The 57,671-nt window shown below is 62.8% G+C and carries 42 protein-coding genes and 2 tRNA genes (1 of these 44 running past the window's edge); 24 read left to right on the top strand and 20 right to left on the bottom strand.

What is annotated here, in order from left to right:
• Positions 1–46 precede the first annotated feature (46 nt).
• Complete coding sequence (locus AC1D11_RS20925; protein WP_477650054.1) at positions 47–6,556, top strand: MBG domain-containing protein; 6,510 nt, start codon at positions 47–49, stop codon at positions 6,554–6,556.
• Between the two features lie 367 nt (positions 6,557–6,923).
• On the opposite strand, the gene AC1D11_RS20930 is transcribed toward AC1D11_RS20925, so the two are convergent.
• Both AC1D11_RS20930 and AC1D11_RS20935 read right to left on the bottom strand, forming a co-directional pair.
• The gene (locus AC1D11_RS20930; RefSeq protein ID WP_477650053.1) at positions 6,924–8,852 is read right to left on the bottom strand and encodes a sensor histidine kinase; all 1,929 of its coding nucleotides are present in this window, start codon (positions 8,850–8,852) and stop codon (positions 6,924–6,926) included.
• 54 nt (positions 8,853–8,906) lie between these two features.
• Positions 8,907–9,602, bottom strand: coding sequence for a response regulator transcription factor (locus AC1D11_RS20935; RefSeq protein WP_431095964.1), 696 nt, complete (start codon positions 9,600–9,602; stop codon positions 8,907–8,909).
• Between the two features lie 396 nt (positions 9,603–9,998).
• Here AC1D11_RS20935 and AC1D11_RS20940 point away from each other — a divergent pair, with 396 nt between their 5' ends.
• From AC1D11_RS20940 to AC1D11_RS20955, 4 genes are all read left to right on the top strand, one after another.
• On the top strand, positions 9,999–15,152 hold the full coding sequence (locus tag AC1D11_RS20940; RefSeq protein ID WP_477649196.1) for a two-partner secretion domain-containing protein: 5,154 nt from the start codon (positions 9,999–10,001) through the stop codon (positions 15,150–15,152).
• Positions 15,153–15,266: 114 nt separating this feature from the next.
• Positions 15,267–15,557 (top strand): hypothetical protein, encoded by a 291-nt coding sequence (locus tag AC1D11_RS20945; protein ID WP_477651250.1) that lies wholly within the window; start codon positions 15,267–15,269, stop codon positions 15,555–15,557.
• A 532-nt stretch (positions 15,558–16,089) separates the two neighbouring features.
• Positions 16,090–17,775 carry a ShlB/FhaC/HecB family hemolysin secretion/activation protein gene (locus tag AC1D11_RS20950; protein ID WP_477649194.1) on the top strand — a complete coding sequence of 562 codons (1,686 nt, stop codon included), beginning with the start codon at positions 16,090–16,092 and terminating at the stop codon, positions 17,773–17,775.
• Between the two features lie 499 nt (positions 17,776–18,274).
• Positions 18,275–18,472, top strand: coding sequence for a hypothetical protein (locus AC1D11_RS20955; protein WP_477649193.1), 198 nt, complete (start codon positions 18,275–18,277; stop codon positions 18,470–18,472).
• A 35-nt stretch (positions 18,473–18,507) separates the two neighbouring features.
• Here AC1D11_RS20955 and AC1D11_RS20960 read toward each other — a convergent pair whose 3' ends face one another.
• The 3 genes from AC1D11_RS20960 to AC1D11_RS20970 form a co-directional block, all read right to left on the bottom strand.
• Positions 18,508–18,777 carry a pentapeptide MXKDX repeat protein gene (locus AC1D11_RS20960; RefSeq protein ID WP_477649192.1) on the bottom strand — a complete coding sequence of 90 codons (270 nt, stop codon included), beginning with the start codon at positions 18,775–18,777 and terminating at the stop codon, positions 18,508–18,510.
• A gap of 92 nt (positions 18,778–18,869) precedes the next feature.
• Positions 18,870–19,661 (bottom strand): molybdopterin-dependent oxidoreductase, encoded by a 792-nt coding sequence (locus AC1D11_RS20965; protein ID WP_477651251.1) that lies wholly within the window; start codon positions 19,659–19,661, stop codon positions 18,870–18,872.
• A gap of 43 nt (positions 19,662–19,704) precedes the next feature.
• Positions 19,705–20,301 (bottom strand): cytochrome b/b6 domain-containing protein, encoded by a 597-nt coding sequence (locus AC1D11_RS20970; protein WP_477649190.1) that lies wholly within the window; start codon positions 20,299–20,301, stop codon positions 19,705–19,707.
• A 224-nt stretch (positions 20,302–20,525) separates the two neighbouring features.
• Between AC1D11_RS20970 and AC1D11_RS20975 the strand changes: the two genes are divergently transcribed.
• A complete protein-coding gene (locus AC1D11_RS20975; RefSeq protein WP_477649189.1) occupies positions 20,526–21,092 on the top strand; it encodes a TVP38/TMEM64 family protein in 567 nt (188 codons plus the stop codon).
• 2 nt (positions 21,093–21,094) lie between these two features.
• On the opposite strand, the gene AC1D11_RS20980 is transcribed toward AC1D11_RS20975, so the two are convergent.
• The 6 genes from AC1D11_RS20980 to AC1D11_RS21005 form a co-directional block, all read right to left on the bottom strand.
• Positions 21,095–21,511: a hypothetical protein gene (locus AC1D11_RS20980; RefSeq protein ID WP_477649188.1), complete on the bottom strand. Its 417-nt coding sequence runs from the start codon at positions 21,509–21,511 to the stop codon at positions 21,095–21,097.
• A 17-nt stretch (positions 21,512–21,528) separates the two neighbouring features.
• On the bottom strand, positions 21,529–21,720 hold the full coding sequence (locus AC1D11_RS20985) for a hypothetical protein (RefSeq protein ID WP_477649187.1): 192 nt from the start codon (positions 21,718–21,720) through the stop codon (positions 21,529–21,531).
• Positions 21,721–21,777: 57 nt separating this feature from the next.
• Entirely contained in the window at positions 21,778–22,509 is a 732-nt protein-coding gene (locus AC1D11_RS20990) for an amino acid ABC transporter ATP-binding protein (protein ID WP_477649186.1), read from the bottom strand.
• Positions 22,487–23,254 carry an amino acid ABC transporter permease gene (locus AC1D11_RS20995; RefSeq protein WP_477649185.1) on the bottom strand — a complete coding sequence of 256 codons (768 nt, stop codon included), beginning with the start codon at positions 23,252–23,254 and terminating at the stop codon, positions 22,487–22,489. The genes AC1D11_RS20990 and AC1D11_RS20995 overlap by 23 nt, the downstream gene beginning before the upstream one ends.
• Positions 23,255–23,272: 18 nt before the next feature.
• The gene (locus tag AC1D11_RS21000; RefSeq protein ID WP_477649184.1) at positions 23,273–24,040 is read right to left on the bottom strand and encodes a basic amino acid ABC transporter substrate-binding protein; all 768 of its coding nucleotides are present in this window, start codon (positions 24,038–24,040) and stop codon (positions 23,273–23,275) included.
• 178 nt (positions 24,041–24,218) lie between these two features.
• Positions 24,219–25,109, bottom strand: coding sequence for a dienelactone hydrolase family protein (locus tag AC1D11_RS21005; protein WP_477649183.1), 891 nt, complete (start codon positions 25,107–25,109; stop codon positions 24,219–24,221).
• A 313-nt stretch (positions 25,110–25,422) separates the two neighbouring features.
• Here AC1D11_RS21005 and AC1D11_RS21010 point away from each other — a divergent pair, with 313 nt between their 5' ends.
• The 4 genes from AC1D11_RS21010 to AC1D11_RS21025 all read left to right on the top strand — a co-directional run bounded on the left by AC1D11_RS21010 (position 25,423) and on the right by AC1D11_RS21025 (position 30,952).
• Positions 25,423–26,226, top strand: a complete 804-nt coding sequence (locus AC1D11_RS21010) for a DUF2726 domain-containing protein (protein WP_477649182.1) — start codon at positions 25,423–25,425, stop codon at positions 26,224–26,226.
• A gap of 129 nt (positions 26,227–26,355) precedes the next feature.
• The gene (locus tag AC1D11_RS21015) at positions 26,356–26,580 is read left to right on the top strand and encodes an HNH endonuclease (RefSeq protein WP_477649199.1); all 225 of its coding nucleotides are present in this window, start codon (positions 26,356–26,358) and stop codon (positions 26,578–26,580) included.
• A 29-nt stretch (positions 26,581–26,609) separates the two neighbouring features.
• Entirely contained in the window at positions 26,610–29,348 is a 2,739-nt protein-coding gene (locus AC1D11_RS21020; protein ID WP_477651486.1) for a 7TM diverse intracellular signaling domain-containing protein, read from the top strand.
• 11 nt (positions 29,349–29,359) lie between these two features.
• Entirely contained in the window at positions 29,360–30,952 is a 1,593-nt protein-coding gene (locus tag AC1D11_RS21025) for an alkaline phosphatase D family protein (protein ID WP_477649180.1), read from the top strand.
• 172 nt (positions 30,953–31,124) lie between these two features.
• On the opposite strand, the gene AC1D11_RS21030 is transcribed toward AC1D11_RS21025, so the two are convergent.
• The 3 genes from AC1D11_RS21030 to mfd form a co-directional block, all read right to left on the bottom strand.
• Entirely contained in the window at positions 31,125–32,981 is a 1,857-nt protein-coding gene (locus AC1D11_RS21030) for an ABC transporter ATP-binding protein (RefSeq protein ID WP_477651252.1), read from the bottom strand.
• A 106-nt stretch (positions 32,982–33,087) separates the two neighbouring features.
• Positions 33,088–33,798: a phosphoserine phosphatase SerB gene (serB, locus tag AC1D11_RS21035; RefSeq protein ID WP_477649178.1), complete on the bottom strand. Its 711-nt coding sequence runs from the start codon at positions 33,796–33,798 to the stop codon at positions 33,088–33,090.
• Positions 33,795–37,295 (bottom strand): transcription-repair coupling factor, encoded by a 3,501-nt coding sequence (gene mfd, locus AC1D11_RS21040; protein ID WP_477649177.1) that lies wholly within the window; start codon positions 37,293–37,295, stop codon positions 33,795–33,797. The genes serB and mfd overlap by 4 nt, the downstream gene beginning before the upstream one ends.
• Positions 37,296–37,440: 145 nt before the next feature.
• Between mfd and ispD the strand changes: the two genes are divergently transcribed.
• The gene (gene ispD / locus AC1D11_RS21045; protein WP_477649176.1) at positions 37,441–38,208 is read left to right on the top strand and encodes a 2-C-methyl-D-erythritol 4-phosphate cytidylyltransferase; all 768 of its coding nucleotides are present in this window, start codon (positions 37,441–37,443) and stop codon (positions 38,206–38,208) included.
• Positions 38,209–38,251: 43 nt separating this feature from the next.
• Positions 38,252–38,734 (top strand): 2-C-methyl-D-erythritol 2,4-cyclodiphosphate synthase, encoded by a 483-nt coding sequence (gene ispF, locus AC1D11_RS21050; protein ID WP_477649175.1) that lies wholly within the window; start codon positions 38,252–38,254, stop codon positions 38,732–38,734.
• Positions 38,735–38,834: 100 nt separating this feature from the next.
• Here ispF and AC1D11_RS21055 read toward each other — a convergent pair whose 3' ends face one another.
• Together AC1D11_RS21055 and ompR are read right to left on the bottom strand one after the other, a co-directional pair.
• Positions 38,835–40,211, bottom strand: coding sequence for a sensor histidine kinase (locus AC1D11_RS21055; RefSeq protein ID WP_477649174.1), 1,377 nt, complete (start codon positions 40,209–40,211; stop codon positions 38,835–38,837).
• 349 nt (positions 40,212–40,560) lie between these two features.
• Entirely contained in the window at positions 40,561–41,298 is a 738-nt protein-coding gene (gene ompR / locus AC1D11_RS21060) for an osmolarity response regulator transcription factor OmpR (protein ID WP_007866319.1), read from the bottom strand.
• 358 nt (positions 41,299–41,656) lie between these two features.
• On the opposite strand from ompR, the gene AC1D11_RS21065 reads away from it, so the two are divergent.
• Entirely contained in the window at positions 41,657–42,379 is a 723-nt protein-coding gene (locus AC1D11_RS21065; protein WP_477649173.1) for an SIMPL domain-containing protein, read from the top strand.
• Here the strand turns inward: AC1D11_RS21065 and AC1D11_RS21070 are convergent.
• Complete coding sequence (locus AC1D11_RS21070) at positions 42,348–42,890, bottom strand: multidrug/biocide efflux PACE transporter (RefSeq protein WP_477649172.1); 543 nt, start codon at positions 42,888–42,890, stop codon at positions 42,348–42,350. The genes AC1D11_RS21065 and AC1D11_RS21070 overlap by 32 nt on opposite strands.
• A 125-nt stretch (positions 42,891–43,015) precedes the next feature.
• Between AC1D11_RS21070 and AC1D11_RS21075 the strand changes: the two genes are divergently transcribed.
• Entirely contained in the window at positions 43,016–43,897 is an 882-nt protein-coding gene (locus AC1D11_RS21075; RefSeq protein ID WP_477649171.1) for a LysR family transcriptional regulator, read from the top strand.
• Between the two features lie 144 nt (positions 43,898–44,041).
• Here AC1D11_RS21075 and AC1D11_RS21080 read toward each other — a convergent pair whose 3' ends face one another.
• Positions 44,042–44,665 (bottom strand): outer membrane beta-barrel protein, encoded by a 624-nt coding sequence (locus AC1D11_RS21080; protein ID WP_477649170.1) that lies wholly within the window; start codon positions 44,663–44,665, stop codon positions 44,042–44,044.
• A gap of 215 nt (positions 44,666–44,880) precedes the next feature.
• Here AC1D11_RS21080 and AC1D11_RS21085 point away from each other — a divergent pair, with 215 nt between their 5' ends.
• From AC1D11_RS21085 to AC1D11_RS21095, 3 genes are all read left to right on the top strand, one after another.
• Positions 44,881–45,726 (top strand): N-formylglutamate amidohydrolase, encoded by an 846-nt coding sequence (locus tag AC1D11_RS21085; protein WP_477649169.1) that lies wholly within the window; start codon positions 44,881–44,883, stop codon positions 45,724–45,726.
• An 85-nt stretch (positions 45,727–45,811) separates the two neighbouring features.
• On the top strand, positions 45,812–46,858 hold the full coding sequence (locus tag AC1D11_RS21090) for a histone deacetylase family protein (protein ID WP_477649168.1): 1,047 nt from the start codon (positions 45,812–45,814) through the stop codon (positions 46,856–46,858).
• Position 46,859: 1 nt separating this feature from the next.
• Positions 46,860–47,954: an NAD(P)/FAD-dependent oxidoreductase gene (locus tag AC1D11_RS21095; protein ID WP_477649167.1), complete on the top strand. Its 1,095-nt coding sequence runs from the start codon at positions 46,860–46,862 to the stop codon at positions 47,952–47,954.
• Between the two features lie 6 nt (positions 47,955–47,960).
• Here the strand turns inward: AC1D11_RS21095 and AC1D11_RS21100 are convergent, their stop codons facing one another.
• A complete protein-coding gene (locus tag AC1D11_RS21100) occupies positions 47,961–48,743 on the bottom strand; it encodes a 3-hydroxybutyrate dehydrogenase (protein ID WP_477649166.1) in 783 nt (260 codons plus the stop codon).
• A 118-nt stretch (positions 48,744–48,861) separates the two neighbouring features.
• Here AC1D11_RS21100 and AC1D11_RS21105 point away from each other — a divergent pair, with 118 nt between their 5' ends.
• The 5 genes from AC1D11_RS21105 to rimO all read left to right on the top strand — a co-directional run bounded on the left by AC1D11_RS21105 (position 48,862) and on the right by rimO (position 54,526).
• Complete coding sequence (locus tag AC1D11_RS21105; RefSeq protein WP_477649165.1) at positions 48,862–49,773, top strand: alpha/beta fold hydrolase; 912 nt, start codon at positions 48,862–48,864, stop codon at positions 49,771–49,773.
• Between the two features lie 88 nt (positions 49,774–49,861).
• Positions 49,862–52,120 carry a RelA/SpoT family protein gene (locus tag AC1D11_RS21110; RefSeq protein ID WP_477651487.1) on the top strand — a complete coding sequence of 753 codons (2,259 nt, stop codon included), beginning with the start codon at positions 49,862–49,864 and terminating at the stop codon, positions 52,118–52,120.
• 90 nt (positions 52,121–52,210) lie between these two features.
• Positions 52,211–52,287 (top strand) — tRNA-Val (locus AC1D11_RS21115).
• Positions 52,288–52,559: 272 nt separating this feature from the next.
• Positions 52,560–53,051 carry a polyhydroxyalkanoate synthesis repressor PhaR gene (gene phaR / locus AC1D11_RS21120; RefSeq protein WP_477649198.1) on the top strand — a complete coding sequence of 164 codons (492 nt, stop codon included), beginning with the start codon at positions 52,560–52,562 and terminating at the stop codon, positions 53,049–53,051.
• 65 nt (positions 53,052–53,116) lie between these two features.
• Positions 53,117–54,526: a 30S ribosomal protein S12 methylthiotransferase RimO gene (gene rimO, locus AC1D11_RS21125; protein ID WP_477649163.1), complete on the top strand. Its 1,410-nt coding sequence runs from the start codon at positions 53,117–53,119 to the stop codon at positions 54,524–54,526.
• A 135-nt stretch (positions 54,527–54,661) separates the two neighbouring features.
• Here rimO and AC1D11_RS21130 read toward each other — a convergent pair.
• A tRNA-Leu gene (locus AC1D11_RS21130) sits at positions 54,662–54,746 on the bottom strand.
• A gap of 167 nt (positions 54,747–54,913) precedes the next feature.
• On the opposite strand from AC1D11_RS21130, the gene rnr reads away from it, so the two are divergent.
• Positions 54,914–57,235 carry a ribonuclease R gene (gene rnr, locus AC1D11_RS21135; RefSeq protein WP_477649790.1) on the top strand — a complete coding sequence of 774 codons (2,322 nt, stop codon included), beginning with the start codon at positions 54,914–54,916 and terminating at the stop codon, positions 57,233–57,235.
• Between the two features lie 76 nt (positions 57,236–57,311).
• Positions 57,312–57,671, top strand: partial view of a YggT family protein gene (locus tag AC1D11_RS21140; protein WP_477649791.1) — the 5' portion only. The gene runs 210 nt beyond the window's last position; only the first 360 of its 570 coding nucleotides appear in the window; it begins with the start codon at positions 57,312–57,314; its stop codon lies off the right edge, out of view.

Here is a 57,671-nt window from a genome sequence, read left to right on the forward strand (position 1 = left end):
GGCCTTGCTGGCGCCGGAAGTACGCAACGAAGGTGTCATCCGGGCCATGCTGGGTACGGCCTTGCTGGCAGCGGGCAACAAAATCACCCTGAACCTGGACAACGGCAACTTGCTGGGCTACAGCATTGACCAGGGCGCCATCAATGCGCTGGCCGAGAACAAGCTGCTGATCCAGGCCCAGGGCGGGCAGGTCTTGCTGTCCGCCAAGGCGATGGACAGCCTGACGACGGCGACGGTGAACAACACCGGTGTCATTGAAGCGAAGACGATACAGAACAAGGCCGGCCGCATCCTGCTGATGGGCGACATGGAGACCGGTACGGTCAATGCAGGCGGCACGCTGGATGCTTCCGCACCGGATGGTGGAGACGGCGGTTTTGTCGAAACCAGCGCAGCGCATGTAAAAGTGGCCGACGGCGCCCGGGTGACGACATTGGCCTCGGCCGGCAACACCGGAAAGTGGCTGATAGACCCCAACGATTTCACCATTTCCGCCGGGGGCGACATGTCGGCCACGGCCGTCGCTGCCGCCTTGAGCGGGGGCAATTTTGAAATCGCCACCGCCACCATGGGCACGGCCGGCGGCAACGGCGACATCCACGTCAACCAGGCCATCAACCGGACGGACAACAACACCTTCACGTTGACTGCCGAGCGCGATATCAATATCAATACCGGCGCGAACATCACCAAAACCAATGCGGGCGCGGCCGGTATGACCATGACCGCCGGGCGCAATATCCTCCTCAACGGCAATATCGGCGTGGGCGGGCCTTCCACAAATCTTACTGTGACGGCCAACGCCGCCGGCGATATTACCGGCACGGGAACCCTGAACCTGAACGGCGGTGCGCTGGACATGACGGCCGGCGGCAGCATCGGCGGCACAGACGGCCTGGGGCAAATCTTTGCCGGCAGCTTGAAGCTGAAAGCCACCACGGGTGAAGTGGTCATGAATAGCGGCGTGGACTGGCAGGCCAGCTCCTTTGACCTGTACGCGGGTACCGACATTCGGGGAAATGCCGGCGCCGTCAATGCCACCATGACTGCGCCCGGCGGCAGCTTCACCGCTTCCGCGGGCAACACGGGCAATGGCCGAATACGCATCAACAGCTTCTCCAATGCCATAGGCACGCTCAACCTGACCGCCCTGGGGACAGGCGGAGGTGGCCAGGTCGACTTTTTGAGTGCCTCAGCCATCGGCAACGCTTCCATCACGGCCGCGCGTGACGTGAACGTCAGCGCGACTGGCAGCCTCAGCCTCAATGCCCTGACCCTGACGGGCGCCAACCAGAACGTCAGCCTGGCGGCCAGTGGTGGCACGCTAACGACGCTGGGCGCCCTGAACACCGGCGCAAGCAACCTGACCCTGTCGGGCGGCTCTATGTCCCTGGGCGGCACATTGAGCGCCAAAGACCTCAGCCTGACCGCAACGAGCGGCCTGAACATCAACCGGGACCTCACGGCGACGGGCAACCTGACGCTCGCCGCGAGCAATGCGGCCATCCAGCAAACCGCCGGCATCCTGATCGCGGGCGGCACGACGACCGTCAATGCCGGCGCGGGTAGCGTCAACTTGAACGGTGCCAATAACTTCACCGGGGCGGTCAGCGTCACCAACCTGGGCGCGAACAACGTCGCGATCAATAATGCCGGAGGCGCGCTGACCCTGGGCACTGTGTCTGTCGGCAGCGGCACGCTGAGCCTGACGGGCAACAACATCACGCAGACAGGCGCTATCACCCAGGCCGCCGGCGCGGGTGCGGTAACCATCAACGGTGGCGCCAGCGCGATAAACCTGAGCAACGCGGGCAACAATTTCACGGGCGCGGTCGGGCTCAACAATACCGGCGTCAATGCCGTGACCATCCGGGATGTGAACGACCTGGTGCTGGGCCCATCCACCGTGCAGGGCAGCCTGACGGCGACTTCCAGCACCGGCTCCATTTCGCAAGCCGGCGTATTGAATGTGACGGGAGCTTCCACGTTCACGCTGAACGGCAGCAGCAAGGACGTGCTGCTGGGCACTTCGGCCAACACCTTCGGCGGCGGCGTGACTGTCAATGGCAGTGGCAGCGTCAGAGACATGGCCTTCCGTTACGGCACCGGCTTTGCTTTTCCCACGGCACCCACCTACTCGGGCACCCTGACGCTGATCAGGGACAGCGGGATCATCAACCTGGGTACACAAACCTTCAGTGGTGGTCTCGCGCTGACGGCGGCCGGAGGCATTAACCTGTTCGGCGGCACGCTGCAGACGGGCGGCGCGCAGACCTTCAACAGCGCGGTGACGGTTGGCGGAACCGTCAACCTGGTCAGCACCGGCGGCGGTATCACATTCGCCAACACGGTCGACGGCGCGAACGCGCTGAGCACCACGAGCGCCGGGGCCACCAATTTCAATGCGTCGGTAGGCGCCACCACGGCGCTGACCAGCTTGAACGTCACTTCGGGTGGCGCCATCAACGTGCAGACCGGCGCCACGCTGCGCGCGGGCGACCTGATGCTGACGGCGGCAGGCGGCATTGGCAACGGCATTGGTGGCGCTGCGGCTATCGATGCGGCGCGCCTGAGCGCCATCAATTCAGTCGGCGGCCATATTGCACTGTCGCACACCGGCACGGGCACGCTGGTGGTAACAGACCTGGGGCAGGGCGATGGCATACAGAACAGCGTCGTGGGCGGCAACGTCAGCCTGGCAGCGGCCAACGGCAGCATCCAGGTGCTGGGCAGCAAAGTTAGCGCGGCCGGTGGCAACGTTGTGCTCAGCGCGGCTGGCGCCAGCGCGACGCATTCGGTGGAGATCGTGAACAACGGCGCTACCCAATCGAACATTACTACCACCGGCACAGGCAACATCACCATCAACGGCAACCTGACGAGCGGCGGTGCCAGCGCCACCGGCGGCTCGGCGGGCGGTGTGGTCGTCACCAATTCCAACATCACCGCAGGCAGCGGAGTCATCACCATTTCGGGCGACGCGGGCTTGCCATCCGGTTTGGCGCAGATTTCACGCGGCGTGCGCCTGGATTCGGGCGCGAAAGTCACCGGGGCCGGCAACATCAGCATCACGGGCCGGGTTGGCAGCAGTGCGTCGATTAACAGCGAGGGCCTGCAATTGGCCGGTGGGGCGGAAGTCTCCAGCACCGGTGGAGACGTTGCACTCACCGGTTCGCTAAACAATCCTTCCACCCTTGCTGGCACCGGCCTGCATGTCAGCGGCAAGGTGCAGTCCGGCGCGAGTAAAAAAATCACGCTCACGGGCTCGGCGACCGTGGGCGGCGGCTCTGGCACCGGTGTGGTGATCGATGGGGCGGCGGAGCTACTCGCCGGCACAGGTGGGTTGACCATTCTGGGCAGCGTCAGCTCTTCAACGACTGCCACCAACGTCATTGGCACATCCATCGTCACCTCCAGTCCCGCTGCCAGCCCCATCATCAGCTCTACAGGCGCAATAGATATTACTGGCACCATGAGTGCCGGCTCCGCTTCAGGCAACAGCGCTTTACGTATGGAGGGCGGCACGATCAACTCCAACGGCGCGAACATCGTCTTGCGTGGCTCCGGCGTGCCTGCGCCTGCGCCTGTGTCTGCCCGTGATGTCTATCTCGGCGGTACGACGGTCGCCAGCAGTGGCGGCGAAATCCAGATTATTGGCGACCGCGTCGAGATTCTCAGTACGGTCAATGCAGGGGCCGGCCGTGTGGTGATTGCGCCCTTTACCGCCAACCGACAGATCACACTCGCTTCATCGACATCAGGCATCGAGAGCTTCGCACTGAATTTGGCTGCATCCGAGATCAACCAGATCACGGCTGGCGTGCTGCAGATCGGCGCCCTGACGAGTACAGGCGGTATTGAGATCGCTGGCCCCATCACGGCTGCGCCAGGGCCCTTGCCGGTCATCAGTTTGCTCAATGCCAGCACCATCAGCCAGACGGGGGCCATCAGTGTGGGCAAGCTCAACGCGGTGGGCTCCTCCGTCACCCTGACCAACGCCGGCAACCAGATCGACGAGATCAGCGGGCGCTCTACCACCGGCGCATTCAACGTCACCAGCAGCAAGTCCGCGCCGCTCACGGTTGGTACGGTTGACGGGTACACAGGCATCAACTCGGGCAGCAACGCCACCACGCTCACCAACCTGAACGGCGCCATCGCACAGACCCAGGCCATTGTGGCCAGCAGCTTCACCGGCAGCGGTGTGGGTGGCATCAATCTCAACCTGGCTGCCAACCAGATCGGCGCTTTTACGGCGACCAATAGCGGCGCGGGCGATATCGTGCTGCGCAACGGCATCAACACCACACTCACGTCCCTCACCAATACCGGTACGGGCCGCATTGACGTCGACAACATCGGCACGGTCACGCTGGCGTCAAGCGGCATCACCAGCAGCGGCACGGCCACGGGTACTGCCGCCGGCACAGCGGCGGTGCGCATCAAAGGCTCGCAGGGCATTGTGGCCAGCGGCGCGTCTCCGCACATCAGCAATTCTGCGGGCGGCTCGGTCTACCTCGACGGCGGCGCAGGCAGCATGGGTACCAACCCCGCCGGCGCGGTGGGTATTTCCGCTGCGTCCGTCACTGCGGTGGCGGCAGGCGGCGCCTCGCAAGTCAACCTGAGCCTGGCGAACGGCGGCACGCTGGAGAACATCTTCGCGGCGGGCAGCGTGAATGTCACGGCCACGACCGGCAGCCTGGCGGTCAAGACGGTGTCAAGCAGCTCGGTCAGCCTCAGCGCCGCAGCCGGCGCCATCACCGACGCCAACGGCGCGGCGAACAACATCAGTGGGACGTCTCTGACTGCTTCCTCGCAAAACGGCATCACGCTGGGCACCAACGTGAGCGGCGTACAGACGTTGAGCACCACGGGCGCTGCCGGCGACATCACCATCACCGCCGCCAATGCCATCGATACCGGCAACTTCAGCGTGAGCACCAACGCGGGTTCCGCCCAGACCGTCAGCCTGGCTTCGAATGCCGGCATCACGGTGGGCAGCGCCTTCGGCAACAGCCAGGACAAGCTCAAGCTGATCACGACCGGCGGCAACATCGCCATCAACGGCGCGCTGACGGCCAGCGAACTCACGCTGAACACCGCCGGTACCAGCACCCAGAACGCGGCCATCACAGCCACGGGCCTGGAACTGCTGGGCACCGGCAGCCATACGCTGAACAACGCAGGCAACGCGGTGACCACGCTGGCAGGCAATACCGGCAACGTCGACTACTCGCAGGCCGGTGCGCTGGCCATTGGCACCGTCAACACGGCAGGGCTGACTGCCAGCGGCAAGGTGCTGGTGCGTGCGACTGGCGCTGCGGGCGACATCACGCTGAACAATGCGGTCACCTCAGGCAGCGCGGCGAATGATTCGCTGGTGCTGGCTGCCGGTCGCAACTTCATCAACAACGCCGGCGCCACACCGCTGAACCCGGGCGCGGGCCGCTTCCTGGTGTATTCGACCGACCCGACGGCCAACACCATGGGCGGCTTGGCCTCTACAGGCAACGCCTTCAGCCGCACTTACGCCGCCAATGCACCCACCGATGCCTCCATGACTTCGCTCAGCGGCAACCGCATGGTGTACAGCGTGACGCCGGTGCTCACCATCACGGGTGACAACCAGGCCAAGGTCTATGGCGCGGCCGACCCGGGCCTGACGTACACGCTGAATTCCGGGCTGGTGGCCGGCGACACGGCCGCAACCGCGCTGGCCGGCGTGCTGGCAGCGCCGACGGGTTCCGCGGCCTCCGCAGGCACGCACGCCATCACCCAGGGCACGCTGGCTTCAGCCCTGGGCTACGGCATTGCGTACACCAACGGCACCCTGACGGTGGGCAAAGCCACGGTGAGCGTGACGGGCATGGCGGCCAACAACAAAACCTACGATGGCACCGCAACAGCGACCCTCAGCAACGTCGGCACCCTGACGGGCCTGGCCTACGGCGAGCTATTGACCCTGAATTCCACGGGTGCCAGCTTCTCCGACGCGAATGCCGCCAACGGCAAGACCGTGACCGCCACTTACGGCCTGGCCAACGGCGCGGGCGGCCTGGCCAGCAACTACCAGCTGGCTGCGGCTCCCGTCACGGCGACGGCCGACATCAACAAGGCCAACCTGAGCGTCACGGCCAACAATGACAACCGCACCGTGGGCGCCGCAGCCTATACCGGCGGAAACGGCGTGAGTTTCAGCGGCTTTGTGGGCGGCGAAACGGCCGCCGTGCTGGGCGGCGCGCTGACCTATGGCGGCAGTTCGCAAGGCGCGAGCGCTGTGGGCAGCTACGCCATTACGCCCGGCGGCTACAGTGCCGGCAACTACGCGCTGGCCTATGTCGACGGCGTGCTGACCATCAACCCGGTAGCAGCGCCTGTGCCGGTGCCGGTAGTGCCAGGCGGTAGCCCGGCAAGCGACGCTTACCTGAGTGCGCTGCGGAACATCGCGAGCCTTGGCGCTTCAGGTGACGGCGGCGGCGCACAGGGCGGTGGTGCAGACCCCAGTGACGCCCTGAAAGCCGCCGCTGCCGAAGCCGGAAATACGGACGAGGAATAAGCCCACCCCCTCCAGCCTCACTTCGTGTAGCCTGTTCCCCCCTCAGGGGGCGGCGCCTGCGGTCTGGCAAAGCCAGTCCCGCGGCCCCCGTTTGTGCGCACAGAACTCTTCAACCAGCATGAGCCGTGGAACCGGCTTTGCCGGGCCACAGGCGGGCGGCCACCTCGGGGGGCAAGGAACTACACGGAGTGAGTGACTGTGGGGGCCAATGCGTGTAGCCTGTTCCCCCCTCAGGGGGCGGCGCCTGCGGTCTGGCAAAGCCAGTCCCGCGGCCCCCGTTTGTGCGCACAGAACTCTTCAACCAGCATGAGCCGTGGAACCGGCTTTGCCGGGCCACAGGCGGGCGGCCACCTCGGGGGGCAAGGAACTACACGGAGTGAGTGACTGTGGGGGCCAATGGAAGCCACAAGGTAAAGCGCGTGCCCGCCGGCCCCGATTGCCAGTTGACCGTGCCGTCAATGGTTTGCGCGCGGCGCCGCTGGTTTTGCAGGCCTTTCCCCGCGGCGTCGCCAAAGGCTTGGTCGACATCAAAGCCCTGGCCGTTGTCTTCGATGATGACCTGCACCCCGGCGCCTTCGATGGCAGTGCTAAAGCGGATCTCGGTCGCATGCGTATGGCGCAGGATGTTGGCCACGCTTTCCTGGATGATGCGCAGGATGTGCAGCGCGCTGGAAGGGTTCAGCCAGTCCAGCGTGGGAAGTACCTGCACTTCCCAAAGCAGCGTGACGCCGGTGCCTTCCAGCCGGGGTTCGAGCCGGAAACGCAGTGTGGCCAGCAGCAGCAACAGGTCGGCCTCCACCGGCTCCATCGAGTCGATGGCGAGCTTCAGGTCGTCCATGCAGTCCTTGAGGGTCTGCGTCACGCGTTCGTCGCTCATGCCGCCGACTTCGATGGAGCGGATGGCGCTGATCAGCGTCGAGCCGAGGCCGTCGTGCATGTCCTGCATCATGCGCTGGCGTTCATCGCTCAGCATCTGCTGCTGGGCGATCTCGCGCAGGCTGCGGTGGCTGGCTTCAAGTTCGGCTTCACGCGCCCGCAGGCGCTCGGCCAGGCTGGCGTTGACCTGCTCGACTTCCGCAATGGCGCCGGTGTAACGGCGGTACATCACATAACCGAAGACGCTGAAGGTGATCGCGTTGGTATGCGGGCCCATATACCAGCTTTCGGGGCTGATGAAATTGTTCTGTACCAGCCAGTCGGTCGCGCTAAAGAGCGTGGCCAGCACCGTCCCGATGGCCACCACCATGGCGCTGCGAGAGCGCCCCCAGGCGTTGATGACGCCCGCCACGCTGACGCTCACGCCCATCAGTGCGGCCACCACATACATCACTGGTGTGGTCCTCGGCGTGTTGGGCAGGGCCGACCACAGGGGCAGGGTCAGCAGGGCCATCAGCACGGACGCGGTGATCAGTGCCCGCGTCAGCCACAGTTGCTGGCGCCGGTGCAGCAGGCCGATTGAAAAGTGCACCACCGTGACCAGCCAGAACAGCGAGTTGACGGTGAACCAGGCAAACCAGTCGTTGGCAATCGGGAAGCTCACATAAAAATGCAGGCCCCGCACGAAGGACATGACCGCCAGCACAAAAAACAGCAGATAGCCCGGCTCATGCCGGCGCCGCAACCACACCAGCAAGGCGAAGATGCCGACCGCGAGGAAAGCCGAGCTGAACATGCCCGGCAATTCCTGCTGCAGCCATTGGCGGCCGCGGTAGCGCCAGCTGATGGCCTCCACCGGGCCCAGCCACAGTGATGACAGCGCCACCTGCGTCGCAGCCGTGTGCTCGATGCGCAGCGTGATCTCGTGCGGCGGCCGGCCATCGGGTGATTTCTCCAGCAGCACCCACAGCGGCGTGTGCGGGCTGTTCCATAACGGGCCTTGCTGCTGTGCGGTGTGTACCAGGTGACCGTCGGCATACACCGCGAGGGTGCCGTCGGTGCGCACGCGGGCCGCATACAGCGCCAGTGGCGTGGACGATGCCGGGGCCTGCGGCACGGTCAGTCGAAACCAGCTGGTGCGTGTGACGGGTGCCGCGCCGGCGGATGCTGCAGCCCGGGCCTGTCCCAGCAACGCTATGGGCAAGGCGTGCGGCAGCGTAACGGGTTGCCAGCGGTCCAGCAGGATTTGGCCGTCGAGGGTGAGCGGTGGCGAGGTGAAGCCCGCATCGGTTTGCACCTGCCAGTCAGCCCGGGTGAGATGCAGGGCCGCTGCGCTGGGGGAACCACCCGCGCGGGTGCCCGCAGAGTCACAGGCGACAAGACCCGTCAGCACCGCAGCCGCTGCCAGCAGCGCTAACATGCGGGGCGAAAAACGCAAGAGGCGGTGGTGATGAAAGGGCATTCGCGCGGGCAACTACTGCGCCAAAATGCCCTGGTTCCTGGCTTCGTAGATCGCTTCAGCCTTGGAGGTAACCTTGAGTTTGCTGTAGATGCGCCGCACAAAAGTGCGCACCGTGAAGTGCGACAACTCCATCAACCTGGCGATTTCCACCGCAGTGAAGCCTCTGGTGATGTAGTCCAGCACTTCCTTTTCACGCGCCGACAGCAGCGATGGTGCGTCGATATCGGCGGGCGTCGTGCCGGCGCCGGCTGCGGTGCTGCGGCGAAAGCGCGCCAGCACCTGCCGGGCGATGATGGGGCTGATCGGGCTGCCGCCGCTGGCCAGGCTGCGAATCTCTGCCGCCATCTTCAGCGGTGAGCTGTCTTTCAGCAGGTAGCCGGCAGCGCCGGACTCAATCGACTGCATCACATGCGTCTCGTCGCCAAAATTGGTGCTCACCATGATGCTGCATGCCGGCCACTGTCGGGAAGCCGCGCGGATCACGTCGATGCCAGAGCCATCGGGCAGGCCTAAATCAACCAGCAGCACATCGGCCGGCGGCTGCATCAGCATCTGCAAGCCTTCGGCACGGGTGCCTGCCGCGCCCACGAGGCGCATGTCAGAAGCGCCTTGCACCACGCGGCTCAGCGCTCCGCGAAAGCCTGGATCGTCCTCGACGATGGCGACATGGATCATGGGCAGGTCTTGTTCAGCGGGAGGTGCATTCATCAGGCAGACATTTTGCGACGGTTTTCGGGTACACGACTCGCTATTTGTGTAGATCGTTTGTTCTACGTGCAAGCCGGTAACGGGGGGGGCTGGTCACCGGCAGGGCCTGTTCGCTGCCCCGCCGGTGTCGATCGTCGTGCCACCCGGATGATCTGAATGCTATATCTTTGATAGCTGTCTGCGCCCATTTCTGTTGGTCTGCAGCCCGATCTCGTCTCTAGAACGGGGCCCCTGAAGGTATCTGGCGTAGCGCATATGCGCTACAGACAGCGGCTTTCGTGATTCGTACGATGACGGCCAGTCGGCCAGAGCGTTCCACAACATCCGGGGCGCTGGCCCGACTGATTGGCGGGCAACCTGGCTCGCTGCAAGTTCCACCTGCCAACGAAAGCCTCCATGAAAAGTCACGCCAGCATGAACCGTATTTACCGCCTCGTCTGGAACACCGCCCTGAATCTGTGGGTGGCCGTGGCGGAAAATGCCAAGGGCAGAAGCAAGGGTGGCTCGGCGCGCGGCAGCGTGCAGTGGGATGACGTGCAGGCGGAAGGAGGCCATGGCGTCGATGGCGGTGGCGCGGGCTTCAGGCTCAATACGGCCTGCCGCGCGGCGCTGGTGTTGCTTACCTCCCTGGCGGTGCTCACACATGAAGCGCATGCGGCCGATGCAGCCAATGCCAGTGTGTCGGCGGGTAGTGGCAGCGTCTCCACGCTAGGCAACACCACCACCATCAACCAGGCCAGCCAGCGCCTGGCCATCGACTGGACCAGTTTGTCTACCGCGGCCAACGAGGCGCTGAGATTCAACCAGCCCAATGCGCAGGCGATTGCGCTGAACCGCATCACCGGCAGCAGCCCGAGCGAGCTGCTGGGTAGCCTCACGGCCAACGGCCAGGTCTTCATTCTCAATCCCAACGGTGTGTTGTTTGGTGCGGGTTCTCAGGTCAACGTTGGCGGCCTGGTGGCTTCTACCCTTTCCATGAGCAATGCCGACTTCATGGCCGGCAACAACGTGTTCACGGGTTCCGGTGGCTCGGTGGTGAATCAGGGCACGCTGAACGCCGCGCCCGGTGGCTACCTGGCACTGCTGGCGCCCGAAGTGCGCAATGAAGGCGTGATGACGGCGAGCCTTGGCACGGCGCTTCTGGCCGCCGGCAACAAGATCACCCTGAATCTGGACAACGGGAGCCTGCTCGGTTACAGCATCGATCAGGGCGCGATCAACGCACTGGCAGAGAACAAACAGCTCATCAAGGCCGACGGCGGCCAGGTGCTGCTCGGCGCCAAAGCGCTCGACAGTCTCACCACGGGCACCGTCAACAACACCGGCGTCATTGAAGCGAAGACGATTGCCAACAAGGCCGGCCGCATCATGCTGATCGGCGACATGGAGCACGGCATGGTCAACATCGGCGGCACGCTGGATGCCAGCGCCCCGGATGGCGGTGACGGCGGCTTCATCGAGACCAGTGCCTCGAACTTCATAATCCTGCCGGGCTTCAAGGTCAACACGCGGGCGCCGCAGGGCAAGACCGGCACCTGGCTGCTCGACCCGGCCACGATGACCATCGCGGGCGGCAATGGCGGGGCGGCCGACACCATTTACGAAGACTTTATTGAATCGGCAAGCTCCAGCATGCTGATCGAGGCCACGGATTCGATCAACGTCACGGGCACCTTCGGCAATGCCGATGTAGAGCTCCTCAGTGGCCTCAATCTCACCATCAGAACCACCGGTCCCACCGGTACCGGCATCGACCTCACGGGCAGCACGCACGGCGCCGGCCTGACGTTCAAGGTTTCCGGCGGGGGCTCGGCGAGCGTGACCACCGCGGCGGCATCCCAGGCCATCAAGACCTCCGCAATTTCCGTGACCAGTGGCGCCGGCACGATCAACATCAACTCTGCCGGCGGGCTGGATGTCAGCAATACGGTCCTGCAGACCAGCGGAGGCGCGATTTCGCTCATCGCGGCGGGCCAGGCCGGGAGTTCGGGCGTGCTGGTGTCCCAAAGCACCCTGAACGCCGGCACCGGCGCCCTCACCATCAATGGCACCACGACAGACCAGTCGCAGTATGGCGTGCTGCTGGACCGCTCCACGCTTACCAGCGGCAATGCCAACATCAACAGCGCCGATAGCGCCGTGAAGCTGGCGGGCACCAGCGTGGCAAGCACCGGAAACATCACCGTCGAAGCGTCGGGTGCCAGGACGAGCCACCACGCGCTCGAGCTCGTCAATGAAGGCGCAACGCAAACCAACGTCGGCGTCAGCGGGGACGGAACGATAAACATCACCGGCAGACTGGTGAACGGCGGCGGCAGCGCCACGGGCGGCTCTTCGGGCGGTGTGGTTGTCACCAATTCCAGCGTGACCGGCGGCACCGGCACCGTCACCATCGCCGGTGACGTAGGCACGACCGGGGTCATTGCTCAGGTGGCCCGCGGGGTACGGCTGGATTCTCTGGCCAGGATCACGGGTGCGGGCAACATCGACATCACCGGGCGTACAGGGTTGTTTTCCCTGGCAGGCACTGCCGGCGTGGAACTCGGCACCGGCTCGGAGGTATCCAGCACCGGCGGCAATATCACCGCTACCGGCCGGGCCGGTGTCAGTAGTGCCGCCACCGAGGTCAAGGGCCTTATAGCAAGAGGAAAAGTGCAGTCCGGCACCTTGCGCAGCATCACGCTCGACGGTTCGTCCTCGTTAAATGCAGCCGGGATCAGCGGCTCCGGCGTCCTCATCGATGCCGGCGCAGACATCATCGCGGGCAGGCTGGGTTTTAACAGTACGGGTTTGTTCAGTAGTTCAAACGGGGGAACGGCGAACATTACCGGCATCTCCATGGTGGGCGGCAGCATCAACTCGACCGGCGGGATCACCATGATCGGCAACCTCGATGGGACAAGCTCTATGGGCGGGGGGCATGCCGTGAGCCTGACCGGCGGCAGCATCAACTCCAACACCGCGGCCATGACGCTGCGCGGAATGAATTTTCCTACGGGTGCAATTGCGCCGGCCGGCAGCTACGCCCTGAACATCGACGGCACCAGCATCACCAGCGGAGGCGGTGCGATCACGCTGCTGGGCGACCGCATCAACATCGGCTCCGCCGTCAACGCGGGCGCGGGCAAGGTGCTGGTCAACACGGACATCTTCAGCGCCAACCAGCCGATCACACTCGGCGGCGCATCAGAAACCGCCGCCATGAACCTGAGCAACGCCGAGCTCAACCGGATCACCGCGTCGGTGATCGCGATCGGCAGCACTTCCAATACAGGCGGCATAGTCATCGGCAACACCGGCGGCAATATCAACCTGGCCAGCGCACCCAGCCTGAGCCTGCTCAATAGCAGCACTGCAGGTTCGGGCATCTCGCAAACGGCGGCATTCACGGTTGCCAACCTGAAGGCCGATGCACAAACCGTCATCCTGGCCAACTCACTCAACCAGATAAGCCAGGTCAGCGGTCGCGCCTACGGAACGAACAATTTCGAGGTTAGCTCCTACTCTGCATTGTCGGTGGGGACGGTGGACGGAACGGCCGGCATCACCCAGTCCGGCACCGGTCTTGTTGCGCTGCTAAGCCGCGGCGCGCTGTCGCAAACCCAGGCCATCGTCGCGAACACCTTGCAGGCCACCAGTTTCGGGGGCATGACGCTGGCCAACGCAGGCAACCAGATCCAGAATTTCGGCAGACTTAACAACAGTACATCGGGCGACATCACCCTTCGCAACACCGCCGCCACCGCCAGCTTCCAGGGCAGCTTCCACAGCGCCGGCCGCGTCGATATCGCCAACACGGGCAATATCTTGATGGTGGGCTCCTACATGCCTTTTTTGAGCAACGCCACGGGTACGACTGCGGGCACCGCCGGCTTCAGCATGGTGGCCACGGGCGGCATCAGCACGCAAACTGTCCAGACCAACATCAATCCCCTCTCGGGTGGCTCGGTCTACCTGGAGGCAGGCAACGGCAGCATAGGCGCCAGCACCGCCGGCCCCATCACCATTTACACGACCGGCCCGGTCGTTGCGGTGGCGAGCGGCGCCGGTTCACAGGTCAACCTGGACCTGGCCTACGGCGGCACCCTGGAAAACGTCAGTGCAACGGGCGCGGTGAACGTCACCGCTGCCTTCGCCCTGGCGGTCAAGACGGTGTCCGGCAGCTCGGTCACTCTCAGCTCCTCGCTCGGAGCCATCCTTGACGCCAATGGCGCGGCCAACAACATCACCAGCACCACGCTTAACGCGACCGCACGGGAAAGCATCACGCTGGGCACCAATGTCACCGGCCTGCAAACGCTGGCGACCACAGAACCTGGCGTTGCGGGCGACATCAGCCTCACTGCCGCCAATGCGCTGAGTACCAGCAATCTCGCCATCAGCACTAACGCCGGGTCTGCGCAGACAGTCAGCGTGTCATCCGCGGCCGGCATCACGGTCGACAACGCCTTCGGCAATGCGCAGGACAAGTTCAAGCTGATCACGACCGGTGGCAACATCGCCATCAACGGCGCGCTGACGGCCAGCGAACTCACGCTGAGCACCGCCGGTACCAGCACACAAACCGCGGGCATCACGGCCACCGGCCTGGAACTGCTGGGCACGGGCACGCACACCCTCAACAATGCAGGCAATGCGGTCACGACGCTGGCCGGCAACACAGGCGATGTGGCCTACGCGCAGGCCGGTGCGTTGACGGTGGGCACCGTCAACACGGCAGGCCTGACGGGCACCGGCAAGGTGCTGGTGCGGACCACAGACGCGGCCAGCGACCTCACGCTGGCCAACAGCGTCACGTCCGGCAGCGCAGCCAATGACTCGCTGGTGCTGGCCGCCGGGCGCAACTTTGTGAACAACGCCGGGGCTGGCGCGCTCAACCCAGGCGCGGGCGGCCGTTTCCTCGTGTATTCGACCGATCCGGCTGCCAGCACCCTGGGCGGCATGGCTTCCACCGGCAATGCCTTTGGCCGCAGTTACGCCGCCAATGCGCCCACCGATGCGTCGATGACCTCGATCACCGGCAACCGCTTTGTCTATAACGTTGTGCCGACGCTCAACGTAAGCGGCGACAACCAGAGCAAGGCATACGGCGGCGCCGACCCGGCCCTCACCTACACCGTCAACAGCGGCCTGGTGGCGGGCGACACTGCGGCCAGCGCGCTGAGCGGTGCGCTGTCGGCGCCCACAGGCGCTGCCACGACCAGCCCCACACATGCCATTACGCAAGGTACGCTGGCAGCGGCCCTGGGTTACAACGTCGTCTATACCAACGGTACGCTGACGATGACCGGTACACCGCCTTTGCCTGCATCCCTTTTCGGCGTGACTTCAGCGCTGGATGGGCCTTATGTGACCGCGCTCAACACCATTGCCGGCACGGGCAATGCCATGGGTGGCGTCACGGGTGGCGCCGATAGCGCCAATGGAGATGGCACAGGCAGCATATCGAGCGCGGTGGACGACGATCCGTTCAACATACTGGATGATGGCGCGCGCATGAAGGCGTTGAATGCCGCCGCAGAGGCAGCCCGCCAGGACAGAGGCGAATAGGCGGCAGCTTGGGGAGGGGGCGGGGTAGGCGAGGCCCTGGTGGGCCTGCGGTGAGACTCTGCGCAGGCAGCCTGCACGGGTGTGGTGACCTTGCTGGCCACTGGCTTGCCTTTGGTGACTGCCAGTACAGGCAGTACTACGCCCGGCACGCCAGACACAGTGCAGTACAGGATCGCGCTGCAAACCGTCTACCAAACCAGCCGCGATACGGTCAACAGCGGCCCCGCCAGCTTCATTGAGCCCGACAACCGCGACGATGAGGCGGGCGGGAATGGCAACGGCAGTAACGGCAGTAACGGCAACAGCGGTGACAGCGGCAACGCCAGGCTGTTGAACTCGCTGGTCAGTATCGTCAGCTGCGGTTTATTGATGCCCAAAAGCGTTAGCCGTGCCACTTGTGAATAAACCATTTTCATGGCTCTTCATTAGCTCAGTCGGGCTGTAGCCATTTATGGGCGGGCGCAAGCAGCTATTAAAAATGTAGCAATGACTCCGCGAAAGCCAGGTCGTCCCCCAACGATGGCAAGCTGGACGCGCGGCCTGGCCATTTCGGAGCCTGCAGGGAATCCCTGGTTGGGCTGAGCGCTTACATCAATTGGGGCGCCGTTGGGCGACGTTGGGAGACGGATTAGGGTGGGCCTCATAGCGCATTTGTGCTACAGGCAAAACCGGCAGATATAGTTACGATTGGTTTCATGTCCCTAAAAATGGGGACATACAGGATGAGCTGTCTCTGCGACATTGCCGGAGCGGTCACGCTGGACGTACTGCATCCGCAGTATGGCGGCATGAGAGTCGGGTACACACAATTGCAGGATGTCGCCCGGGGCATCGAAGCCATGGCCCCGGGGGGGGCGATGGGGTGTATGGATGGTCAGCTGCCATGAAGGAGCAGTTGCTTGTGTTGGATGAGCATTAAGAAAAGTAGAGCGAAAAAATGAAACAGAATTCGTTACCCCTTTCCGCGCTGGCTTCCGCCCTGTTGGTAGCTTTGCATACCGGCGCCTGGGCGCAGACTGCCCCAGTCCCTGACGCCGGCCAGGTGCTGCGCGACCTGCAGCAGGCGCCCGCCTTGCCGCCGCCACAGAGCGTTCCGCTGCAGCGCATCGAAGAGTCAGCCGACCTCAGCCAGAAAGGCGAGGCGAGGGTGCTCGTCAAGTCCATCACCATCACCGGGAATCAGGAGATCCCCAGTGCGCAGCTGCAACCCCTGGTGGCTGGCCTCGTCGGTGCCGAGCGGTCGCTGAGCCAGCTGAACGCCGCCGCCCGCCGCATCACCGCCTACTACCGCAGCCAGGGTTTTGCCGTGGCCCGCGCTTATTTGCCCGCGCAGGACATCACCGATGGCGCTGTCACCATCAGCGTGATCGAAGGCCGCATCTCCAGCCACAAGATCAACAACCAGTCGCTGCTGAGTGACGAGCGCGCGCAGGCCTACCTTGGCCAGGTCAAGGACGGCGACGTCATCAAGTCCGACCAGATTGACCGCGGCCTGTTGCTGCTGCAGGACACGCCCGGCGTCAGCAGCTCGCGCGCCACGCTGCAGCCCGGCGCCAGCGTGGGGACGTCTGAACTGCTGATTGAGGTCAACCCTGCCAAGCCCTACAACGGCAATGTCGTGGTCGACAACTACGGCAGCCGCTACACCGGGGAATACCGCGTGGCCGGTACCTTCAATCTCGTCAGCCCGCTGAAGATCGGCGACCAGCTCACCGTCAATGCACTGACCAGCGGCCGTAACCTCAGCTTCGCGCGGCTGGCCTACCAGATGCCTGTGGGCGGCGACGGCCTCAAGGTAGGCGCCGCGTACTTCGATACGCGCTACAAGCTGGGCCAGGAGTTTGAAACCTTGCAGGCCCATGGCACGGCCACCGCCGCCAGCGTGTTTGCCGCTTACCCCTTCATCCGCAGCCAGCTTAAAAACCTGAACGGCACCGTGTCGGTAGAAGACAAGCAGCTCAAAGACTATGTAGACGCCACCTCTACCTTCACACCCAAGAAAGTCCTGGTCACTACCTTCGGTCTTTCAGGCAACATGCAGGACGCCCTGGGCGGCGGGGGCATCACCGGCCTGGATCTGTCGGTGGCGATGGGCAACCTGCGCATCAACTCGCCCACCGCATTGGCCATTGACGCGGCCTCGGCCCAGTCCAACGGCAGCTACACCCGTGTTTCCTACGGCGCCAACCGCTTGCAACGCTTTACCGACAGCACCTTCCTGGCAGTGTCAGTGACGGGCCAGCTGGCCAGCAAAAACCTGGATTCATCCGAGAAGTTCTCCTTGGGCGGCGTCAACGGCGTGCGCGCCTATCCGCAGGGTGAGGCCGGCGGCGACGAAGGCTACCGCGGCACGGTCGAGTTGCGCCACAACGTGATGGCCAATGTGCAGGCCACCGTGTTCTATGACTGGGGCAAGGTCACCATCAACCGCAACCCTTTCGGCGCGGCGGCCTCCAACAGCCGCCAGCTGGCCGGCGCGGGCGTTGGCCTGAATGCCAGCCTGGCGGGTGTTCAGTTGCGTTCTTCGCTGGCCTGGCGCACCGACGGCGGCCTGCCGACTTCCATCCCGGCCTCGTCGGCCAAACGGCCCACGCTGTGGCTGCAGGCGTCCATGGCGTTCTGACGGGCCTGGTATCTGTGGCCTGCCAGCGGCTCTCAAATTCCCGAAGTAAATCGGGTTTTTGGCTAATAAGGACGGGCGCAAGTAGCTATCAAAAACATAGCGACGTCGAGGCACTTCCTTGCGGGCCGTGTAAAAGTTTTTGCGGCCTGGTGATTTGGAGCAGGGCGGTAAGGGGGCGGCACTATCGCGCGCTAGGCGCGCTGAAAAAATAGCGCGCCGAGGTTTCCAGGACGCGCAAGGCGTTTGCCCTGACATCGCTTGAGAGCTGCTTAGGGGCTTGCACGTAAAACGGCCAGTTGGCAGAGGTGCGGCCCTGTTGTGGCCGGGTGACCGGAGTGAGCGGAGTGACTGGCGTGGCCAGGGTGACAGGGGTTAAGGGTGGCCTGGTGGGAGGGTCATGTAGAAGCTGCATGTCAGTCTCTGGTTTGGTTGTTCTATGGAATCACTTTGAAGAACAATAGTACTGTACATACATACAGTCTTCAACTATGATTTACTCATGGACACAAACACCCCACCCGAATGGATTGCCCGCTGCGCTGAAAGGCTGCACCAGCGATGGCACACCGTCGGGCCTGACCAGCTTGAAGAGGTCGCCGCAGTCATCTGGCAGGACGTGAACCTGCGGTGCATGGCGCCCGCTGATGCCGCGGCGCTATGGCTCAAGCCGGTTGTGCCGGCCCCAGACGGGACATAGCGGGCCGGCCGCAAGCGGCGCGGCGCGCAGTGACCTTACTTTTTCATCTCGTCCTTGCCCATGGCGTCCTTGGCCATTTTGTCGCCTTTCTTCATGCCATCTTTTGCCATGGCGTCCTTTGCCATGGCATCTTTACCCATGGCATCTTTCGCCATCGGGTCCTTGGCCATCGCATCTTTTTTCATGCCGTCCTTGGCCATGGCGTCTTTGCCCATGGCGTCCTTTTTCATCGCGTCTTGCGCCATGGCGCTGCCGCCGGCGAAGAGCATGCAGGCAGACAGGAGGGTTGCAGTCAATTTGTTCATGGTGTTGTCCTTGAGTGGTAATAAATGGATGGATTGAATGAAAAAGGCAATCGCGAAATGATTGCCCGCGTTGCAGGGTCTCTGAGCGGTGCTCAGCTACCTCCGAACCAGTTGTAGCCCTGGTCTTCCCAGTAGCCTCCAGGGTAGGTATTGGTGACAAAAATCGCCTGGATGTGTTTGGGGTTCTTGTAGCCCAGCTTGGTGGGCATGCGCAGCTTCATCGGGAAGCCGTATTTGGGCGGCAGCGGCTGCCCGTCGTAAGTCAGCGCCAGCAGGGTTTGCGGGTGCAGCGCGGTGGGCATGTCGATGCTGGTGAAGTAGTCGTCGGCGCATTTGAAGCCGACGTACTTCGAGCTCAGGTCGGCGCCCACGTGACGCAGGAAACTGCCGAAGTGCACGCCGCCCCATTTGCCGATCGCACTCCAGCCTTCCACGCAGATGTGGCGGGTGACCTGGTCCACCTGTGCCATGGCGCGCAGCTCGGGCAGGGCCCATTTGCGCCGGTCGGACACCATGCCCGTGACTTCGAGCCTGTAGCTGCTTTCCTCGATTTCCCGGATTTCGTCCTCGCCGTAGTAGGCGTTAAAGGGGAAAGGCCGGGTGATCATGGATTCGGGGTAGGTCGGTGCCAGGCGGTTGGGATCAAACAGCAAGCCCTGCACTTCGTCATTGATGCGCGAGATCTTGCCGAGAGCGGCATTGACGCCTTCACTGTCGTCCAGCATGCAGCCGGTCAGCATGGAAAGGCCACCCAGCGTGAGCGAGGTGCGTAAAAAATTGCGGCGTGCCGTGCCGAGCTTGCGGGTGTGGGCAATGCGTGCAACGGCTTCGTCCAGCACAGCGGCGCTGTCGATGTCCATACGGGGAGGGGGCTTGATGATCATGGGTAATCCTTGCGGCTTTGCGGCGGTTGGGTAGTTCGTCGGGTCAGCGGCCGCGAAGCATGTAGACGAGGGTGCGCGGTACCAGCGCCACCATCACCAGGTGAACCGCGACGAATGCGGCCAGCGCGGCCATGGCGAAAAAGTGAACCAGGCGCGCACCTTCGTAGCCGCCCATCAGTTCGCGCAGGAGCGGAAACTGCACAGACTTCCAGAGCACCAGGCCTGAAACGACGAGCAGGACACTGTCCACCATGACGAAGAGATAGGCCAGGCGCTGCACGGTGTTGTAGTGGCTGGGGTCGGCATGGGCCAGCTTGCCCTTGAGGGCAGCGAGCAGGTCGGCGACCAGCGCCCTGGGTGAAAGCGGAAAGAATTTGTGAAAGAGCCGGCGCGTAGCGATGTTGAACGCCAGGTAGAGCAGGCCATTAAAGAACAGCAGCCACATGGCCGCAAAGTGCCACTGCAGCGCGCCGCCCAGCCAGCCGCCCAGCGTGAGGTCTTTGGGAATGCTGAAGCCCAGGAACGCCGTGGCGTTGTAGATGCGCCAGCCGCTCATCATCAATACCACCACGGCCAGCGCGTTGAGCCAGTGCATGGCGCGCAACCAGCCGGGGTGGATGATCTGCCGAGACGTGTTCATGAAATGCTCCTCTTGTGCTGGCCGCAACGCCCGGGTTTCCAGTGGATTGCCGGGATTTCCGCCGCAGTCTTGCTGCGTGTTGCTGTTTGGTCGGGCTGGGCACGCGCTTCTTACACGCTGATGGCATTTATTTGCAAAAGGGCCCCGGGCTGGCTGGATGGCCATGGGTTGGTTGGCGCCTAAAATCGGCCGGTGTCCCCGCCCAAACCCGCAATAGAGTCAAGATGCACCGCTACAAAAGACTGATCGCCGTGGTCGCGTTTCTGGGGCTGCTGCTGGCGGTGTTCCAGCTTTCCGGTTTGCGCGACAACTTCAGCCTGGTCTTTCTGCACCAGAAATTCCTGGACAACGAAGTCAGCGGCTTGCTGATTTTTATCGCGCTGTTTGCGCTGGGCAACCTGATCCAGATCCCAGGCTGGATTTTTCTGGCTGCGGCTGTGCTGGCGCTCGGCGAGATGTGGGGTGGCCTGGCGACCTACCTCGCGGCCGTAATTTCATGCGCCTTCACCTTCTGGCTGATTCGCCTGATGGGCGGAGACGCCTTGCGGCAGATCAAGGGTCGGTGGGCTCAACGCACGCTGGCTCAGCTGGACGCGCGGCCGGTGGCGAGCATCGTGGTGCTGCGCATGCTGCTGCAGACTGTACCGGCGCTGAACTATGCGCTGGCAATGTCAGGCGTGAAGTTTCGCGACTATATGGTGGGCACGCTGCTGGGCCTGCCGCTGCCGATTGCGCTGTACTGCGTGTTTTTTGATTACCTGGCGCGGGTGTTGAAGGTGCCGGGGTACTGAACTTAAACGGCGTTGCCTGCCATGCGGGCAAAGAAGGGCAGTGCAATCGCTGCCGCAAGAGAGAAGAAAAAAACCAGCCCATAGGTCATCAGGGCGAGCAAGGCTCCGCCTTTCAATTCAAGGGGGGCATCCGCTCTTGTCCTGGCTCGCGAGCCGAGCCACCATGCACCCAGACCCAGTTGTGCCGCCAGTCCGGTGGCAAGGTCCACAAGGGATTGGCGTATGGGGTCTGAGCCGGCGCCCAGCGACCTGACAACAGCACCGATGGCGAACAGCACCATGAACAGGACAACGCCGAAAATGAAGGCGTGTTTCCAGCTCAGTTGCGTACGGCGATAAAGCCAGGCCGCCAGTTTGACGCAGACAACATACGAAAAAATGGTGAATGCAATCGGGACAACACCGGGGAGCTCTGTCATCAAGGATGCTCTGTGGGTCAGCGTGCACGCCGGCGAACGAATCGAAGAACCACCGCAAGCGCCAGTGCCAGAAGAATTCCGGCCAATGCCAGTTTTCCGGCGAACACGGCGACCGCTGCCGTCGTCACCAACCCGACGCCGACGGCCGCGTCGAGCAGATGCAATCCGTCTTCAAGAAGTTTGCCTAGCCTGCTTTTAAACCAGAACATGGAACCGGACCTGATGGGAGCTTGTTTGAAAGGCGCGCGGGCTGGCCGCGCGCCGATTTACAGCACCTTGCTGAGAAAACGCTTGGTGCGCTCTTCCTTGGGGTTGTCAAAGATCTCCGCCGGTGAGCCTTCCTCGATCACCAGGCCTTCGTCAATGAACATCACGCGGTCGGCCACCTGGCGGGCAAAACCCATTTCGTGGGTGACGACCACCATGGTCATGCCTTCTTCGGCCAGGGCCTGCATGACGGCCAGCACTTCGCCGACCATTTCGGGGTCGAGCGCAGAGGTGGGTTCATCAAACAGCATGATGCGCGGCTGCATGGCCAGCGCACGGGCTATCGCCACGCGCTGCTGCTGACCGCCGGAGAGCTGGTTGGGATAGGCGTCGATCTTTTCGAGCAACCCGACCTTGATCAGTAGTTCACTGGCGCGGTTGCGCGCCTCAAGTGCCGTCAGCTTGCGCACCTTGGTGGGCGCCAGCGTGATGTTTTCCAGCACGGTTTTGTGCGGAAACAGGTTGAAGCGCTGGAACACCATGCCGATTTCCGATCGCAGGGCGTCGACGTCGGTTTTGGGTTCATGCACCGACACGCCGTGCACCAGCACCTCGCCGCCGCTGGCGTCTTCCAGCCCGTTCAGGCAGCGTAAAAAAGTACTTTTTCCCGAGCCGGAAGGACCGATGACGCAGACGACCTCGGTGGCCTTGATGGCGCAGTCGATGCCGCGCAGTACCGGGAGATGACCAAACTGCTTGGTCAGCCGGTTAACGCGAATCACCTCGTCCATAACGAGCCTCCAGTCTTTTGACAACATAAGCCAGCCCCAGCGTCAGCACCCAGTACATGAGGGAGATGGTGAGGTAGGGCTCCCAGTAGCGTGAATAGGCGCCGGCCACGGTGCGCGCGGCGTAGGCCAGTTCGGCCAGGCCAATCGCCGAAATCAGCGACGAGTCTTTCAGCAGCGAGATCGCGTTGTTGCCCAGCGGCGGCAGCATGCGGCGAAAAGCCTGCGGCAGCACAACGTGGTACATGGTGCGCGGAAAAGACATGCCCAGCGAACGCGAGGCTTCCACCTGGCCCTTGTCGATGGACTGGATGCCGGCGCGGAAGATCTCGGAAATGTAGGCGCCGGCATTGAGCGTAAGCGCCACGATGCCGGACAGGAAAGCGCCGTAGTTCTGCTTGATGTCGCGCGCTGTTTCACCCGAGATGATCAGGCCGTCAGTCGGGTTGATGAACAGCGGCAGCACCGCGAAGTGGATCAGCAGGATCTGCACGAACAACGGCGTGCCGCGGAAAAAGCTGACGTAGACGGTGGACGGCCAGCGCAGGGCGTATTTGCAGATCTCGCGCGCAGGTGAATGGCGCGATTCGGCCACACGCGCCATGCCGACCGCCAGACCCAGCAAGGTGCCCTGCACGATGCAGATCAGCGTCACCATGATGGTCATCTGCAGGCCGCGCCAGAACAGCACGCTGTACTCGGCAATGATGTCGGCCCGGAACCAGCCGAACCAGAGGACGTGTTCCATAAGGAGGTGTCCTGATGTTTACTGGGCGGGCAACGCGGGAGCGTCGGCCTGGAACCACTTCTTGTAGATGGCGGCATAGCTGCCGTCGGCCTTGACGGCAGCCAGGCCTGCGTTGAGTTTGTCCTGCAGCGCCTTGTTGCCCTGTTTCACGACGATGCCGAAGTATTCCTTGGGAAAGCTCGCGTCACTGACGGTCTTGAGCTGCTTGTGTTCCTGGGCACGGAAGGCGATCACGCCGTTGTCGCCGATGGCGGCGTCCAGGCCGTTGTTGGCCAGCTCGGAGATCACGACCGGGGTGCTTTCAAAGCGGCGGATGTCGGGGTTGGTCTTGCCGAATTCGCGCGAGGCCATGTCGTCGCCGGTGCTGCCGGTGACCACGCCGATTTTTTTGCCGGCAAGGTCTTTCAGGCTCTTGGCCGTGCTGTTGCTGTGCACGGCGATCAACTGGCGGGCTTCGAAGTAGGGGGCGGTGAAGTCGTATGACTGCTTGCGCTTGTCGTTGATGGTGACGCCCGAGATGACCAGGTCCACATCGCCGTTGTTGAGGGCCGCAAAGATGCCGGTCCACGGGGTATTGACGATCTTGATCTGCAGGCCGGCTTTCTGGGCGATGGCTTTGATCATGTCCACGTCGTAGCCGACAATTTCCTTGGTCGGGCTCTCATAGGCAAAGGGGCGGTAGGTGGCGCTGGAGCCGACGACCAGCTCCCTGTTTTGGGCCTGGGTTGAGCCCAGCGCACAGGTCAGCAAGCCGGCTGTCGCGGCAATTTTTTGCAGAATGTTCATGGTTGTGTCCAGGGGATCTGAGTGAGGGAAACGCTCGCCGGCTCGCGGACAGGCCGAAAAAGCGAAAGTAGCCAATGGTAACGCGTGCAAAAGCCGCGCCTGGAGCGTTCCGGGCAGGGTTTTCGCGGGGGACGATGCAGGGATGGGCGGGCAGCGGGCCCGCGATGTCTGCCCGGTTCTAGGCCCTGAGCTGTTTGTTGAAAAACGCCAGGGTGCGCTCCCACGCCAGCTTGGCCGCGGCGGCGTCATAACGCGGCGTGGTGTCATTGTTGAAGCCGTGTTGCGTACCCGGATACTGGTAGGCGGTGTAATTCGCACCTGCCGCCTTGAGTGCCGTCTCGTAGGCGGGCCATGCGGCATTGATGCGCTCATCCACTGCGGCGAAATGGATCAGCAGGGGCGTCTTGACTTTGGCGGCATCTTCCGCTGCCGGCAGGTTTCCGTAGAAGGGAACGGCCGCGCTGAGCTCTGGAAGGCGCGTGGTGAGTGTGTGCGACATGCCGCCGCCATAGCAGAACCCGACCACACCCAGCTTGCCGGTGCAGTCGTCCCGGCTCTTGAGCCAGGTGGTGGCCGCCACGAAATCCTCCACACACTTTCGCTGGTCCAGTTTGGCGAACAACTCGCGCGCCTTGTCTTCGTCGCCGGGGTAGCCGCCCAAGGGGGTGAGTGCGTCAGGTGCGAAGGCGATGAAGTTGTCCAGCGCCAGCCGGCGGGTGATGTCTTCAATATGCGGGTTGAGGCCGCGGTTTTCATGAATGACGAGCACGCCGGGCAGTTTTCCCGTGGCATTGGCGGGCCTGGCCAGATAGCCTTTGACTGTGCCTGAGCCGGCGGACGACGGATAGCTGACCATGTCGGTCTTGATGCGTTTGTCATCCCGGGCAATTTGCTGCCCCGCGGCAAAATCGGGGCTCAGGGCGGCCAGCAGGGCCGTTGCCGTCAGGCCGGCGGTGGCGAATTTCTGGGCGCGCTCCAGAAAGCCGCGCCTGTCAATGGTGCCGTGGACATAGGCATCAAACAGAATCAGCAGTTCCTGGTCAAAATCCTGGGCGGTCTTGCGTGGCATGTTGGGCTCCTGCAAAAAATCGAGCATACCGATTCGTGGCCTGCGTGGCAAAGGTCATCGTCAACCCGCAGGGCCGCAGTGTTTTGCAGCGCCATCCGGATGCTATGAAAAATATAGCTGCTTGCGCACGGCGGGGTTGGGCTGGAGGCTCTTTTTGTGCCTGAAACCCCTGGAAAACCGGCAAAACCTGTTTTAATAACGCACCGGGACGCTGGCCTGAATTGACAGGGCGTCCGTTCTGTGACTCACTGGGGTCGCTGTTCGCACTGCCTGGCTTCGGCAGCATCCCCAATCGATAGAGGAGAACTGCATCTTGAACCTGATTTCCTGGCTGATGACGTTGCTGGGCGTCGCCGTGGGCGCGCTTGCAGGTGTTTTGCTGTATGCCGCCTGGCTGCGCAAAAGCGCGGGTGCGAAGCTGCGGATACCCCACAAATGGCCGCTGCGTGCCCGCGGGGTGGTTACCAACGATGAATACGAGGTATGGAAATGGCTGCGAAGCACTTTCCACGACCACGCGGTGATGGTCAAGCTGCCGGTGCTGCGCTTTACCATTCCGCTGGAAAAAGACAAGGAAAAGGAAAAAGACAAGGAAAAAACCGAACGCCTGCTTGAGCTGCTCAATGGCGTCTATACGACGTTCACCATTTGCAGCCTGGATGGCAAGGTCGTCGGTTGCGTGGATTTGCGCGGCAAGCGTGATGTGAGCCGGGCCACCCGCCAGCTCAAGGAGACACTGCTGTCGGATTGCGGCATTGCCTACACCTCCATCAAGGCCGGCCGTCCCCCCACGGTCAGCGCCATGCGTGCCGCCTTCCTGGGGGAAATTCCGGAGGAGCTGGTGCAGGAGCACCAGGAAACCCGCGGTGGCGACAGCAGTTTCCACGCCGACCTGGAATCTTTCACCCGGGAACGTGTCAAGGCCGCCAAGGACGCCGCGCTCAAGGAACTCAACAAGGACAACCAGCCCGAAGCTCCGCGGGCGGCTACCCGCAATGTCGGTTTCAATCCCGATGGCACCGGCGGCATTCGTATCGACAAGAACGACCGTTTTGCCACGCAGTGGGAAGACTCCTTCACCCAGCCCGCTGATACGCGGCCGGCCAGGATCGAATAGGGGCGTGGCAATGAGTGCCGGTCAAAGGCAGCTGCCCGCGGCCGGCTGCCAGAGGAAAACGCTGCCGTGAGCAGGTTGGGGCATACCCGGGACAAGATCTACAAAACTGTGGCGCGGCAGCTCCACGGAATGGTGCCGTGCTGGGTGTGCGGTGAGCACGTTACGCCCCAGGCCGCCACCCTGGAGCACATTTTGCCCCTGAGTGAAGGGGGCAACAGCCATGCAGAAAACCTGGCGATCAGCCATGAAGTCTGCAACGGCCAGCGGCACGCAGCGGGCGCCGTTCCGGCTTCTGCCGCCTCGCCGGGACAGGTGCAGAGGCGCAAGTCCCCGCTTCTTGCCGCCAACCCATGATCTCTTGCTTCCGGTACCTGTTTCGGGTTGTGCTTGCCCTGTTGCTGATGGGCGCCGGGCCATTGGTTTGGGCGCAGCCGCAGGAGCCCGCGCAGGAGCGCCCCGAAGCGGGGGAGATCATCATCGGCGGCGACGACAGATATGTACTGTCCCAGTCGTTTACCTACCTTGAAGACGCCGGCGGCGAGCTGACACTGGCCGACCTTTTGAAACCGGACGCCCAGGCCCGCTTTCAGCCGGTGCCGCAAACCGGCTCGGCCACCAACTTTGGTTTGACCAGCTCGGCCATCTGGCTGCGCGTGAACCTGCGGACCGAACGCAGTACACCCGCAGACTGGATGCTGGAGCTGGCCTATCCGCCGCTGGACCGGCTGGAGCTGTATTCACCGGACGGCAAGGGCGGCTTTGTGTGGCAGGTGGGCGGTGACCTGTTGCCGTTTGCCGATCGGGCCGTGGTGCACCGCAACCATGTGATGCCGGTGCGTCTCAAGCCCGGTGCCGTCAATACGCTCTACCTTCGGGTGACGTCGGACGGCACGGTGTCTGCGCCCGTCCGCCTTTGGCAGCCTGCGGCGCTGTGGCGGCACGACCAGGCTGAATACGCCACGATCAGCCTCTATTTTGGTTTGCTGGTCGGGCTCTTTTTCTACAACCTGCTGCTGTTTTTCTCGGTGCGTGACCGGGCCTATCTGATCTATGTGGCATTTGTCGGCTGCATGGCCATCGCGCAGGCTGCACTAACGGGTTTTGGCGCGCAATTCATCTGGCCGGGCCTTACCTGGTGGAACAGCATTTCGCCCCCAGCGGGCATGGCGGCGACCGCATCTTTCGGCTTGCTGTTTGCACGCAGCTTTCTTTCCAGCGCACTCAAGATGCCGCGCATGGACCGCTTTATACAGGCGCTGGTGGGCGGCTGGCTGCTGACCCTGCTGGCCGCTTTTACGATGCCTTATGTGGTGTCTTCATGGATGGTGACCGTGCTGGCGGTTTTCAGTGTCACCACGCTGGTCGCGGTGGGTCTGCTGAGCCTGCGCATGGGGCATCCCGGGGCCCGGTATTTTCTGGCGGCCTGGGCCCTGCTGCTGGTGGGTGTGGTGACGCTGGCGTTGCACAACACGGGTGTCCTGCCGTCGAATGTGCTCACGGCCAATTCGCTGTTGATCGGGTCGGCGCTGGAAATGGTGGTGCTGTCGTTTGCGCTGGCTGACCGCATCAACGTCACCCGGCAGGAAAAAGAGCAGGCCCAGGCCCGCACCCTGGCCGAGCACGCCATGGTGGAGGCGCTGAGCGCCTCGCAGGAGAACTTTCGCACGCAACTCAAAGAGCGCGAGATGATCCTCGAGAATTCCATCGTCGGCATCGCCTTTCTTACGCCTGACGGCCGTTTCCGCTGGGCCAACCAGGCCATGCTGAAAGTCTTTGGCGCCGGCAGCAACCCGCTCACCTCGATGGAACCGTTTTACCTCTCGCGCGAGGAATACATCCGCGTGGGCGGCGAAGTGGCAGCCTGCATCGCACGAGGCGAAAACTACGAAGCCGAGATCCAGGTGCAGCAGTTCGACGGCACACGGATCTGGGTGTCGCTGTCGGGCAAGTCCGTCAGCGAACGCGACCTCAGCCAGGGCACCGTCTGGGTGATCGTCAACATCACGCAGCGCAAAGAGCTGGAGGCGCAACTGGTGCGCACTTCGTCCGAGCGCGAGGCCATTCTCAACAGCGCGCTGGTGGGAATCGTGCTGTCAGTGAACCGGCGCCATGAATGGGTGAACGAGAAATTCGCCCAGATCATGGGCAGCCCGCGCCAGGCCCTGATCGGCCAGCCGTCCAGCTATATCCACCCGGACCTGGCCACCTGGGAGCAATTCGGCCGGGAAGCACGCCAGACACTGATAGACACCGGAAGCTACATCGCAGAACGCCAGCTCAAGCGGCGCGACGGCACGCTCTTCTGGGCCGAGATGGCTGGCAGCTGCATCCAGCCTAGAGACCCGGACTCGGGCGTGATCTGGGCCTTCCTCGACATCACAGAGCGGAAAAAATCAGAAGCAGACACGCACGAAGCGCTGGAGCAGCAAAAGGCGCTCAACGAACTGCGCACCCGCTTCGTGGCCATGACCAGCCATGAGTTCCGAACGCCGCTGTCCGGCATCCTGTCTGCAGAAGAATTGCTCAGGCACTACGGCAGCCGGCTGCCGGAGCACGAAAAGCTGGAAATCCTGGACAGCATTGCCGCCGGCGTGAAGCGCATGACGGGCATGCTGGACCGCGTCCTGCTGCTGGGCAAGGCCGATGCACAGATGCTGGAGTTCGAGCCGCACCCGCTGGACCTGCAAAAGCTGTGCGAACAGTTGCTCGAAGAGGCACGCATGCAGCAGCCCGACAGCCTGTGCGACTTGCGCCTGGAATACACCGCCGGGCCGGGCCTGGGCATGTACGACGAAAAACTCCTGCGGCACATCTTCGGTAACCTGCTGTCGAACGCCGTCAAGTATTCGCCGCTGGGCGGCCTCGTGTTGTTCAAGGTGCGCGATGAGGAGGGCATGGCCGTCCTCGAAGTCGCCGACGAGGGCATCGGCATTCCCGAAGAAGAATTGCCGCACCTGTTTGAGTCCTTCCATCGCGCCAGCAACGTAGGCACCATCCAGGGAACCGGGCTCGGGCTGGCGATCGTGCGCAACGCGGTAGACATCCACGGCGGCACCATCGCCGTAAAGAGCAGCGCGGGGAACGGCACCTGCTTTACCGTGCGCCTGCCGAACCGGCGCTGAAGGTCGGTGTCATGACGGCTTCTGCCCCGATCCAGCGGCGTCAACTGCTCCAGACGCTGGCGGCGGCAGGGGCAGGCCTCTATTTGCCTCGCAGTGCATCCGCTCAGGCACGATTCGGCGACAACCCTTTCACACTCGGTGTCGCCAGTGGTTCGCCCACGCATGACTCAGTCGTGCTGTGGACGCGGCTTGCCTTGCAAAACGAAGATGCCATGCGGCTGCAGCAGGGGCCCGTCGCCGTGCGGTGGGAGGTCGCGCACGACGACCGGTTTTCCCACATCGTGCAGTCGGGGCACGCCCAGGCTCTGGCCGACCTGGCGCACTCAGTGCACGTGGAAGTGCAGGGTCTTCAGCCTGACCGCTGGTATTTCTACCGCTTTGCGGTGGGCGATGCGGTAAGCGCCATCGGCCGCACCCGCACCTTTCCGGCGCCCGATGCCGCTGTGGGGCGGCTGCGGCTGGCCTATGCCTCCTGCCAGCGCTGGGAGCACGGCTACTACAGCGCCTATCGGCACATGCGTGACGAGAATCTCGACCTGGTGATGTTCCTGGGCGACTACATCTATGAATACCCCAACGCTGGCCAGGCCGTACGCGTGCCTACGGGAGGCTGGGTGGTCACGCTGGACGACTACCGGCAACGCTATGCCTTGCACAAGGGCGATGCCGACCTGCAGGCCATGCATGCAGCCTGCCCCTGGCTGGTGACCTGGGATGACCACGAGGTGCAAAACGACTACGCGGGCGCCACGCCCGGCAACAGCGGGCCGCCGGTGCCGGACTTTGCCGTCCGCCGCGCCGCCGCTTACCAGGCTTTTTATGAACACATGCCGGTGCGCACCTCGGTGCTCACCCGGGCTTTGGCGGGCCTGGCAAGCGGTGCAGAAATGCGCATTTACCAGCGCGTTCCCTACGGCCGCCTGGCCTCGCTCTACATGCTCGACGCCCGCCAATACAAGGACGCGCAGGTCTGCACGCGGGACGGCAAAGCTGGCTCCGGCACACTGAATCCGGCCACCTGCGCTGCCTGGAAAGATCCGGCCCGCAGCATGCTGGGGGCGCAGCAGGAAAGCTGGCTGGACGCTGAATGGAGCAGGGCCGCCAGCAAGGAAAGCAGCTGGAATCTGGTCGGCCAGCAATCGCTTTTTGGCCAGCGCGACTTTCGCCGTGGGCCTGAGCAGGTTTTCTGGAACGACGGCTGGGACGGTTATACAGCGGCACGCACGCGTTTTACCAACTCCCTGCGCAAGCACGCCGTGGCGAACCCGGTCATCCTGGGCGGCGATGTGCACGAAAACTGGGTGGGCCACGTCAAGGCCGACTACGCGGATGCGGCCAGCCCGTCAGTGGGCACCGAATTCTGCGGCACCAGCATCACGTCCCGCTCTGCCGGCAACGCGAAAATTCCGGACTACCTCGCCGAGAACCCACACTTTGTATTTGCGGACTCAGAACGCAAAGGCTACGGCGTGGTGGAACTGACCCCGCGCAAGCTCACCACCACCTTGCGCGTGGTGAGCGACGTGACGCGCACCGATAGCGGTGTGCAGACGCTGGCGCAGTTTGCGGTGCAGGCGGGGCGGCCGGTGGTCGAGAAAGCCTGAATCGGGCATGAGTGCCGCAGCCTCCGGGTTCAGGTATTTTGAGGCTTTTTTGTGAGCCAAATCGGGCTCTAGCCCTTTCATTACATGCGCAGGCAGCTATTAAAACAATAGCAAACGAGTGCCCGCCCCAGATGAGTACCTAAGGCGCGGGTACCCGGCGCGGCCAGCAGCATCAAGCTGCCAGCTCTTCTTCTTCCAGGTTGTCGCTGAGGAAGCCGCCGCTCTGGTGAGCCCAGAGCCGCGCATACAGGCCGCCGTTGGCCAGCAGGCTGCGGTGGTCGCCTTCTTCGACGATGCGCCCCTGGTCGAGCACGATCAGCCTGTCCATTGCGGCGATGGTCGAGAGGCGGTGGGCGATGGCGATTACCGTCTTGCCCTGCATCAAAGTGTTCAGGCTGCTCTGGATGGCGACTTCCACTTCGGAGTCGAGCGCGCTGGTGGCTTCGTCCAGCAGCAGGATGGGCGCGTCTTTCAGCATCACGCGCGCAATCGCGATGCGCTGGCGCTGCCCGCCTGAGAGCTTCACACCGCGTTCGCCCACGTGGGCGTCGTAGCCGTGGCGGCCGTGCGGGTCGGTCAGGTCGGCGATGAAGGTGTCGGCTTCGGCGCGCCGCGCGGCCAGGCGCATGTCGTCGTCGGTGGCGCCGGGGCGGCTGTAGGTGATGTTGTCGCGCACCGAACGGTGCAGCAGCGAGGTGTCTTGCGTCACCATGCCGATGTGGCCGCGCAGGCTGTCCTGCGTCACGGTGGCGATGTCCTGGCCGTCGATCAGGATGCGCCCGCCGTCCAGGTCATAGAACCGCAGCAGCAGGTTGACCAGCGTCGATTTGCCGGCGCCCGAGCGTCCGATCAGGCCGATTTTTTCACCGGGCCTGACGGTCAGTGTCAGCTGGTCGATCACTGGTTTATTCTTGCCGTAGCTGAAGTTCACGGCTTCAAAGCGCACTTCGCCGCGCGGCACGTCCAGTGCGGTCGCATCGGGCGCGTCCACGATGGTGTGCGGCCGTGAAAGCGTATTGATACCGTCCTGCACGGTGCCCACACTTTCAAAGAGGCTGGTGGTCTCCCACATGATCCAGTGCGACATGCCCTGCAGGCGCAGCGCCATGGCGGTGGCCGCGGCCACCGCACCCGCGCCGACCTGGCCCAGGTGCCAGAGCCACAGCGAGGTGCCGGCCATGCCGAGGATCAGACCCATGCTGAGGGCGTGATTGACGATCTCGAACGCGCTGACAAGGCGCATCTGGGTGTAGCCGGTCTTCATGAATTCGCTCATGGCGTCGCGCGCGAAGCCGGCTTCGCGCCGGGTGTGCGAGAACAGCTTGACGGTGGTGATGTTGGTATAGGCGTCGGTGATGCGGCCCGTCATCAATGAGCGGGCGTCGGCCTGCTGCTTGCCGATGCGGCCCAGCCGCGGCACAAAGTAAAAGAGGCTGGCGATATAGAGCGCCAGCCAGACCAGGAAGGGCGCCACCAGTTTCGTGTCGAAGGCGGCGGCCAGTACCGTCATGGTGGCGATATAGACGCCCATGGCCACCAGCACGTCGGCCAGCACGAAGAGCGTGTCGCGCACCGCCAGTGCAGTCTGCATGACCTTGGTGGTCAGCCGGCCGGCGAATTCGTCCTGGTAGAAGGACATGCTTTGCCCCAGCATCAGGCGGTGAAAGTTCCAGCGCAGCCGCATCGGGAAGTTGATGGCCAGTGTCTGGTGCTTCACGGTGGTCTGCAGCGCCACGGCGGCGATGCTGGCCACCACGATGAAGGCGAGCCATCCCAGTGCGTTGCCGTGCTCGACCCACAGGTTGGCGGGCGCCGTCGCGCCCAGCCAGTCGACGATGCGGCCCAGCATGGCGAACAGCAAGGCCTCAAACACCGCCATCACCGCCGAGAGTAGCGCCAGCTGCAGGATGTAGCCGCGCGCGCCTTCGGTGCAGGCCCACAGAAAGGCCATGAAACCCTTGGGCGGCAAGGAGGGGTCGGCGTCAGGGTAGGCGGGAAGCTGGCTTTCGAATCGTTTGAAAAAACCCATGGATGTCGTTTGTCTTTGGTTCAGGTCTCTGCTTATAAGGCGTTATGGCTGCGGGATCGTTGATTTATTGGGGGAGGATTGATGCGTCGGCCGAAGTGTGACGGCCTCAGCTGAAAAGCTCCAGCAGGCGGTCCAGTCCGCCTTCATTAATGGCCACCATGGCTTGCTCACGCACCCGTGGCTTGGCGTGGTAGGCCACCGAGAGGCCGGCCACGCCCATCATGGGCAGGTCGTTGGCGCCGTCGCCCATGGCAATGGCCTGCAACGGGTTGACGCCCAGATTGCCGCAGGTCTCGAGCAGCATCTTGCGCTTCTCTTCGCCATCGCAGATGTCGCCCCAGGGTTGGTCGACCATCTTCCCGGTGAGAAAGCCGTCTTTCACCTCCAGCACGTTGGAGCGTGTGTAGTCGATGCCGAGCTCGTCACGCACGCGGTCGGTAAAAAAGGTGAAGCCGCCGCTCACCAGCAGCACCTTCATGCCGGCCTCTTTGCAGGCATGCACCAGCTCGGCCGCGCCGGGGTTGAGCTTGAGGCGCTCGCGGTACACCTCGTCCATGCTGGCCACGCTCACACCTTTGAGCAGGGCCACGCGTTGGCGCAGGCTTTCCTTGTAATCGGTGATCTCGCCGCGCATGGCGGCTTCGGTGATGGCGGCTACCTCGGCCTTGCGGCCCGCAGCGTCGGCGATTTCGTCCACACATTCGATGTTGATGAGTGTGGAATCCATGTCAAAGGCGATCAGCCTGAAATTGCTGAGCTTGAGGTCTGGCGTAGAGACGTTGACGACAAGGCCGGGGGAGATTTCAGCGGGGGTCATGCGGGCGTTGCTTCTGTGGTGGAGGGGGTTTTGGGTTGGCCGAGAGAGCGCAGGATGTCGCGCACCATTTGCGCGCGGTCTTTGGGTTCGGGCAGCTCGCGCTCGATGCGCAGCTTGTCGTTGCCGGCCAACTTGATGTGCCGGTTCTTCTGGATGAGGTGCATGATGGCCATCGAATCGATGGGCGGGTCTTTCTTGAAGGTGATGTTGATGCCGCCGGGCGCGGCATCGACCTTGACCACGCCATAGGGACGGGCGATCACGCGCAGGCGGTGCACGTCGATCAGCGTCTGTGCCTGCGGCGGCAGCTTGCCGAAGCGGTCGACGATTTCCTCCAGCAGCGCATCGATCTGGTCGGTGTTCTTGGCGGTGGCCAGCTTCTTGTAGAACGACAGGCGCAGGTGCACGTCGCCGCAGTAATCGTTGGGCAGCAGGGCCGGGGCGTGCAGGTTGATCTCTGTGGTCACGCTGAGCGGCGACAGCAGGTCGGGCTCGCGCCCGGCCTTGAGTGAGGCCACCGCTTCGCTGAGCATCTCGTTGTAGAGCTGAAAGCCGACTTCGAGCATGTTGCCGCTCTGGTTTTCGCCCAGCACTTCGCCGGTGCCGCGGATTTCCAGGTCGTGCATGGCCAGGTAAAAGCCCGAGCCGAGTTCTTCCATCTGCTGGATGGCTTCGAGCCGCTGGCCGGCCTGCTTGGTCAGGCCCTCGATGTCGGGCACCATCAAATAGGCGTAGGCCTGGTGATGGCTGCGGCCCACGCGGCCGCGCAGCTGGTGCAGCTGTGCCAGGCCGAACTTGTCGGCGCGGCTCATCACGATGGTGTTGGCGGTGGGCACGTCGATGCCGGTCTCTATGATGGTGGAGCACAGCAGCAGGTTGTAGCGCTGGGCGATGAAGTCCTTCATCACGCGCTCGAGTTCGCGCTCGGGCATCTGGCCGTGTGCCACGGCGATGCGGGCTTCGGGCAATATTTCTTCGAGCTTTTCGCGCCGGTTCTGGATGGTCTCGACCTCGTTGTGCAGGAAGTAGACCTGGCCGCCGCGCTTCAACTCGCGCAGCACGGCCTCGCGGATCACGCCGTTGTTTTCGCTGCGCACAAAGGTCTTGATGGCCAGGCGCCGCTGCGGCGCAGTGGCGATCACGCTCAGGTCGCGCAGGCCTTCAAGCGCCATGCCCAATGTGCGCGGAATCGGCGTGGCGGTCAGCGTCAGCACATCGACCTCGGCGCGCATCGCCTTCATGGCCTCTTTGTGGCGCACGCCGAAGCGGTGCTCTTCGTCGATGATGAGCAGGCCCAGGCGCTCGAACTTCACGTCCTGGCTCAGCAGCTTGTGCGTGCCGACCACGATGTCGACCGTGCCGTCGGCCAGGCCCTTGATGGCGGCGGTAATCTCTTTGCCCGAGCGGAAGCGGCTCATCTCGGCGATCTTCACCGGCCATTTGGCGAAGCGGTCCACCAGCGTCTGGTAGTGCTGCTCGGCCAGCAGGGTGGTGGGCGCCAACAGGGCTACCTGCCGCCCGCCGGTCACGGCAATGAAGGCGGCGCGCAAGGCCACTTCTGTCTTGCCGAAGCCCACGTCGCCGCAGACCAGCCTGTCCATGGGGCGCGGGCTGATCATGTCCTGGATCACCGCATGGATGGCGGCGCGCTGGTCGGCGGTTTCCTCGAAGCCGAAGTCGTTGGCAAAGGTCTCGTAGTCCCCCGGCGAATAGCGGAAAGCATGTCCTTCGCGCGCGGCGCGGCGGGCGTAGATGTTGAGCAGCTCGGCGGCCGAGTCGCGGATCTGCTCGGCGGCCTTGCGCTTGGCTTTTTCCCACTGGCCGCTGCCCAGCCTGTGCAGCGGGGCTTCTTCGGCGCTGACGCCGGTGTACCGGCTGATCAGGTGCAGCTGGCTGACGGGCACGTAGAGCGTGGCGCTGTCAGCATATTCGAGGTGCAAAAACTCCTGCAGCAGCGGCGTGCCGTCGGCGTTGGTGCCCTGGCCCAGGTCCATGTTGATGAGGCCGCGGTAGCGGCCAATGCCGTGGGCGCTGTGCACCACCGGGTCGCCCACGTTGAGCTCCGAGAGGTCCTTGATCAGCGCTTCGACGTCGCTGACTTGTTCCTGCTTCTTGTTGCGGCGGCGCACGGTGGCGCCCGCGGCAAACAGTTCGGTCTCGGTGATGAAGTCAATGCCTTCTTCAAGCCAGCTGAAACCGGTGTTCAGCGCCGCGGTGGCGATGCCGAGTTTTTCGTCGCTGGCCTGGAAGTCTTCAAGCGAATCAAAGGCCGGCGGGCTGACGCTGCTGGCGCGCAGGAAGTCCAGCAGGCTTTCGCGGCGGCCGTCGCTTTCGGCGAGCAGCAGCACGCGATGCGCGGTGTTGCGGACGTGACCCTTGAATTTGGCCAGCGGGTCTTCGGCGCCGCGCACCACGGCCATTTCACCAAGCTTTTGAAATTGCGCGTTGTCGGCCACGTCTTCGACCGTGGCGCGTATCGCCAGCTGCGCGTAGTCGTTGGCGCGTGCGTAAAACTGCTCGGTGCCCAGAAACAGTGACTCTGGCGGCAGCGCCGGGCGGTCGGGCGCGTCACGTACCAGCCGGTAACGGTCTTTGGTGTCTTGCCAGAAGCGCTGGAAGGCCGGCTCCAGATCGCCGTGCAGCACCACGGTGGCACTTTCGCCCAGGTAGTCAAACACGGTGGCCGTTTCTTCAAAGAAGAGCGGCAGGTAGTACTCGATGCCGGCGGTGGCTACGCCGTTGCCCATGTCTTTGTAGATGCGGCTTTTGGTCGGGTCGCCGTCCAGCAGCTCGCGCCAGCGGCTGCGAAAGCGCGCGCGCGCCTCGTCGTCCATCGGAAACTCGCGTCCGGGCAGCAGGCGCACTTCCGGCACGGGATAAAGGCTGCGCTGGCTGTCGGGGTCAAAGGTGCGGATGCTGTCGATTTCGTCGTCAAACAGGTCGACGCGGTAGGGCACGGGGCTGCCCATGGGGAACAGGTCGATCAGGCCGCCGCGCACCGCGTACTCGCCGGGGCTGACGACCTGCGTGACGTGGCTGTAGCCGGCGAGGGTGAGCTGGGCTTTGAGTTTGGTTTCGTCGAGCTTTTGCTTGACCTTGAACTGGAAGGTGTAGCCCGCCAGGAAGCTGGGCGGCGCAAGGCGGTACAGCGCCGTGGTGGCCGGCACGATGACGACGTCGGCGCCAGTTTCCTTGTCGCGCTGCTGGATGCGCCACAGCGTGGCCAGGCGTTCGCTGATCAGGTCCTGGTGCGGCGAGAAGGTGTCGTAAGGCAGGGTTTCCCAGTCGGGAAACAGGGCGCAGCGCAGGTCTGGTGCAAAGAAGGCGATCTCGTCCATCAGGCGCTGGGCCGTGGTGGCGTCCGACGTGATGATGGCGGTGAGTTTGCCCGCAGCTTTTTCCCGGGTGCCCAGGCGCGCCAGCAGCAGGGCATCGGCGGAACCGGCGGGCTGGGGCAGGGTGTAGCGTTTGCCGGTGACGAGTGGGGGTAGGTGCATTGATCGGTGCGCTGGCTGGGGGCGTTTCAAACAATCAGAAAAGGAAAAGGCCGAAGTCAAACGACAAAAGCCAGACACCCCAAACCATCCGGAGTGGGGTGCCTGCATGCGTTCAAGCATCGATTTTAGAATCTATGATGAAGTTATGACGACAAGCCTTGCCAATAACCGTTCCGAACCCCGTTTTTTTGTGCTGATACCCTGTGCGGGGCAAGGTAGCCGGGCCGGAACCCCTCAAGCCAAGCAATACCAGGTGATTGACGGCATCCCTATGGTCCGCCATACCGTGGAGGCATTTCGGGCGCTTCCAGGCACTTTCGCCGGTTTGTGGGTGGTCATTTCCCCGTCGGACGACGATTTTTTGAAGGTGTTTCCCGATTTCGGCAACACGAACGAAACCCTGTGGGTTGGTGGCGGACTGACCCGTGCGGCCACGGTGCTGAACGGCCTCAAAGCGATGGTGGCGCGGCAACCCGGCGGCGCAGCCCTGACCGACTGGGTGCTGGTGCACGATGCGGCGCGCTGCCTGGTCACAGCCGGGCAGATCAAGGCCCTGATCCATGAATGCCGCAATGATTCTGTGGGCGGCCTGCTGGCTCAAAAGCTGCCGGACACGCTTAAAACCGAACGGGACGGCCGCGTGGCCGCCACTGTGGACCGCAGCGACAAATGGCTGGCACAAACGCCGCAAATGTTTCGTATCGGCGCGCTGATCGATGCGCTGGAGCACACAGGAGACGCTGTCACCGATGAATCCAGCGCCATGGAAGCAATGGGCGTATCGCCCAGGCTGGTCAACGGCAGTGCGCAGAACTTCAAGGTGACCTATCCGGAAGATTTCGCTCTGGCGGAAGCGATTCTCTGGCAGCGCAGACGCAGCGGCGAAGTAGCTGGTTTTGCCGACAGCCCCTGAATGCCGCCTGACTGTTCAAACCATCTTATGAAAGCCCTCATCCATGTCCCTCGTGAATTTTCGAATCGGTGAAGGCTGGGACACCCACGCGTTGGTGCCTGGGCGCAAGCTCATCATCGGTGGTGTGGACATTCCCCATACCGTCGGCTTGCTTGGCCATTCGGACGCCGATGTGCTGTTGCACGCAATCACCGATGCGTTGCTGGGCGCTGCGGGGCTGGGCGACATCGGCTCGCACTTCCCGGACACCGACGCGCGCTTCAAGGGCGCGGATTCGAGCGTCTTGCTGGCGGAGGTCGGGCGCCTGCTGGCAGAGCGCGGCCACAAGATCGGCAACATCGACAGCACGGTCATTGCGCAGGCACCCAAACTTGCGCCTTACATTGGGGCCATGCGCGCACGCATCGCAGAAGTGCTGGCGCTGGATGTGAGCCAGGTGAACGTCAAGGCCAAGACCGCCGAAAAGCTCGGCCCGGTAGGGCAGGGCCTGAGCATGGAAGCCCGGGCTGTTGTTCTGCTTTTCTAACGCTATAGTTTTGATAGCCGCTCGCGCACGGCCTGCCTGGGCGGAGGGATAATTTTCCTTTGAGGGCCGGCTGCGTAGCCGTACAGCCGTCTGCGGGGGATCAGCTCCTGCGCAGCTTGATATGCGCGGCGAGCCCACCGGAGCCTGTGTTGGCCAGGCCAAACACGCCGCCCATGCGGTGAATCGTCTTTTCGACAATCGCGAGACCCAGGCCCGCGCCGGTGGCGGCCGTGCGTGCGGCGTCTCCCCGGAAAAACGGGCGAGTGAGCTTGGACAGGGTCTCGGGTGCTACGCCCATGCCGTGATCCCGCACCTTGATCAGTACCCACTGGTCACGGCCTTTGGCCGCAATATCAACCAAGGCAATGCCGGTTTCAGGTGTCTTGCCGTAGCGCCTGGCATTTTCAAGCAGGTTCGAAATCACCCGCGACAACTCGACCTCGTCGGCCAGCACCGCCATATCGTCCGGGATGGTGACGGTGACCCGCATGTCTTCATAGTCGGCGATGGCGTACACGGCGGCATCGACTACCGCATTGAGTGACACCCGCTCCAGCCGCGGTGGCTCGGGCCGTGCGTAGTCAAGGAATTTGTCGATGATGGCATCCAGCTGGGTGATGTCGGCCGCCATGTGCTCGCGTGCATCCATGTCGGTGACGCTCATCTCGGTTTCCAGGCGCAGCCGGGCCAGCGGGGTGCGCAGGTCATGGGAAATCCCCGCCAGCATGATGACCCGGTCCTGCTCGATTTTGGACAGCTGCTCGGCCATGCGGTTAAAGCCGATGTTGACCTCACGGATTTCGCTGGTCGCCACTTTTTCATCCAGCAGGCTGGCATCGAAGTCGCCGTCCCGCATCCGGCTGGCAGCGAACGACAGCTGCTTGAGCGGCCGGTTGATCAGGCGGGCAATAAAGGCTGCCCCGGCCAGTGACAGCGCCGCCGCCGTGATCAGCCAGATGATCCAGGTGCTGTTGCGTGAGGGCCCGATCTTGGAGGGATCCGTGAGCAGCCAGTACGCATCGCCGTCGATGGTAAAGCCCACCCACAGGCCCTTCTGGCCGTTGACATTGCTGGCCACCACAGTGCCGGCACCCAGCCGTGCCTTCAGTTCTTCGGCCGTGCGTTCACCGAGTTCATCGCTTTCAAAAAGCTCGTACTTGTCCTTGGGCTCGCGCGGCGTGATGCGTACGCGCTCCTCGTCCGCCAGGGTCTTGATCAGCGATACGCGGGCGATGGAATCGGAATACCGGAGCGCGGCGCGGCTGAGGTTGACCAGCGAGGCCAGTTGCTGCGCACTCTGGATGGCCCGCGGCTCGGATTCGAGTGCCCGGAAGGTCTGCAGCCAGGCAACGATGGAGCCGAACAGCAGTAGCGCCAGGAAAAAGAAGGTCCGCCAGAACAGGCTGAAACCCCTGCGCGGGCGCATTTCCAGCGGGGCCGGGGCGGTTTCGAGGGGAACTGGGTTGGTAGCGTCCATAAGGAAGTGGGGTACGTGGGCGCGAGCGCTGTGATCAATGGACGTTAGCACGATAAGCCTGAGCTACCGCAGCCAAGCTGTTGCCGCCTGTTGCAGGCCCGCCATACTTGCCCCCATGGTCGCTCACTTTGTGTAGCTCCCTGCCCCCCGAGGGGGCCGCCCGCCTGCGGCCTGGCAAAGCCAGTTCCGCGGCTCATGCCGGGTTGAAGAGTTCAGCGGGCAGGACCAGCGGAAGTAGTCTTTTACCAGCATGAGCCGCAGGGCCGGCTTTGCCGGACTGCAGGCGGGTGGCCCCCTCGGGGGGGCAGCGCATTACACGAAGCCGAAGGCGCAGTGAAAAGCGTGGGGGCTAGTTCGTTCCGTCCGGCACAAACACGTAGCCGATACCCCAGACCGTCTGGATGTAGCGGGGCACCGCAGCGTCCACTTCGATCAGTTTGCGCAAACGCGACACCTGCACGTCCAGGCTGCGGTCAAAGGGCTCGAATTCGCGTCCGCGTGCTAGCTGTGCCAGTTTTTCGCGGGACAGCGGCTGCCGCGGGTGGCGCACCAGGGTTTTCAGCATGGCGAATTCGCCGGTGGTCAGCGGCAGCTCTTCGCCGTTCTTGTGCAGGGTGCGCAAGCCCATATCGAAGGAAAACGGCCCAAAGGTAATTACTTCCTGGTCGCTGGACGGCGCACCCGGCACTTCAGCCGTCGGCCGGCGGCGCAGCACGGCGTGGATGCGGGCGAGCAATTCACGGGGATTGAACGGTTTTGCCAGGTAATCGTCGGCGCCGACCTCCAGGCCGACGATGCGGTCCACATCCTCGCCTTTGGCGGTCAGCATGATGATGGGCGTGCGGTCATTGGCGGCGCGCAGGCGGCGGCAGATGGAAAGGCCGTCTTCGCCGGGCATCATCAAATCCAGGACGATCAGGTCGACGGCGTCGCGCAGCATGATGCGGTTCAGCGCTTTGCTGTCTTCGGCAAGGATGACCTCAAAACCTTCCTGGGCCAGGTAGCGGCGCAGCAGGTCGCGAATGCGGGCATCGTCGTCAAGGATCAGGATTTTGTCGGCGCGGGCGTTGGGTTGAGCTTGGGTCATAGTCATCTGGTAATTTGTAACAGAGCCATTTTGAAGGCTGAAAAGGCGAGATGTCGCTTTTTTCAGTCGGTTTGACACACTGTTACAAAAGTTGCGGCCGCATGCAAGTGTGCGTGTTGACTATGGCAATGCGCCTACATTTGATTGAAAAAACACATGTAAAAATAATCGGCCGCTCCCGGGGTACCGCGCTGGCGGGCCTTTGTAAAAGCAATGTCGGGCGAATGCGCCTGGTTACTTGCGGTGAACAAGCTGCTTGGTTTGCAGCTTTCCGGATGTTCACCATGATTCCCCCCTCCATTTCACGCTTGTTTTTTTCAACCAGAAGCGGCTGAAACCACCCCGAAAGGTAATTTTGATGCGAGCTCCAAAATCGATAGCTTTGTCTTTGTGTGTCCTGTTGGCAGGCGCAGTGCTGGGCAGCCAGGCCCTGGCCCAGACCAACTTCCACGAATCCCAGCAGAACGTGGCCCAGCTATCGGTCAGCGGCTCGGTGGAGGTGCAGCAGGACCTGTTGTCGATTTCATTAACCACAACCCGTGATGGTGCTGACGCGGGCGTCGTGCAAAGCCAGCTCAGGCAGGCGCTTGAGACTGCGCTGACCCAGGCCAAGCAAGCGGCAGCGCCCGGCCAGATGGACGTGCGCACCGGGAATTTCAGCCTGTATCCGCGCTATGGCAAAGACGGCAAGATCAATGGCTGGCAAGGCTCTACCGAGCTGGTGCTGGAGGGCAAGGATTTCCCGCGCATCACCAGCACGGCGGGCAAGATCCAGACCCTGACCATGGGCAGCGTCAGTTTTGCGTTGAGCCGGGAGCAACGCGCCAAGGTCGAGGGCGAGGCACAGGCGCTCGCGATTGAGCGATTCAAGGCCAAAGCCAGCGAGGTGGCTCGCAGTTTTGGTTTTGCCGGCTACTCGCTGCGCGAAGTCTCGGTGAATGCCAACGACCAGGGCTCTCCACCGCGTCCCCGCATGATGGCGATGTCGGCCAAGGCCGAAATGGCCGATGCTTCAGTGCCTGTGGAGGCCGGCAAGAGCACGGTATTGGTCATCGTGTCGGGCTCTGTGCAGATGAAGTAAGGCACTTGCCGGCAGGCGCTGCGCAAAGCAGGGCGGGCGCCTGCTCCTGCCCGTCGGCCTTGCGGCCGGCCTGCTGGGTTTTGCGCGCGTGGCGCGTCACCACCTGTGAGCGAACATGGTCATAAGCCCAGTTAAAGCAGAAGGTATAGGGCAGGAAGAACAGCACGATAGCGATGTCCAGCACAAAGGCTTCCCACAGGCCGATGTCCAGCCACCAGGCCGCCAGCGGAACCACCGCGATGATCAGGCCGATTTCAAACAGCACAGCATGCACCGCACGCGCCGCCAGGGTGCGCTGAAAGCCCATGCGGCGCTGCGCCCGGTCAAAAAGGGCGTTGAACACCATGTTCCAGCTCATTGCCATCAGCGAAACCATCAGGGTCAGCAGGCCCATGTGCGCCAGCGAATAGCCGAGTAGCCAGGCGCCTAGCGGCGCACAGATGGCAATGGCCAGGACTTCAAAACCGAGGGCATGGAAAAAACGTTCTTTCAGGGATTTTTGGAGACTCATGACGCGCTTTGTGACTGATTTACCGACCGTTGAAGCGAGATGCTTTTGGGCCATAACCGTATTTTCATCGCTATTTCGAATACATTAAAATCAATAATCATCGAAAAAATAGATAGAACACCGCCATGCGCCATTCCCCGGAAGCCTTGACCGCTTTTGCCGAGGCTGCGACCCTGGGTTCGTTCTCGGCTGCGGCCCGCAAACTGGGCAAAAGCCAGTCGACGGTGAGCAGTGCGATTGCCAACCTGGAAATCGACCTTGGCCTGAATCTGTTTGACCGGAGCAGCCGAAAGCCGGCACTGACGGACCACGGACGGGTCATGCTGGGCAAGGTGCAGGAAATCCTCGCGGCGAGCGACCGGCTTGACCGCACCGCCAGTCAGCTTGGGGGCGGCCTGGAGCCCAGGCTCAGCGTGGTCTGGTCAGATACCTACCAGTCAGACCGGTTTGAAGAAATGCTTTCGGCTTTTGAGAAAAGCTTTCCTGACCTGGAGTTTGAGTGCCTGATTGCCGAACACGGCGACCTGGTGTCGTTGGTGCAGACAGGGCGGGCAAACATTGGCGTGGTGGCCGCCCAGGGCGCTTATCCGCCGGACATCGGTTCGGCCACGATTGCCGAGCAGTCTGAAATCACGCTGTTTGTGGCCGCCGCCCACCCATTGGCCGGCATGAAAGACATCGCGCCCGACGTTCTGGCCAATTTCAGGGAGCTGCGGCTGGATACCTATATAGAGATGGAGCAGGGGGTGCGCCAGTCGCGCCGCGCCTGGTCCGCTCCCAGCTACCTCATGCTGCTGGAAATGGCGGTGTTGGGTTTTGGATGGGCGGCCATTCCACGCTGGATGGTGACGCGCTTTGCGACCGGCAAACTGGTCGAACTTCATGCGCGCGGCTGGCCGCGCAGGGTGCCTGTGGACGCCGTGTGGTCACGCCAGCGCCCTCTGGGCCGTGCCGGAACCTGGCTGTTGCAGGAAATGCTGGCACCGCACGTGCCGGCGATTTTATAAGAAGAAAGTGCTTGAAAGCAAAGAAGAGCGGGCGCAAGAAGCTATGAAATTGATAGCGAGTGCGTGAATCAAAAATGTGAAAAAAGCCCGCATGCCATGAAAGGCATGCGGGCTTTTGGCTGGTGGCTACGCTGCCACAACGGCCTAGAAGCGGTAGCGCAGGCCTATGCTGGTGGTGCTGAGGCGTTCCTTGTTGCCACCGGGGTACTTCATGTCATGCTCGTCCCATTGCAGCACCGCCGACAGGGTCGGGGTGAATGCCCATTCGGCACCCAGGCCGTATGACACGCCCCAGTTGCTTTCGCTGCCTGTGGCAATGCCGGACGCAGGTGCGGCGGACACATGGCTGCGTCCATAGGTCGTCCCCAGCTTGCCCAGCAGATTGAAGGAATTGCTGAGCGGCAAACGGCCGACCAGGCTCAGGTTGATGCCTTCTGCATCGGTCTGCCCGCCGCCACGATTGATCTTGCCGAAATCGGTATAGCCCAGTTCCAGGCCTAAGTTGTTGTTGAAATAGCTGCCGCCGTAGATGTTGTACGACGTATCGTGATTTTCGGAAGCGAAACCGCCGGCGCCGCCGGGCAGCGAAAAATCGGACCTGCCCACATTGAGGCCGAAATAGCGCGAGCCCGGTGCGTAAAACGAGTAGTTGCTGCTGGACGTGGTGTTGGACGATGTCGAGCCGCTTTGGGCGTTGGCCCCTGCGGCCGCAGCCAGGGCAGCGGCGGCCAGCACGGTTGCGGATAGTCTGCGGGTCAAGGATGGCATGGTGTTTCCTTCAATGGCTGAAATTTCGGAATGCACTTTTTCTTTTGGAAAAAGCGGTTTTAGCGGGCTTTCCGCTGAGAAATTTAAGGGCGGCACCATGCCGCTGTTGTGAGCCTAAAAGTTAAAACGCTGTAGGACAAACGGAAGTTTGCGAAGGGGCTGAACCTGGGGACGTTACTGCTGGTTTGCCAATGTGCTGCTGCTAAAGTCAGGGCATGCCCTCCATTACCTACCTGCCCGGAAGCGCTCCGCTGGTTCTTGATTCCCCGCACAGCGGGACGGTGTACCCGGCTGATTTCAGGCATGCCTGCGCGCTCGCTGTGCTGCGCAGCGCTGAAGACACCCATGTGGAAAAACTGTATGACTTTGCGCCGGCATTGGGTGCGCATTGGGTTGAGGCGCATTTCCCCCGAAGCTACCTGGACGCCAACCGCAACACCACCGAAATGGATGTGTCCCTGCTGGATGCGCCCTGGCCCGAACCGGTAGACGACGATCCTCAGGTCATGTCCAAGGTCCGCCTGGGCAAGGGGCTGATCTGGCGCACCACCGACGAAGGCGTGCCGCTGTATGACCGCAAACTGGGAGTGGCGGAAATCCAGGCACGCATCAAGCAGTGCTGGAAGCCCTACCACACCGCCGTGGCGCAGGCGATTGATGCCGCCCATCGGCAGCGCGGCTACAGCATCCACATCAATTGCCACTCCATGCCGGCAGTGGCTTCGGGCAGCGCCACCGATTTTCCGGGTGAGGCGCATGCGGACTTTGTGGTCGGCGACCGTGAAGGCACCACTGCCAGCAAGGCGTTGTCGACACTGGTGTGTGAGCACCTGCGCGCGCGTGGTTACAGCGTGGCCTACAACCACCCCTATAAAGGTGTGGAACTGGTACGCCGCTACAGCGACCCGGCCGGGCACCGGCACAGCATCCAGCTGGAGATCAACCGCAAGCTGTACATGGACGAAACCACGCTGGAGATGACACCGGGCGCCGGGCCGCTGAAGGCGACGTTACGCTCGCTGGTCGAGGTGTTGCTGAAGACCGACCCGCGCACACTTTGATGGTCGCAGGCTGCGCCGCGCGGCCGGCCACCATCACTCACCATCACATCTTCCTGCTCATGAACAAACCAACCCGTCAGCCACCATGCTCACTTTTTTCAGCGACAGCCACCACGACCATGCCCCTGCGTTCGAGTTCTACCGCGGCGAACGTGTGCCGTGCTTTGAAACCCCCGCGCGCGTTGAGTACGTCAAGGCCCGCCTGAGCGAGCGCGGCCACGAGCTGCGCACACCACAGGCCGACAGCCGCGCGCTGTTGGCCAAAGTGCACAGTGCCCGTTACCTCGCGTTTCTGGAGCATGCCTGGCGCGACTGGGTGGCGCTTGAAGAGGGCAACGATCAACGCCAGCCTTTTCCCTCCGTCTGGCCCGTGCGTACCTTGCGCAGCGACGTGGAGCCTGTCAATTTCACCGCACGGCTGGGGCTTTATTCGATGGACAACGGGTCACCGCTTTCCGCGGGGACCTGGACGGCTGCCAAGGCCGGTGCAGATGCCGCCGCCAGCGCGGCCGCCTTGCTGGCGACCGGCCAGCCCGCCGCGCGCGGCGTGTTCTGCTGCAGCCGCCCGCCCGGCCACCATGCAGGGGCCGACTTCATGGGCGGCTACAGCTTCCTGAACAACGCTGCAGTGGCTGCCCAGGCATTCCGGGACGGCGGCGCCGCGCGCGTGGCGGTGCTGGATGTGGATTACCACCATGGCAACGGGACACAAAGCATTTTTTATGATCGTGCTGATGTGCTTTTTGTGAGTCTGCACGGCGACCCCTTGACCGAGTACCCGTTTTACCTGGGCCATGCCGATGAAACCGGAGCGGGCGAGGGCGAGGGTTTTAACCTGAACCTGCCGCTGGCCGCCGGCTGTACGGTGCTGCGCTGGTTTGAGGCGCTGGAAGCGGCATGCCTGCGCATCAAGCAGCACCGCGCCGACGCGCTGGTGGTGTCACTGGGGCTGGACACCTTTGCCGAAGACCCTATCTCCAAATTCGCGCTGCTGCCTGGCGACTTTATCCGCCTGGGTGCGCGGCTGGGCAAGCTGGGGTTGCCCACGGTATTTGTGCTCGAAGGCGGTTACGCCGCCGCGGCGCTGGGCACCAATGCCGTCAACGTCATTGAAGGTTTCGAGGGCGTTTGACATGGACCAGGTCGACTGTGTGGTGATTGGTGCAGGCGTGGTGGGCCTGGCGGTGGCGCGTGCGCTGGCCTTGCAGGGCAGGGAGGTAATGGTGCTGGAAGCCTCCGACGCGATAGGCACAGGCACCAGCTCGCGCAACAGCGAGGTGATTCACGCCGGCATTTACTACCCACAGGGCTCGCTCAAGGCGCGGCTCTGCGTAGAAGGCAAGGGCCTGCTGTACGACTACTGCGCGGAACGCGGCATAGGCCACAAGCGCTGCGGCAAGCTGATCGTGGCGACCAGCGAGGCTCAGGTGGCGCAGCTGCAGGCCATCCGTGAAAAGGCCGCCGCCAACGGCGTGAACGACCTGGTGCTGCTGACCCGCGAAGAAGCCCGGACGATGGAGCCGCAACTCGAATGCGTGGCGGCGCTGCATTCGCCCAGCACCGGTATTGTCGACAGCCACGGCCTCATGCTGGCGCTGCAGGGCGATCTTGAGAATGCAGGTGGACTTGTGGTGCTCAATTCGCCCCTGGCCCATGCGGAATGTGCGCAAGCAGCTATTAATTTAATAGCAGAAGATGGCACGGAGCTGCAGGCCAGGACCGTCGTCAACGCGGCCGGGCTGCAGGCCCAGCACCTGGCCAGCCGCTTTGCAGGCTTTCCGGGGCAGCATGTGCCGCCCAGCCATTACGCCAAAGGCAACTACTTCACCTTGCCCGGGCGCTCACCCTTCAGCCGCCTGATCTACCCCGTGCCCGAAGCCGCCGGCCTGGGCGTACACCTGACCATCGACCTGGGCGGCCAGGCCAAGTTCGGCCCCGATGTGCAATGGGTCGACTCACCCGGCGACCTGGTGGTGGACCCGAAGCGCGGCGATGCCTTTTACGCCGAAGTACGCAAGTACTGGCCCGCATTGGCCGACGGTGCGCTCATGCCGGGTTATTCGGGCATACGCCCCAAGATCCAGGCGCCTCATGAGGCTGCCAAAGATTTTCTGATCCAGGGACCGCGTGATCACGGCGTGGCAGGGCTCGTCAATCTTTTTGGCATTGAGTCGCCAGGGCTGACAAGCTCACTGGCAATTGGCGACTACGTCAGCCGGCTGCTGTAAAAACTGTTACTGCGCCGCCCAGCCGCCATCCATGTTCCAGGCCACGCCGCGCACGTTGTTGCCCGCGGGTGAGCAGAAAAACACCGCCAGCGCGCCCAGCTCTTCGGGCGTGGTGAACTGCAGCGAAGGTTCTTTTTCACCCAGCAGTTGCTGCTTGGCGGCTTCGTTGCTTATGTTTCCGGCCGCGGCTTTGGCGTCCACCTGTTTTTGCACCAGAGGCGTCAGTACCCAGCCTGGGCATATGGCGTTGCAGGTGACGCCGGTGGTGGCATTTTCGAGGGCGGTGACCTTGGTCAGACCCACAATGCCGTGCTTGGCGGCGACATAGGCGGATTTTTCTGCAGAGCCCACGAGGCCGTGGACCGACGCCACATTGATGATGCGTCCCCAACCCTTGCCACCGTTGGCGGCCAGCATGGCAGGCAATGCCAGGCGGGTGGCATGAAAGGCGCTGCTCAGGTTGATGGCGATCACAGCGTCCCATTTTTCGACCGGAAAGTTCTCCACGCGAGCCACGTGCTGGATGCCGGCGTTGTTGACTAGGATGTCGACCTGGCCGAATTGCGCGGCAGCAAACCGCATCATGTCCTCGATGTCGGCGGGCTTGCTCATGTCGGCGCCGTGGTAGGCCACGCGCACGCCCAGTGCTTCGATCTCGGCCTTGGGGCCGTCCACATCGCCAAAGCCGTTGATGACGATGTTGGCGCCTTGCGCTGCCAGCGCCTTGGCGATGCCCAGGCCGATCCCGCTGGTCGAGCCGGTGACGAGGGCTGTTTTACCTTTGAGCATGATGTTTCTCCGGATGATTTACGATGGTTGAGCTGGGATTCTGAACAGCGCGCGGTGCACACTGCGCGTCGCCGATTTTTCAAGCAATTATCAAGCCTTTGAATTGAACTGCCGCACCATGACCCAACCTACGCTGAACTACGTAAATTGCCCTGACGCCGCAGGCGGGCACCGCATGGCGTACTGGCAATGGGGCCGGCCGGACAGCGCGCACGTTGTGGTGTGTGTGCACGGCCTGTCGCGGCAGGGCCGCGATTTTGACGTGCTGGCGCGCATGCTGTGCGAGCAGGCACCGGACGGCATTCGCGTGGTCTGCCCCGATGTGGTGGGCCGCGGGGAAAGCGACTGGCTCAAAGATCCAATGGGCTACCAGCTGCGGGCCTATGCCGCCGACATGCTGGCGCTGCTGGGCCAGCTGCACGCGCAGGCGCCTGTGGTTTCGCTGGACTGGGTGGGTACCAGCATGGGCGGTTTGATCGGCGTGGCGGTGTGTGGGACGCCTGGTCTGCCTTTACCTGTACCAGTGCGTCGGCTGGTGCTCAATGACGTCGGGCCGGCGATCCAGTGGCAGGCGATCGTGCGAATCGGCACCTATCTGGGGCAGGCCGGTCACTTCGGGTCGGTGCAAGAAGCGGCCGATGCCATGTGGGCGATTTCCCAAAGCTTTGGCCCGCACACGCCCGAACAGTGGCTGGCGCTGTCGCGTCCCATGCTCCGGCGCGTCTCGGACGCCGCCGATGCCAAATGGCGCCTGCATTACGACCCGGCCATCGCCGTGCCTTTCAAGCAGGAGACCGAGCAATCCGCACGGCAGGGTGAAGCCTTGCTCTGGCAGCTCTACGACAATATCAAGGCGCAAACGCTGGTGATCCGCGGCAAGCAGTCGGACTTGCTGAGCTCCCAGACGGCTCAGGCCATGACGGCCCGTGGCCCGCGCGCGCACCTGGTGGAGTTTGACGGGGTGGGCCATGCGCCCACGCTGATCGCTGCGGACCAGGTAGCCGCCGTGGCGGGTTTCCTGCTTGGGTAGCACCCGCGTATTGGTATTGAATTGGGTAATGCTGGGTAAGTGCTGCAATGCTGAGCCGCCAGCCTCGCAACTATTTGACTGAAGTTTCATGAAAAGCAATGTGGTCGGGCCCGGTGGCCCGACACCCTCCCAGGGGGCTAATGCCTCCATCGTTACCGCCACGGCCGACAGCCTGCCGGACCAGCCGCATGCACTGGCCCGTGCCCGGGCGTTTGCCGAGCCCCTGATCGCCAGCGAAACGCACGACACGGGTGAAAACATCCTGGCGCATGCCGACGCTGTGGCTGCCATCCTGAAAAACATCGGCGGCTCGGAAGCCATGCAGGCCGCGACCTACCTGGTGTATGCGTGCCAGCACCTGAACAAGCCGCAGGAAGTCATCACCAAGGCATTTGGTGCCAACTATGCCGCGCTGGCGCTGGAAACCACCAAACTGGTTCAGGTGCAGCGGCAGGCTCGCACGGCCAATGCCAAGGCGCACTTGCTCGACGACCCGGCTGCGCAAACCGAAAACGTGCGCAAGATGCTGCTGGCGTTCTCGCGTGACCTGCGGGTGGTGATGTTGCGGCTGGCGTCGCGGCTTCAAACCCTGCGCCACTACGCGGCCACCCGCCAACCTGCACCATTGGCATTGGCGCATGAATCCCTGCATGTGTTTGCGCCGCTGGCCAACCGTCTGGGCATCTGGCAGATCAAATGGGAAATGGAAGACCTGGCCTTCCGCTTCCTGGAGCCCGATACCTACAAACAGACAGCCCGCCTGCTGGATGAAAAACGCGTGGAGCGCGAAGGCTTCATGGAGGCTTTGCGCGCGCAGCTGGAGCGCGAGCTGAACCAGAACGGCATTGCCGCGCTGGTGCAGGGCCGGCCCAAGCACATCTACAGCATTGTCAAAAAAATGCGCGGCAAGTCGCTGGACTTCGAGCAGGTGTTTGATATCCGTGCCTTGCGCGTGATTGCCGCCGACGTGAAGGGCTGTTATGCCGCGCTCGGTTTTGTACATTCGCGCTTCACGCCGGTGGACGGCGAGTTTGACGACTACATCGCCAAGCCCAAGTCCAATGGCTATCAGTCATTGCACACCGTGGTGCGCGACGACGGCGGGCGGGCGGTGGAGATACAGGTGCGCACGCAGGCCATGCATGACCATGCCGAGCATGGCGTGGCTGCGCATTGGGCCTATAAAGAGGCGGGTGCCAAGGGTTACGCGGGCGTGTCGGCCAGCAGCGAATATGACGCCAAGATCGCCGTGCTGCGGCAACTGTTGGCGTGGGAGAGGGACCTCTCGGGCCCAGCCTCCCAGCGTGCACGCGATGCCAAGCAGGGCCTGTTCGAAGACCGCATCTACGTACTGACCCCTGACGCCGCCATTGTGGAATTGCCGCAGGGCGCGACAACGGTGGATTTTGCTTACAGCGTGCACACCAGCCTGGGGCACCGTTGCCGGGGCGCGCGCATTGACGGTGTCATGGTGCCGCTGAATACGCCCTTGCAAAATGGCCAGACGGTTGAAGTGATCACCGTGAAGGAAGGTGGCCCCTCGCGCGACTGGCTTAACCCCGAGCTTGGCTTTCTGTGCAGCCACCGTGCAAAGTCGAAAGTCCGCGCATGGTTCAACGCGCTGGCGATGGAACAGACAGTGGCCCGGGGCCGCGAGGCTGTGGAAAAACTGCTTCAGCGCGAGGGCAAGACCGCCATGAAGCTTGATGATCTGGCGGTGCAACTCGGCTTCAAGGCGGCGGATGATTTGTTTGAAGTAGTGGGCAAGGACGAGTTGTCACTGCGCACGATTGAAAACATGCTCAGGCCACCCGAACCCGTGTTGAGCCAGGACGACTATGTGCTGGCAAAAAAAGCGCGTCCACCGAATCAGAAATCCAAAAGTGGCGGCGGTGTGCTGGTGGTCGGCATGGGTTCCCTGCTGACGCAATTGGCCAAATGCTGCAAGCCGGCGCCGCCGGATGAAATCCTAGGTTTCGTCACCAAGGGCAAAGGGGTCAGCATCCACCGCAGCGACTGCAGCAATTTTCGCAACATGGCCAGCGGCAGCCCCGACCGCGTGATTGAGGTTGAATGGAACGCACCCAAGACGGCGGATGGCGCGGTGTATCCGGTGGATGTGGCCGTGGAGGCAGCAGACAGGCAGGGCTTGCTGCGCGATATTTCCGAGGTATTCGCCAAAGAAAAAATGAACGTGATTGGTGTGCAGACACAGTCGGTCAAGGACAACCGCGGCGGCACGGCGTGGATGACATTCACTGTGGAAGTTGCGCAATCGGGCCGGCTTAACCAGGTGCTGGCCGTCGTGGCCGAGGTGCCGGGCGTGCGGTCCGCGCGGAGACGTTGAACCCGGCTGCAGGACTTTTTTCGGCAAATTTTCGGGGCGAAGCAAGATAGCCGTTTTGCTTTGCTACAATACGAGCTTCGAACAGTCCTTAGGCGCGTAGCTCAGCTGGTTAGAGCACCACCTTGACATGGTGGGGGTCGTTGGTTCGAGTCCAATCGCGCCTACCAATTCCCTCGACGGTTCCTGATCCAGATCTGCATTCTTTGTAATGCGGACTGGCACACAGGGTAAACCAAGGGGATTGAGTACATCAGAATTCCTAGAATGTATTGAGTCCCGGCGTTTCGGCGCCGGTCGTCATTCAGAGGAGAAATCAGTGCCAAAAAGCAAATCCACCAGCCCGTCATCCGGCACGCCGCCTTCACAGGGCGACGCCTCTGCCGACGGCACTCCCGGCGCCAAAAGCGGCCGGGCTGCCGGCAAGGCTGCGGCTTCACGTGTGATCAAGAAGTACCCGAATCGCAGGCTGTACGACACCGAGACATCGGCCTATATCACGCTCACGGAAGTCCGCCAGCTGGTGATGGACAGCGCTGATTTTGTGGTGCGCGATGCCAAGACCAATGAAGACTTGACGCGCAGCATCCTGCTGCAGATCATTCTCGAAGAAGAAACCGGCGGTGCGCCGATGTTTACCGAAGCCGTGCTGGCCAACATCATCCGTTTTTACGGTAATGCGATGCAAAGCTTCATGGGCGCCTACCTCGAGAAGAACGTGCAGAGCTTCATGGACCTGCAGGTCAAGATGGCCGAGCAGTCCAAAGGACTGAGCCCCGAAATGTGGGCGCAGTTCATGAATGCGCAGTCACCCATGATGCAGGGCATGATGGGCACTTATGTGGAGCAATCCAAGAACGTTTTCACGCAGATGCAGGAGCAGATGCAAAAACAGAGCGAGCAAATGTTGCAGGCTTTCGGCCTGAAACGTTGAAATGAAAGCCAGGGTTGAATCTCTGGCGGTCCCCTGAAATCGGCGACCCTGAGACAATACACCCCATGAGCGAAGTTATTTCCCCACCTGTTTCCGTTAACACCAAGCCCGCGCCGCGCGTCGGCTTTGTCAGCCTGGGCTGCCCCAAGGCCCTGACTGATTCCGAGCTGATCCTCACGCAATTGAGTGCCGAGGGCTACCAGACCTCCAAGACCTTTGAAGGTGCGGATCTCGTCATCGTCAACACCTGCGGCTTTATCGACGACGCGGTCAAGGAAAGCCTGGACACCATTGGCGAGGCGCTGGCCGAAAACGGCAAGGTCATCGTCACGGGCTGCCTGGGCGCCAAGGCGGGTGAGGGCGGCGGCAACCTGGTACGCCAGATGCACCCGAGCGTGCTGGCCGTGACGGGCCCGCACGCCACACAGGAGGTGATGGACGCGGTGCATTTGAACCTGCCAAAGCCGCATGATCCTTTCGTGGACCTGGTGCCGAATGCCTTTGGCATTGCCGGCATCAAGCTGACGCCCAAACATTACGCCTACCTGAAGATCAGCGAAGGCTGCAATCACCGCTGCACCTTCTGCATCATCCCGTCCATGCGCGGCGACCTGGTGTCGCGGCCTATCGGCGACGTGCTCAACGAAGCGCGCGCCCTGTTTGAAGGTGGCGTGAAGGAGTTGCTGGTGATCAGCCAGGACACCTCGGCCTACGGCGTCGATGTGAAATACCGCACCGGCTTCTGGGATGGCAAGCCCATCAAGACGCGCATGCTGGAACTGGTGCAGGCGCTGGGCGAGATCGCCGAGCCGTATGGCGCCTGGGTACGTTTGCATTATGTATATCCGTACCCCAGTGTGGACGAAGTGCTGCCGCTGATGGCCACCGGCAAGGTGCTGCCTTATCTGGATGTACCGTTGCAGCACAGCCACCCGGATGTGCTCAAGCGCATGAAGCGGCCGGCCAGCGGCGAGAAGAACCTTGAACGCATTGCGCGCTGGCGCGAAATCTGCCCCGAGATTGTGATTCGAAGCACCTTTATCGCCGGTTTTCCCGGCGAGACGGAAGCGGAGTTCGACCATCTGCTGGACTTCATGCGTGAGGCCAAAATCGACCGTGCAGGCTGTTTTGCCTATAGCGCTGTAGAAGGTGCGACGGCCAACGATATTCCCGGCATGCTGCCGATCGAGCTGCGTGAGGAGCGGCGCGCCCGCTTCATGGCCGTGGCGGAAGCGGTGTCCAGCCAGAAACTGCAGCAGCGCATAGGTGCAACCATGCAGGTGCTGGTGGATTCGGCGCCGGCACTGGGCCGAAAGGGTGGCACCGGGCGCTCCTATGCCGATGCGCCCGAGATCGACGGCGTGGTCAAACTGCTGCCGCCCGAGAAAATCAGCAAGACGCTGAAAGTGGGTGAATTCACCCGGGCCCGCATCGTCGGAACCCAGGGTCACGACCTGATTGCCGTGCCTGTTTGATTAACGACACTGCGGACGCGAAACCGGGCCTGAAGAAGAGGCCCGGCCACAAAAAAAGCCACTGGGTCACAGTGGCTTTAATCTTGCTTTACCCCAGAGTCCGTTTAAGAGTCTGGAGAAGCTGTTTGGTGTATCTGGTGCCCGGGAGAGAACTCGAATCTCCACATCTTGCGATACACGGACCTGAACCGTGCGCGTCTACCAATTCCGCCACCCGGGCACAGCTAGCAGTGTACCATTACTTCAATGCTTTCTCAGGCTCGGCCCCTCAAATTTTCCTGAAATATTTCGGCTGCATACTTAAACCCGGCAGCCTCCAACGAAAAGAGACTTTCTATCAAAACAACTCACTCCCATCCGGGCGGATCGTCCGCCCAATCATCCGGTTTGCTCGCTGAATTCGAGGGCACTGTTTCCGGCCACCGAGACGGCCATGGTTTCGTATTGCGCGATGACGGCGAAGCAGATATTTACCTGCCGCCCAACGAGATGCGTGCAGTCCTGCACAAGGATCGCGTCAAGGCCCGCATCGTGCGGCACGACCGCAAAAACAGGCCCGAAGGCCGTGTCACGGAAATTGTTGAGCGATCCTCGAATCCCATCATCGGCCGCCTGCTGCAGGAAAGCGGCGTCTGGCTGGTGGCACCCGAAGACAAGCGCTATGGCCAGGATGTCCTGATCCCCAAGGGCGCTACCGGCACGGCCAAGGCCGGCCAGGTGGTGGTGGTGCAACTCACCGAGCCGCCGGCGCTGTTCGGCCAGCCCGTGGGCCGCGTCAAGGAAGTACTGGGCGAGATCGACGACCCCGGGATGGAGATCGAGATCGCGGTGCGCAAGTACGGCGTGCCGCATGAATTCAGCGACGAAGCGCTGGCCCTGGCCCGCACCCTGCCGGATTCCGTGCGGCCTGCGGATAAAAAGCACCGCATTGACCTGACGGACGTGCCGCTGGTCACCATCGACGGCGAAGATGCCCGCGACTTTGACGACGCCGTGTATTGCGAGCCCGCCAAAGTGGGCCGCGGCAAGGGCTGGCGTCTGCTGGTGGCGATTGCCGATGTGAGCCACTATGTGGAAACCGGCAGCGCCATCGACATTGACGCGTATGACCGCGCTACCAGCGTGTACTTTCCGCGCCGTGTGATTCCCATGCTGCCGGAAAAATTGTCGAATGGCCTTTGCTCGCTCAACCCGAATGTCGAGCGCCTGTGCATGGTCTGCGACATGCTGGTCAATGCCAAGGGCGAGGTTCACGCCTACCAGTTCTACCCGGCGGTGATGTTCAGCCAGGCGCGCTTTACCTATACCGAAGTGGCCGCCATCCTGGCCAACACACGCGGCCCTGAAGCTGCGCAGCGCAAGGCGCTGGTGCCGCACCTGCTCGACCTGCACGACGTATACCAGGCGCTGCTCAAGGAGCGCGGCGAACGCGGCGCGGTGGATTTTGAAACCACCGAGACCCAGATTGTTTGCGACGAAGCGGGCCGGATTGAAAAAATCGTGCCCCGCACGCGCAATGTGGCGCACCGCCTGATTGAAGAAGCCATGCTGGCGGCCAATGTCTGCTCGGCGGACTTCATCTCGCAAAGCAAGCACGTGGGCCTGTACCGTGTGCACGAAGGCCCGACGCCCGAGAAGAAGGAAATGCTGCGCAACTACCTGAAGGCGGCCGGCATCGGCATGACCATCACCGATGACCCGGCGCCCGGCGAATTCCAGAAGATCGCGCTGGCCACCAAGGACCGGCCGGACGCACAGCAAATCCACTCGATGCTGCTGCGCTCCATGCAGCAGGCGATCTACACACCCATGAACAGCGGTCACTTCGGCCTGGCCTATGAGGCTTACACGCACTTCACCAGCCCGATCCGGCGTTATCCCGATCTGCTGGTGCACCGCGTCATCAAGGCTGTGCTCAACAAGGCCAAGTACCAGCTGCCGACCCTGCCCACGCCGGGCGAGGCCGAAGCCAAGCTGTCCAAACGATTGGCCGCGCGCGTCAAGGAGCCGACGCAGAAACCGAAAAAAGCCAGTGCCGACGAGCTCGCCTGGCAGGCCGCCGGCCTGCACTGCAGCGCCAACGAGCGCCGCGCCGACGAAGCCAGCCGCGATGTGGAAGCCTGGCTCAAGTGCAAGTACATGCGCGAGCACCTCGGTGAGGAATTCGGCGGCGTCGTCACGGCAGCCACGGGCTTCGGCATCTTTGTCACGCTGGACGCGATGTACGTCGAAGGCCTGGTGCACATCACCGAGCTGGGTGGCGAATACTTCCGATTCGACGAAGCCCGCCAGGAACTGCGCGGCGAGCGCACCGGCATCCGTTATGCCATCGGCACGCGGGTGCGGGTGCAGGTCAGCCGGGTGGACCTGGACGGCCGCAAGATCGACTTCCGGCTTGTCAACGAGGGCCAGGACCTGGTCGGACGCGCCATGAAGGACAAGACGGGCGGCCATGCGGCGGAACTGCCGGCACAGGAACGCGGCGCTTCGCGACATGCGGCGGAGCCCCGAACCGGCAAGGCAGGCAGCAAAAGCGCTGGAAAACGTTCGGAATCGCGCTCAGGCGGCCGCGGCGGCGGCACAGCCAGCCGCAGCACCGGCAGCAGTGAACGGGCGCCCAAATCGCCCATCCAGGCCCTCAAGGCGGCTGTCAAGAAGGCGGCAGGCAATCCGCCGGGCCGCAAGCAGGGCAAGAAGCCGCGCCGTTAGGCGCCGGGACACCCATGAAATTTCCGCACAACACTTTTTCCTTGCCTGCGCTCCGTACGCACAAGGCACGTTGCCCATGCTGATGCGCGTATTGGCCTTCCTGCTTGAAACGCTGTTCTTCCTGCTGATTGCAGCGGCCTTGCTGCGGGCCTGGATGAACTGGGTCCGGGTCAACATGACGGCCCAGCCCGGCCATTTTGTGATGGCTGTGACCGACTGGCTGGTCAAGCCCTTGCGCCGCGTGCTGCCCAGGCCGGTGATGCAGTCCCGGGTGGACTGGGCCAGCATCCTGGCGGCCGCGTTGCTGGCACTGGCCTATGCGTTGCTGTGGGGCCTGCTGTTTGGACTGCTGTTGGGGGGCACGTTTTGGACTGCCGGGGTTGCGCCTGTGGCCTTGCTGACGCTGCTGTCCTTTGCGCTGAAGATGCTGATCCGC

It is taken from the genome of Polaromonas sp. P1_E11 (genome assembly GCF_056405995.1).

Bases quoted from the DNA above. Each gene is read 5' to 3' on its own strand.
- AC1D11_RS20970 (WP_477649190.1), bottom strand. From the start codon at position 20,301: ATGAACACGTCTCGGCAGATCATCCACCCCGGCTGGTTGCGCGCCATG.
- AC1D11_RS20940 (WP_477649196.1), top strand. From the start codon at position 9,999: ATGAAAAGTCACGCCAGCATGAACCGTATTTACCGCCTCGTCTGGAAC.
- AC1D11_RS20925 (WP_477650054.1), top strand. From the start codon at position 47: ATGCTGGGTACGGCCTTGCTGGCAGCGGGCAACAAAATCACCCTGAAC.
- ispF (WP_477649175.1), top strand. From the start codon at position 38,252: ATGTCCCTCGTGAATTTTCGAATCGGTGAAGGCTGGGACACCCACGCG.
- AC1D11_RS21005 (WP_477649183.1), bottom strand. From the start codon at position 25,109: ATGCCACGCAAGACCGCCCAGGATTTTGACCAGGAACTGCTGATTCTG.
- AC1D11_RS20985 (WP_477649187.1), bottom strand. From the start codon at position 21,720: ATGTTCTGGTTTAAAAGCAGGCTAGGCAAACTTCTTGAAGACGGATTG.
- AC1D11_RS21090 (WP_477649168.1), top strand. From the start codon at position 45,812: ATGCTCACTTTTTTCAGCGACAGCCACCACGACCATGCCCCTGCGTTC.
- rimO (WP_477649163.1), top strand. From the start codon at position 53,117: ATGAGCGAAGTTATTTCCCCACCTGTTTCCGTTAACACCAAGCCCGCG.
- AC1D11_RS20955 (WP_477649193.1), top strand. From the start codon at position 18,275: ATGGACACAAACACCCCACCCGAATGGATTGCCCGCTGCGCTGAAAGG.
- AC1D11_RS20960 (WP_477649192.1), bottom strand. From the start codon at position 18,777: ATGAACAAATTGACTGCAACCCTCCTGTCTGCCTGCATGCTCTTCGCC.
- AC1D11_RS21000 (WP_477649184.1), bottom strand. From the start codon at position 24,040: ATGAACATTCTGCAAAAAATTGCCGCGACAGCCGGCTTGCTGACCTGT.
- AC1D11_RS20930 (WP_477650053.1), bottom strand. From the start codon at position 8,852: ATGTTAGCGCTGCTGGCAGCGGCTGCGGTGCTGACGGGTCTTGTCGCC.
- mfd (WP_477649177.1), bottom strand. From the start codon at position 37,295: ATGCACCTACCCCCACTCGTCACCGGCAAACGCTACACCCTGCCCCAG.
- AC1D11_RS20965 (WP_477651251.1), bottom strand. From the start codon at position 19,661: ATGATCATCAAGCCCCCTCCCCGTATGGACATCGACAGCGCCGCTGTG.
- AC1D11_RS20935 (WP_431095964.1), bottom strand. From the start codon at position 9,602: ATGAATGCACCTCCCGCTGAACAAGACCTGCCCATGATCCATGTCGCC.
- ompR (WP_007866319.1), bottom strand. From the start codon at position 41,298: ATGACCCAAGCTCAACCCAACGCCCGCGCCGACAAAATCCTGATCCTT.
- AC1D11_RS20990 (WP_477649186.1), bottom strand. From the start codon at position 22,509: ATGGACGAGGTGATTCGCGTTAACCGGCTGACCAAGCAGTTTGGTCAT.
- AC1D11_RS21065 (WP_477649173.1), top strand. From the start codon at position 41,657: ATGCGAGCTCCAAAATCGATAGCTTTGTCTTTGTGTGTCCTGTTGGCA.
- AC1D11_RS21080 (WP_477649170.1), bottom strand. From the start codon at position 44,665: ATGCCATCCTTGACCCGCAGACTATCCGCAACCGTGCTGGCCGCCGCT.
- AC1D11_RS20950 (WP_477649194.1), top strand. From the start codon at position 16,090: ATGAAACAGAATTCGTTACCCCTTTCCGCGCTGGCTTCCGCCCTGTTG.
- AC1D11_RS21070 (WP_477649172.1), bottom strand. From the start codon at position 42,890: ATGAGTCTCCAAAAATCCCTGAAAGAACGTTTTTTCCATGCCCTCGGT.
- AC1D11_RS20995 (WP_477649185.1), bottom strand. From the start codon at position 23,254: ATGGAACACGTCCTCTGGTTCGGCTGGTTCCGGGCCGACATCATTGCC.
- AC1D11_RS20980 (WP_477649188.1), bottom strand. From the start codon at position 21,511: ATGACAGAGCTCCCCGGTGTTGTCCCGATTGCATTCACCATTTTTTCG.
- AC1D11_RS20975 (WP_477649189.1), top strand. From the start codon at position 20,526: ATGCACCGCTACAAAAGACTGATCGCCGTGGTCGCGTTTCTGGGGCTG.
- AC1D11_RS21100 (WP_477649166.1), bottom strand. From the start codon at position 48,743: ATGCTCAAAGGTAAAACAGCCCTCGTCACCGGCTCGACCAGCGGGATC.
- AC1D11_RS21085 (WP_477649169.1), top strand. From the start codon at position 44,881: ATGCCCTCCATTACCTACCTGCCCGGAAGCGCTCCGCTGGTTCTTGAT.
- serB (WP_477649178.1), bottom strand. From the start codon at position 33,798: ATGACCCCCGCTGAAATCTCCCCCGGCCTTGTCGTCAACGTCTCTACG.
- AC1D11_RS21015 (WP_477649199.1), top strand. From the start codon at position 26,356: ATGGTGCCGTGCTGGGTGTGCGGTGAGCACGTTACGCCCCAGGCCGCC.
- AC1D11_RS21025 (WP_477649180.1), top strand. From the start codon at position 29,360: ATGACGGCTTCTGCCCCGATCCAGCGGCGTCAACTGCTCCAGACGCTG.
- AC1D11_RS21075 (WP_477649171.1), top strand. From the start codon at position 43,016: ATGCGCCATTCCCCGGAAGCCTTGACCGCTTTTGCCGAGGCTGCGACC.
- AC1D11_RS21110 (WP_477651487.1), top strand. From the start codon at position 49,862: ATGAAAAGCAATGTGGTCGGGCCCGGTGGCCCGACACCCTCCCAGGGG.
- AC1D11_RS21030 (WP_477651252.1), bottom strand. From the start codon at position 32,981: ATGGGTTTTTTCAAACGATTCGAAAGCCAGCTTCCCGCCTACCCTGAC.
- AC1D11_RS21095 (WP_477649167.1), top strand. From the start codon at position 46,860: ATGGACCAGGTCGACTGTGTGGTGATTGGTGCAGGCGTGGTGGGCCTG.
- ispD (WP_477649176.1), top strand. From the start codon at position 37,441: ATGACGACAAGCCTTGCCAATAACCGTTCCGAACCCCGTTTTTTTGTG.
- AC1D11_RS21055 (WP_477649174.1), bottom strand. From the start codon at position 40,211: ATGGACGCTACCAACCCAGTTCCCCTCGAAACCGCCCCGGCCCCGCTG.
- AC1D11_RS21105 (WP_477649165.1), top strand. From the start codon at position 48,862: ATGACCCAACCTACGCTGAACTACGTAAATTGCCCTGACGCCGCAGGC.